The sequence below is a fragment of the Rhodobacter ferrooxidans genome (genome assembly GCF_000176015.1).
Taxonomy (GTDB): domain Bacteria; phylum Pseudomonadota; class Alphaproteobacteria; order Rhodobacterales; family Rhodobacteraceae; genus Pseudorhodobacter_B; species Pseudorhodobacter_B ferrooxidans.
The window spans coordinates 166,039-215,986 of record NZ_ACYY01000003.1; the positions used below are offsets into that span (position 1 = coordinate 166,039).

Annotated in this window: 49 protein-coding genes and 2 pseudogenes (1 of these 51 cut by a window edge); 34 read left to right on the top strand and 17 right to left on the bottom strand. The window is 65.0% G+C overall.

What is annotated here, in order from left to right; all coding sequences use genetic code 11:
- On the top strand, window positions 1–652 hold the 3' portion of the coding sequence (locus RSW2DRAFT_RS03650; RefSeq protein WP_232209641.1) for an MFS transporter. The gene continues 512 nt to the left of window position 1, outside the view; only the last 652 of its 1,164 coding nucleotides appear in the window; its start codon lies off the left edge, out of view; the stop codon is at window positions 650–652.
- Window positions 653–718: 66 nt separating this feature from the next.
- Window positions 719–2,005, top strand: coding sequence for a DUF3422 family protein (locus tag RSW2DRAFT_RS03655; RefSeq protein WP_008028152.1), 1,287 nt, complete (start codon window positions 719–721; stop codon window positions 2,003–2,005).
- Window positions 2,006–2,150: 145 nt separating this feature from the next.
- Here RSW2DRAFT_RS03655 and RSW2DRAFT_RS03660 read toward each other — a convergent pair whose 3' ends face one another.
- The 5 genes from RSW2DRAFT_RS03660 to RSW2DRAFT_RS03680 form a co-directional block, all read right to left on the bottom strand.
- Window positions 2,151–3,089: an ABC transporter permease gene (locus tag RSW2DRAFT_RS03660; protein WP_008028154.1), complete on the bottom strand. Its 939-nt coding sequence runs from the start codon at window positions 3,087–3,089 to the stop codon at window positions 2,151–2,153.
- Window positions 3,082–4,089, bottom strand: a complete 1,008-nt coding sequence (locus RSW2DRAFT_RS03665) for an ABC transporter permease (protein WP_008028156.1) — start codon at window positions 4,087–4,089, stop codon at window positions 3,082–3,084. Before RSW2DRAFT_RS03665 ends, RSW2DRAFT_RS03660 begins: the two co-directional genes overlap by 8 nt.
- A 99-nt stretch (window positions 4,090–4,188) precedes the next feature.
- Window positions 4,189–5,889, bottom strand: a complete 1,701-nt coding sequence (locus tag RSW2DRAFT_RS03670; RefSeq protein WP_008028158.1) for a peptide ABC transporter substrate-binding protein — start codon at window positions 5,887–5,889, stop codon at window positions 4,189–4,191.
- Window positions 5,886–6,947 (bottom strand): ABC transporter ATP-binding protein, encoded by a 1,062-nt coding sequence (locus RSW2DRAFT_RS03675; protein WP_008028160.1) that lies wholly within the window; start codon window positions 6,945–6,947, stop codon window positions 5,886–5,888. Before RSW2DRAFT_RS03675 ends, RSW2DRAFT_RS03670 begins: the two co-directional genes overlap by 4 nt.
- Complete coding sequence (locus tag RSW2DRAFT_RS03680) at window positions 6,940–7,950, bottom strand: ABC transporter ATP-binding protein (protein ID WP_008028162.1); 1,011 nt, start codon at window positions 7,948–7,950, stop codon at window positions 6,940–6,942. The genes RSW2DRAFT_RS03675 and RSW2DRAFT_RS03680 overlap by 8 nt, the downstream gene beginning before the upstream one ends.
- A gap of 217 nt (window positions 7,951–8,167) precedes the next feature.
- Between RSW2DRAFT_RS03680 and argE the strand changes: the two genes are divergently transcribed.
- From argE to RSW2DRAFT_RS03695, 3 genes are read left to right on the top strand one after another with little or no spacing between them, the layout of a single operon-like run.
- A complete protein-coding gene (gene argE / locus RSW2DRAFT_RS03685; RefSeq protein WP_008028164.1) occupies window positions 8,168–9,331 on the top strand; it encodes an acetylornithine deacetylase in 1,164 nt (387 codons plus the stop codon).
- The gene (locus RSW2DRAFT_RS03690; protein WP_008028165.1) at window positions 9,328–10,674 is read left to right on the top strand and encodes an NAD(P)/FAD-dependent oxidoreductase; all 1,347 of its coding nucleotides are present in this window, start codon (window positions 9,328–9,330) and stop codon (window positions 10,672–10,674) included. Before argE ends, RSW2DRAFT_RS03690 begins: the two co-directional genes overlap by 4 nt.
- Window positions 10,675–10,729: 55 nt before the next feature.
- Entirely contained in the window at window positions 10,730–11,896 is a 1,167-nt protein-coding gene (locus RSW2DRAFT_RS03695; RefSeq protein WP_008028167.1) for a M20 aminoacylase family protein, read from the top strand.
- Here the strand turns inward: RSW2DRAFT_RS03695 and RSW2DRAFT_RS03700 are convergent.
- Window positions 11,893–12,996: an HPP family protein gene (locus RSW2DRAFT_RS03700; RefSeq protein ID WP_040671507.1), complete on the bottom strand. Its 1,104-nt coding sequence runs from the start codon at window positions 12,994–12,996 to the stop codon at window positions 11,893–11,895. The genes RSW2DRAFT_RS03695 and RSW2DRAFT_RS03700 overlap by 4 nt on opposite strands.
- Window positions 12,997–13,000: 4 nt before the next feature.
- Window positions 13,001–13,996: a GTP 3',8-cyclase MoaA gene (gene moaA / locus RSW2DRAFT_RS03705; RefSeq protein ID WP_008028171.1), complete on the bottom strand. Its 996-nt coding sequence runs from the start codon at window positions 13,994–13,996 to the stop codon at window positions 13,001–13,003.
- A gap of 85 nt (window positions 13,997–14,081) precedes the next feature.
- Here moaA and RSW2DRAFT_RS03710 point away from each other — a divergent pair, with 85 nt between their 5' ends.
- Window positions 14,082–14,534, top strand: coding sequence for a hypothetical protein (locus RSW2DRAFT_RS03710; RefSeq protein ID WP_040671554.1), 453 nt, complete (start codon window positions 14,082–14,084; stop codon window positions 14,532–14,534).
- A gap of 76 nt (window positions 14,535–14,610) precedes the next feature.
- Here the strand turns inward: RSW2DRAFT_RS03710 and RSW2DRAFT_RS03715 are convergent, their stop codons facing one another.
- The 4 genes from RSW2DRAFT_RS03715 to glmU are packed head-to-tail and all read right to left on the bottom strand — an operon-like array spanning window position 14,611 to window position 19,040.
- Entirely contained in the window at window positions 14,611–15,297 is a 687-nt protein-coding gene (locus RSW2DRAFT_RS03715) for a DNA alkylation repair protein (RefSeq protein ID WP_008028173.1), read from the bottom strand.
- Window positions 15,294–15,854 (bottom strand): pyridoxamine 5'-phosphate oxidase family protein, encoded by a 561-nt coding sequence (locus RSW2DRAFT_RS03720; protein WP_008028174.1) that lies wholly within the window; start codon window positions 15,852–15,854, stop codon window positions 15,294–15,296. The genes RSW2DRAFT_RS03715 and RSW2DRAFT_RS03720 overlap by 4 nt, the downstream gene beginning before the upstream one ends.
- A complete protein-coding gene (gene glmS, locus RSW2DRAFT_RS03725) occupies window positions 15,854–17,674 on the bottom strand; it encodes a glutamine--fructose-6-phosphate transaminase (isomerizing) (RefSeq protein ID WP_008028175.1) in 1,821 nt (606 codons plus the stop codon). The genes RSW2DRAFT_RS03720 and glmS overlap by 1 nt, the downstream gene beginning before the upstream one ends.
- 1 nt (window position 17,675) lies before the next feature.
- Window positions 17,676–19,040, bottom strand: a complete 1,365-nt coding sequence (gene glmU / locus RSW2DRAFT_RS03730) for a bifunctional UDP-N-acetylglucosamine diphosphorylase/glucosamine-1-phosphate N-acetyltransferase GlmU (protein WP_008028176.1) — start codon at window positions 19,038–19,040, stop codon at window positions 17,676–17,678.
- A 102-nt stretch (window positions 19,041–19,142) separates the two neighbouring features.
- On the opposite strand from glmU, the gene RSW2DRAFT_RS03735 reads away from it, so the two are divergent.
- The 26 genes and pseudogenes from RSW2DRAFT_RS03735 to RSW2DRAFT_RS03850 all read left to right on the top strand — a co-directional run bounded on the left by RSW2DRAFT_RS03735 (window position 19,143) and on the right by RSW2DRAFT_RS03850 (window position 41,721).
- Window positions 19,143–19,823 (top strand): HAD-IA family hydrolase, encoded by a 681-nt coding sequence (locus RSW2DRAFT_RS03735; protein ID WP_008028177.1) that lies wholly within the window; start codon window positions 19,143–19,145, stop codon window positions 19,821–19,823.
- A gap of 201 nt (window positions 19,824–20,024) precedes the next feature.
- Entirely contained in the window at window positions 20,025–20,390 is a 366-nt protein-coding gene (locus RSW2DRAFT_RS03740) for an NADH-quinone oxidoreductase subunit A (protein WP_008028179.1), read from the top strand.
- Window positions 20,381–20,914 (top strand): NuoB/complex I 20 kDa subunit family protein, encoded by a 534-nt coding sequence (locus RSW2DRAFT_RS03745; protein ID WP_008028181.1) that lies wholly within the window; start codon window positions 20,381–20,383, stop codon window positions 20,912–20,914. Before RSW2DRAFT_RS03740 ends, RSW2DRAFT_RS03745 begins: the two co-directional genes overlap by 10 nt.
- Window positions 20,915–20,925: 11 nt before the next feature.
- Window positions 20,926–21,528, top strand: a complete 603-nt coding sequence (locus RSW2DRAFT_RS03750; protein ID WP_008028182.1) for an NADH-quinone oxidoreductase subunit C — start codon at window positions 20,926–20,928, stop codon at window positions 21,526–21,528.
- 3 nt (window positions 21,529–21,531) lie between these two features.
- Window positions 21,532–22,767 carry an NADH-quinone oxidoreductase subunit D gene (locus RSW2DRAFT_RS03755; RefSeq protein WP_008028185.1) on the top strand — a complete coding sequence of 412 codons (1,236 nt, stop codon included), beginning with the start codon at window positions 21,532–21,534 and terminating at the stop codon, window positions 22,765–22,767.
- Between the two features lie 51 nt (window positions 22,768–22,818).
- Window positions 22,819–23,538 (top strand): annotated as a pseudogene (nuoE, locus tag RSW2DRAFT_RS03760) (NADH-quinone oxidoreductase subunit NuoE); the annotation flags it as partial.
- A gap of 100 nt (window positions 23,539–23,638) precedes the next feature.
- A complete protein-coding gene (locus tag RSW2DRAFT_RS03765; protein ID WP_008028189.1) occupies window positions 23,639–24,325 on the top strand; it encodes a hypothetical protein in 687 nt (228 codons plus the stop codon).
- 77 nt (window positions 24,326–24,402) lie between these two features.
- A complete protein-coding gene (gene nuoF, locus RSW2DRAFT_RS03770) occupies window positions 24,403–25,698 on the top strand; it encodes an NADH-quinone oxidoreductase subunit NuoF (RefSeq protein WP_008028190.1) in 1,296 nt (431 codons plus the stop codon).
- A 3-nt stretch (window positions 25,699–25,701) separates the two neighbouring features.
- Window positions 25,702–26,073: a hypothetical protein gene (locus RSW2DRAFT_RS03775; protein ID WP_008028193.1), complete on the top strand. Its 372-nt coding sequence runs from the start codon at window positions 25,702–25,704 to the stop codon at window positions 26,071–26,073.
- A complete protein-coding gene (locus RSW2DRAFT_RS03780; RefSeq protein WP_008028196.1) occupies window positions 26,070–26,429 on the top strand; it encodes a hypothetical protein in 360 nt (119 codons plus the stop codon). Before RSW2DRAFT_RS03775 ends, RSW2DRAFT_RS03780 begins: the two co-directional genes overlap by 4 nt.
- Complete coding sequence (locus RSW2DRAFT_RS17795) at window positions 26,426–26,932, top strand: hypothetical protein (protein WP_156790616.1); 507 nt, start codon at window positions 26,426–26,428, stop codon at window positions 26,930–26,932. The genes RSW2DRAFT_RS03780 and RSW2DRAFT_RS17795 overlap by 4 nt, the downstream gene beginning before the upstream one ends.
- 4 nt (window positions 26,933–26,936) lie before the next feature.
- Window positions 26,937–28,955, top strand: coding sequence for an NADH-quinone oxidoreductase subunit NuoG (gene nuoG, locus RSW2DRAFT_RS03785; protein ID WP_008028197.1), 2,019 nt, complete (start codon window positions 26,937–26,939; stop codon window positions 28,953–28,955).
- 3 nt (window positions 28,956–28,958) lie between these two features.
- Window positions 28,959–29,360 (top strand): hypothetical protein, encoded by a 402-nt coding sequence (locus RSW2DRAFT_RS03790; RefSeq protein WP_008028198.1) that lies wholly within the window; start codon window positions 28,959–28,961, stop codon window positions 29,358–29,360.
- A 15-nt stretch (window positions 29,361–29,375) separates the two neighbouring features.
- Entirely contained in the window at window positions 29,376–30,413 is a 1,038-nt protein-coding gene (gene nuoH, locus RSW2DRAFT_RS03795) for an NADH-quinone oxidoreductase subunit NuoH (protein ID WP_008028200.1), read from the top strand.
- Window positions 30,386–30,988, top strand: coding sequence for a hypothetical protein (locus RSW2DRAFT_RS17800; RefSeq protein ID WP_232209642.1), 603 nt, complete (start codon window positions 30,386–30,388; stop codon window positions 30,986–30,988). Before nuoH ends, RSW2DRAFT_RS17800 begins: the two co-directional genes overlap by 28 nt.
- Window positions 30,985–31,479 (top strand): NADH-quinone oxidoreductase subunit NuoI, encoded by a 495-nt coding sequence (nuoI, locus tag RSW2DRAFT_RS03800; RefSeq protein WP_008028201.1) that lies wholly within the window; start codon window positions 30,985–30,987, stop codon window positions 31,477–31,479. Before RSW2DRAFT_RS17800 ends, nuoI begins: the two co-directional genes overlap by 4 nt.
- Window positions 31,476–31,886: a carboxymuconolactone decarboxylase family protein gene (locus RSW2DRAFT_RS03805; protein WP_008028203.1), complete on the top strand. Its 411-nt coding sequence runs from the start codon at window positions 31,476–31,478 to the stop codon at window positions 31,884–31,886. Before nuoI ends, RSW2DRAFT_RS03805 begins: the two co-directional genes overlap by 4 nt.
- Window positions 31,883–32,497: an NADH-quinone oxidoreductase subunit J gene (locus RSW2DRAFT_RS03810; RefSeq protein ID WP_008028206.1), complete on the top strand. Its 615-nt coding sequence runs from the start codon at window positions 31,883–31,885 to the stop codon at window positions 32,495–32,497. The genes RSW2DRAFT_RS03805 and RSW2DRAFT_RS03810 overlap by 4 nt, the downstream gene beginning before the upstream one ends.
- Window positions 32,494–33,018 carry a hypothetical protein gene (locus RSW2DRAFT_RS03815; RefSeq protein ID WP_156790618.1) on the top strand — a complete coding sequence of 175 codons (525 nt, stop codon included), beginning with the start codon at window positions 32,494–32,496 and terminating at the stop codon, window positions 33,016–33,018. Before RSW2DRAFT_RS03810 ends, RSW2DRAFT_RS03815 begins: the two co-directional genes overlap by 4 nt.
- 61 nt (window positions 33,019–33,079) lie before the next feature.
- Window positions 33,080–33,385 (top strand): NADH-quinone oxidoreductase subunit NuoK, encoded by a 306-nt coding sequence (gene nuoK / locus RSW2DRAFT_RS03820; RefSeq protein ID WP_008028210.1) that lies wholly within the window; start codon window positions 33,080–33,082, stop codon window positions 33,383–33,385.
- A 4-nt stretch (window positions 33,386–33,389) separates the two neighbouring features.
- On the top strand, window positions 33,390–35,513 hold the full coding sequence (nuoL, locus tag RSW2DRAFT_RS03825) for an NADH-quinone oxidoreductase subunit L (protein ID WP_008028212.1): 2,124 nt from the start codon (window positions 33,390–33,392) through the stop codon (window positions 35,511–35,513).
- Window positions 35,513–37,051 carry an NADH-quinone oxidoreductase subunit M gene (locus RSW2DRAFT_RS03830; protein WP_008028213.1) on the top strand — a complete coding sequence of 513 codons (1,539 nt, stop codon included), beginning with the start codon at window positions 35,513–35,515 and terminating at the stop codon, window positions 37,049–37,051. The genes nuoL and RSW2DRAFT_RS03830 overlap by 1 nt, the downstream gene beginning before the upstream one ends.
- Before the next feature lie 10 nt (window positions 37,052–37,061).
- Window positions 37,062–38,498, top strand: coding sequence for an NADH-quinone oxidoreductase subunit NuoN (nuoN, locus tag RSW2DRAFT_RS03835; RefSeq protein ID WP_008028216.1), 1,437 nt, complete (start codon window positions 37,062–37,064; stop codon window positions 38,496–38,498).
- A complete protein-coding gene (locus RSW2DRAFT_RS03840) occupies window positions 38,488–39,249 on the top strand; it encodes a biotin--[acetyl-CoA-carboxylase] ligase (protein WP_040671509.1) in 762 nt (253 codons plus the stop codon). Before nuoN ends, RSW2DRAFT_RS03840 begins: the two co-directional genes overlap by 11 nt.
- Before the next feature lie 11 nt (window positions 39,250–39,260).
- Window positions 39,261–40,040: a type III pantothenate kinase gene (locus RSW2DRAFT_RS03845; RefSeq protein WP_008028219.1), complete on the top strand. Its 780-nt coding sequence runs from the start codon at window positions 39,261–39,263 to the stop codon at window positions 40,038–40,040.
- Between the two features lie 4 nt (window positions 40,041–40,044).
- On the top strand, window positions 40,045–41,721 hold the full coding sequence (locus tag RSW2DRAFT_RS03850; RefSeq protein ID WP_008028220.1) for a ribonuclease J: 1,677 nt from the start codon (window positions 40,045–40,047) through the stop codon (window positions 41,719–41,721).
- Between the two features lie 65 nt (window positions 41,722–41,786).
- On the opposite strand, the gene RSW2DRAFT_RS03855 is transcribed toward RSW2DRAFT_RS03850, so the two are convergent.
- The 4 genes from RSW2DRAFT_RS03855 to RSW2DRAFT_RS03870 form a co-directional block, all read right to left on the bottom strand.
- Entirely contained in the window at window positions 41,787–43,400 is a 1,614-nt protein-coding gene (locus RSW2DRAFT_RS03855) for a DEAD/DEAH box helicase (protein ID WP_008028221.1), read from the bottom strand.
- A gap of 160 nt (window positions 43,401–43,560) precedes the next feature.
- Complete coding sequence (locus RSW2DRAFT_RS03860; RefSeq protein WP_008028222.1) at window positions 43,561–44,283, bottom strand: YiiX/YebB-like N1pC/P60 family cysteine hydrolase; 723 nt, start codon at window positions 44,281–44,283, stop codon at window positions 43,561–43,563.
- Between the two features lie 69 nt (window positions 44,284–44,352).
- A complete protein-coding gene (locus RSW2DRAFT_RS03865) occupies window positions 44,353–45,951 on the bottom strand; it encodes a peptide chain release factor 3 (protein WP_008028223.1) in 1,599 nt (532 codons plus the stop codon).
- A 39-nt stretch (window positions 45,952–45,990) separates the two neighbouring features.
- Complete coding sequence (locus tag RSW2DRAFT_RS03870; RefSeq protein ID WP_008028224.1) at window positions 45,991–46,935, bottom strand: Hint domain-containing protein; 945 nt, start codon at window positions 46,933–46,935, stop codon at window positions 45,991–45,993.
- Between the two features lie 201 nt (window positions 46,936–47,136).
- Between RSW2DRAFT_RS03870 and RSW2DRAFT_RS03875 the strand changes: the two genes are divergently transcribed.
- Window positions 47,137–47,916, top strand: a complete 780-nt coding sequence (locus tag RSW2DRAFT_RS03875) for an SDR family oxidoreductase (RefSeq protein ID WP_008028226.1) — start codon at window positions 47,137–47,139, stop codon at window positions 47,914–47,916.
- 26 nt (window positions 47,917–47,942) lie between these two features.
- Here RSW2DRAFT_RS03875 and RSW2DRAFT_RS03880 read toward each other — a convergent pair whose 3' ends face one another.
- Window positions 47,943–48,998, bottom strand: a complete 1,056-nt coding sequence (locus tag RSW2DRAFT_RS03880) for an aldo/keto reductase (protein ID WP_008028228.1) — start codon at window positions 48,996–48,998, stop codon at window positions 47,943–47,945.
- A gap of 11 nt (window positions 48,999–49,009) precedes the next feature.
- Window positions 49,010–49,690, bottom strand: a complete 681-nt coding sequence (locus RSW2DRAFT_RS03885; protein WP_008028230.1) for an aspartate/glutamate racemase family protein — start codon at window positions 49,688–49,690, stop codon at window positions 49,010–49,012.
- A 164-nt stretch (window positions 49,691–49,854) separates the two neighbouring features.
- Here RSW2DRAFT_RS03885 and RSW2DRAFT_RS17805 point away from each other — a divergent pair.
- Window positions 49,855–49,948, top strand: a pseudogene (locus RSW2DRAFT_RS17805) (3-oxoacyl-ACP reductase); the annotation flags it as partial.

Below are 49,948 nucleotides of genomic sequence, written 5' to 3' on the forward strand. Positions count from 1 at the left end.
CATTCCAGCCGCCATGGCGGTGGCGGTGCTGGTGATCTATGTCCGCGAACCCGAGGCCGCCGCCAAACCCGCAGTGCGGCCAAAGCTTGACCGCGCCAGCCTTGCGGCTTTGGGGCGCGGCTTCTGGGCGGTGGTGGCGCTGGCCTCGGTGATGACGCTGGCGCGGTTTTCCGAGGCCTTCCTGATCCTGCGGGCCGAAGGCGCGGGGCTGGGCCTGACCTTCGCGCCGATGGTGCTGGTGGTGATGAACGTGATCTACGCGGCCTCGGCCTGGCCGGTCGGCGTGCTGTCCGACCGCATCGGCAAGGCCGGGCTGCTGGCCTTCGGCTTTGCCGTGCTGGTGGCGGCCGATCTGGTGCTGGCCTTTGCACCGGGGCTGACGGCGGTGCTGCTGGGCGTGGCGCTGTGGGGGCTGCACATGGGGCTGACCCAAGGCTTGCTGGCAACCCAGGTGGCGGCGGCAGCCCCGGCGGCGCTGCGCGGCACGGCTTTCGGGGTCTATAATCTGGTCACCGGGCTGGTGCTGCTGGCCGCCAACGCCCTGGCCGGCGGGCTGTGGACCGCCCTTGGCCCGCAAACCACCTTCCTTGCCGGCGCCGGATTTGCCGCAATCGGCGTCATCGGCCTGCAATTCGCCGCCCAGCGGCGCTAAGCCACTGGTTCTGGGGCGGCATTGCCCCTAAATATCCTGCAACCGCTCTTGTCGCCAAAGGTTGCCATGCCGCCCATCGAAGACCACCCGTTGCGCTATGCCCTGGCCAACGAACTGCACGCCCGGCCTTTGCCGTCGCTGGAGGTGCCCTGCACCGCGGTGTTCGTGGCGCTGAAGGAACCGGTCGATGCCGCCAACCGCGACCGCAGCCTTGATCTGGCGCATCTGCTGGCACTGCTCGACCGCCACGCCAGCCCGCACCCGCCGCCCGGTGCCACGCATTTCTCGGGCCGGATCGGTCGCACCGATTTCAACTGGGAAAGCCACACCGAGTTTGTCACCTACGCAGGCTACACCCCCGGTGTGTCGCCCCGGGCCTTCGACCCCGCCGAAGCCGGGGTGTTCCCCGAGGACTGGCTGGCCAGCGGCCCCGGCAAGCGGCTGGTGTCGCTGTTGATCCGCATCGAGCCGCTGCCCGAGGATGAAGCGGCGCTGAACACCAGCCTTGACGGCTGGTTCGTGCCCGAAAGCCTGGCCTCGGCGCGGGTGATCGACGGCGCGGCCATCGTCGCCGGCGATTTCCACATCGACCCGGCGGGCCACATGCGCTTTGCGGTTTTCGTGCGCCCCGGCACCAGCCCGCGCCGGGTGGGCCGCATCGTGCAGCGGCTGTGCGAGATCGAGACCTATCGCGCCATGTCGATGCTGGGCCTGATGCGGACGCGCCTGCTGACCCAGCGGCTGAATGCGCTGGACCCCAGCCTGTCGGCGCTGGTCAACGCCATTGATTCCAACAGCCGCAACCCCGAGGACACGCTGCACGAGTTGCTGGCGATCTCGGCCGAACTGGAAAGCCTGTCGGTGCAGCTTTCCTTCCGCTTCAGTGCCACCAATGCCTACGAAGCCATCGTCACCCAACGCATCGACGCGCTGCGCGAGGTGCGTCAGGCCGGCCGCCAGACCTTTGGCGAATTCATGGTGCGCCGCTACGATCCGGCGATGCGCACGGTGAAATCGGCGGAACTGCGGCTGCAACGCATGGCCGAACGCGCCCAGCGCGCCGCCGAACTGCTGCGCACCAGGGTCGATGTCGATCGTTCGGCGCAGAACCAGAAATTGCTGGAAAGCATGGACCGCCGCGCCGATCTGGCCCTGCGGCTGCAACACACGGTCGAGGGCCTGTCGGTGGTCGCCGTCAGCTACTACGCCGTCAGCCTTGCCTCCTATGCCGCCTATCCCTTCACCGAACCCTTCGGCATTTCCAAAGGCATGGCCACCGCGATCCTGACCCCGATCATCGTTCTTGTGGTCTGGCTGACTGTCCAGCGCATCAAGCGCCGGATGGAAAGCTGACCCCCATTCACCTTTGCTCAAATATCCTCGGGTGAGGGGTCTGGGGAGAGGGCAGACAGCCCTCTCCCCAGCCTGTCAACAATCCCGCCTTTCGATTTTTCGCCTGTCGGGCGGCAAAACCGGTTCCCACTTTTGCCTGACAGGCTCAGCGTCCCCGGATTCGCGGGTCCAGCGCGTCGCGCAAGCCATCCCCGATGTAGTTCACTGACAGCACCGTCAGCGAGATCGCCAGCCCCGGCCAGATCACCCGGTCGGGAAACTGCGTCATGTATTCCACCCCGTCGAACAACAGCCGCCCCCAGGTCGGGAAATCCGGCGGGAAGCCCAGCCCCAGGAACGACAGCGCCGATTCGGTGATGATGGCGCTGGCAATCCCCAGCGTCGCCGCCACCATGATCGGGCTCATCACATTGGGCAGGATGTGGCGCAGGATCACCCGCCGCGACGGCGTGCCGATAGAGCGCGCCGCCAGCACGAATTCGCGTTCCTTCAGCGCCAGCACCTCGCCGCGCACGATCCGTGCCGCCTGCATCCAGCTGGTCACGCCAATGGCGAACACGATCAAAAAGAACGTCCCCAACTCCGGCCCGAACATCCCCGCCAGAGTCTCGCGGAACAGCATCACCATCACCAGCAGCAACGGCAGCAAGGGCAGCGCCAGAAACAGGTCGGTCATCCGCATCAACGGCCCGTCCAGCCGTTTGAAATAGCCCGCCAGCACGCCGATCGTGGTGCCGATGAAGATCGAGATCAGCATCGCCACCAGCCCCACCGCCAGGCTGACCTTGCCGCCCGCGATCATCCGCGCCAGCATGTCGCGGCCCAACTGGTCGGTGCCGAACGGATGCGCCAGACTGAAGCCCTGATTGCGCGAGCGGATCATCTTCACCGCATCCGGCTCGATGAAAGCCGGGTCAATGCGCCAGAACAACGGCCCCGCCACCACCGCCAGCACCAGCACGCCCAGCACGAAGGCGCCGATCAGCGCGCCCTTGTGGGTCTTGAACTGGTCCCAGACATCCCACCACTGGTTGCGCGGTGGCTTCAGGGCCTCGTCCAGCTTCATCGGTGCCAGATCAGTCATAGCGGATCCTCGGATCAAGAATGCCGTACAGGATATCGGCCACCAGGTTGAACAGCACGATCAGCACCGCAAAGATGAAGGTCAGGGTCTGCACCATCGGCAGGTCGTTGGCATAGATCGCGGTGATCAGAAGCTGCCCCAACCCGTTCACCTTGAACACCTGCTCGGTGATGATGGCGCCACCAAAGATCGTCGGGATCCCCAGGGCGATCACCGTCACCACCGGGATCAGCGAGTTGCGCAACACGTGTTTCAGCACCACCACCCGCTCCGACAGGCCCTTGGCGCGGGCGGTGCGCACATAGTCCTGCGTCAGGTTTTCCAGCATCGAGGACCGCATGTAGCGGCTGATCTGGGCGGCGTTGTAAAGCCCCAGCACCGCCACCGGCATGGTCATCTGTTTCACCTGCTTGCCGAAACTGGCCCAGTCGGTGACTTTCAGCGTGGTGTCGTAAATCGACGGGAACCAGTGCAGTTTCACCGAAAACACCACGATCAGCAGCACGCCGGTAAAGAAGGTCGGCACCGAAAACCCGATCATCGAGATGAAGGTGCCCAACTGGTCGAACCAGCTATACTGCCGGTAGGCCGAATAGATGCCGATCGGCAGCGCGATCAGGATGCCCAGCAGGTAGGACATGCCGATCACCGTCAGGGTCTGCGGGATGCGTTGGGCGATCACGTCGGCCACCGGGCTGCGCGACTGCCAGGACAACTCGCGCAGCGAATCGCCGGCGAAGGTGGTGCCGAACAGCCCGTCAAAGACATGCAGCGGCTCGATCACGAAAAACTTGTGCAACCAGTTGATGTAACGAAAGAAAATCGGATCATTGGCCCCCAGCGCCTCGATCATCTTCAGCCGCACTTCCAAAGGCACGGTCAGGGGGATCTGGCTCATCGGGCTGCCCGGCGCCATGTCGAGCAGCAAAAAGATGATCAGACTGATGAACAGAAGCGTCGGAATCGCCAGCAGCAGCCGTCGGATGGTGAAGGTCAGCATGGGCGACGCCTCGGTTCAGAAGTCGGGGGTTCAGTAGTCGGGGTGGGGGATGAAAAAGGAGCGCGCCGGGAACGAGACCCCGGCGCGCCGCTTGTCAGCTTACTTCACGCGATACCAGTCCGAGGTGTTCCACAGCTCGGAATCCCAGGCGTTCATCACCACGCCGCCCAGGGTATTCGAGGCGGCCGAGGTGCGGCCACGATCGACCAGCGGGATCACGACAAAGCTGTCCTTGGTCAGCATGTCGTTCAACTGCCGGGCGATCTCGCCGCGTTTGGCCATCTCGCCGGTCTTGCCAAGCTCGGCCACCAGCGCGTCATAGGCCGGGTCGCAGAAGCGGTTGATGTTCTCGCCCTGCCATTGGCTTTCCGGCTTCGGCGCCTTCTCGCAGGTGTATTGCGCGAGGTAGGGCTCCGGGTCGGTGCCGTCAAAGTTGTTGGCATACATCTCGACGTCGGCATAGAACTTCTGGAAAGTGTCGGGCGAGCCGGGGTCGCCGCCAAAGAACACCGAGGCATCGACGTTCTTCAACTCGACCTCGATGCCGATCTCGTTCCACCAGCCCTTGACCAGCGCCTGAAAGTCCTGCCGGACCGCGTTGGTCGAGGATTGGTAAAGCAGTTTCAGCTTCTTGCCGTCCTTTTCGCGGATGCCATCGGCGCCGGGCATCCAGCCGGCTTCTTCCAGCAGCTTCTTGGCGCCTTCGATGTCCTGGGTCAGGCAGCCGGTGTTATCCGAGGCGTAAAGCTCGGGCGCCGGCACCAGGTTGCAGGTGGCGCGGCCCGACGAGCCATAGCCGACCTCGACCAGCAGGTTGCGGTCGATGGCCATCGACAGCGCCTGCCGCACGCGGATATCCGACAGGATCGGGTGCGGATGGGCCGCGGTCGAGCGCATGCCTTCGGGCAGCGCCGGATCTGGGTCGGTCATGTTGATCTCGATCCGCTCGACCAGCGTGCCGAAGGCGGCAAATACCTTGCCCTTGCCCGCGGCTTCCATGCCTGCCAGCACCTCGGGGGCCAGTTGCGGGTTCCAGGCGTAATCGAACTCGCCGGTTTCCAGCACCGACCGCGCCGCCGCCTGCGCATCGCCGCCGCCCTTGAAGTTCACGGATGCAAACGCCGGTTTCGCCGGGTCGCGGTAGTTCGGGTTGGCCACCATCTGCACGGTGTCATTGGTCTTGAACTCGGTCACCATGAACGGGCCGGTGCCGATCGGGCCAAAGTTGGCGGCGGTGCATTCCGGGGCTTTCGCGCCCAGACATTCAGCGAACTGCTTGGCCTGCAGCAGCGGCGAGGTGGCGCCGACGAAGGCCTGATAGGGGTTCGGCTTGGGGGCCGCAAAATTGACCTTGATGGTCAGATCGTCCGGCGCCTCGACCGAGGTCACGCCTTCATAGCGCGCGGCCTGCGCACAGCCGCCTTCGGGATGCGTGCAATACTGCCAGGTGAACACCGCATCGGCCGAAGTGACCGGCGTGCCATCCGACCACAACAGGCCGGGGGTCAGCTTCCAGGTGATCGAGGTCAGGTCGGCAGACACCCCGCCGTTTTCGACCGTCGGCACTTCGGTCACCAGGCGCGGGATCACCTCGCCTTTTTCGTTGAACCCGGCCAACGGCTCCAGCACCATCGAGGCGGATTCGACATCCTTGGTGCCCGACGACAGGTAGGGGTTCAGGATCGACGGCGCCTGCCAGTAGATGATGTTCAACTGGCCATCCGCGCCACGTTCGGCAAAGGCGGCGGGGGCCATCGCGAAGGCGGCGGCTGCCCCCAGAAGGGCGGTCTTGAGTTTCATGCGTTCACTCCTTGTTGTGTGGGCTCGGTTGCCTCGGTGCCGCCGGTTGATCCGGCGGGCTGGGCTTGTTGCGGTTGCACGAAGTGGCAGGCGACAAAGCGCAAGGGGGCCACTTCGATCAGATCGGGTTGCAGGCGGTGGCAGATGGCCTGCACCTGCGGGCAACGGGTGCTGAAATTGCACCCCTTGGGTGGATTGGCGGGCGAGGGCACATCGCCTTGCAGGATGATCCGCTGCCGCGCACCTTCGCGCGACGGGTCAGGCTCGGGTACCGCCGACAGCAGCGCAATGGCATAGGGGTGCAGCGGCTGGGCATAAAGCTCGTCGCGGGGGGAAAGTTCCGCAATCTGCCCCAGATACATCACCGCCACCCGGTCAGCGATATGGCGCACCATCGAAAGGTCGTGGGAGATGAACAGGTAAGTCAGCCCCAGCCGGTCCTGCAACTCCTCCAGCAGGTTGACCACCTGCGCCTGGATCGACACATCCAGCGCCGCAATCGGCTCGTCGCAGACGATGAACTTGGGGTTCAGGGCCAAGGCGCGGGCAATGCCGATGCGCTGGCGCTGACCGCCCGAGAATTCATGCGGATAGCGGTTGGCGAAGTTGCGGTTCAGGCCGACCTGATCCATCAGTTGGTAAATCCGCGCCAGCTTTTCCGGGGCGGTCAGGCTGGTGTGTTCGTCCAGCGGCTCGCCGATGATGCCCGCAAGGGTCATCCGCGGGTTCAGGCTGGCCTGCGGGTCCTGGAACACCATCTGCATGGTCGGACGCTTCTGCCGCAACGCCTCGGGCGACAGCTTCGCCACATCGTCGCCGTCGATCACCACCGAGCCGCCGGTGAGTTCGTAAAGCCGCAGCAGCGCCCGACCGACCGTGGATTTGCCACAGCCGGATTCGCCCACCAGACCAAGGGTTTCGCCCTCGAAGATGTCAAAACTGACCCCGTCCACCGCCTTCACGTCGCCGGTATGACGGCGCAGCAAGCCGGAATAGATCGGGAAATACATCTTCAGGTCGCGCACCTCGACCAGCTTGCGGCGGCCAGCGTCAAGCATCGGTAGCCTCCGGGTCCCAGTGGCAGGCGACGTCATGGCCATAACCGACCCGCCCGGCGCCGATGGCCCGGCGCTGCGGGTTCTCGGCATGGCAACGGGCGAAGGCATGGGCGCAGCGGGCGCGGAACGGGCAGGCGGTAGGGGCACCGGCCAGGATCGGCGGCTGGCCGTCGATCACCTGCAACCGCGCCTCGCGCACGCCGGAGACCTTGGGAATGGTTTTCAACAGCGCCCGCGTATAGGGGTGGCGCGGGTCGGCGAACAGATCCTTCACCGGCGCCTGTTCGACCACCTGACCGCCATACATCACCATCACCCGGTCGGCGATCCCGGCAATCACCCCCAGATCATGCGTGATCCAGACAATTGCCATGCCCAGCTTGTGGCGAAGTTCCTTTACCAATTCAATGATTTGCGCCTGAATCGTCACGTCAAGCGCTGTGGTGGGTTCATCCGCGATCAGCACTTCGGGGTCGCAGGCAAGGGCAATGGCAATCATCACCCGCTGCCGCATGCCGCCGGAAAACTGGTGCGGATAGCTGCGCAGCCGGTTGCGGGCGTCGGGGATGCCGACCAGTTCCAGCAGTTCCACCGCCCGCGCCTCGGCCTGCGCCTTGTTCAGCCCCATGTGGGCGCGCAACGGCTCGATGATCTGGTTGCCGACGGTGAATACCGGGTTCAGGCTGGTCATCGGGTCTTGAAACACGAAACCGATCCGGGCGCCGCGCACGCGGCGCAGTTCCTCGGGCGACACCTTCAGGATATCCACGCCGCCCAGCAGCACCTGGCCTTCCCGCACATCGGCGGGGGGCGAGGGCAACAGGCCGATCAGCGACATCATGGTGACCGATTTGCCAGAGCCGCTTTCGCCCACCACACCCAGAAGCTCGCCCGGCATCAGGTGAAAGCTGACCGCATTGACGGCATGAACTTCGCCGCCGCGGGTGCGGAAAACGGTCTTCAGACCCCTGACATCAAGGACGGGCATTGCCCCATCGGGCATAGGATACTCCCCAGGTCTTTGTTTTTCTTTGTTATTTGCCAGGCATGTCGTTGCACGACCCGGAATTTTACCGAGTGTTAGACATTTTTCGCCGCCCCGCAAGGCGGTTTTGCGCAAGCCGTGGCTTTGGCAGTTTCTTCCCCGACGTCACGCTGGCTGGCCTTGACCCTGCCACCGCCAAAGCGTCAACCTGCGGCATCGTTGAAGGAGCCTGCCAATGCCGATGCTGCTGACCCCGCGCCAGATCCTGGACCGTCTGGTGGCCTTCCCCACCGTCAGCCGCGACAGCAATCTGGCGCTGATAGGTTGGGTGGAAGACTATCTGGCCAGCCACGGCGTGGCGGCGCAGCGGGTATGGAACACGGAAAGAACCAAGGCCGCCGTTTACGCGAATATCGGCCCGCAAGTGACTGGCGGCGTTGTGCTTTCCGGCCACTCCGATGTGGTGCCGGTGGACGGGCAAAGCTGGACCACCGACCCCTGGAGCGTGGTCGAACGCGACGGGCGGCTCTATGGTCGCGGCACTTGCGACATGAAGGGTTTCGTGGCGCTGGCCCTGGCGGCAGTGCCCTTGGCGCTGGCCGCGGGGGTGAAGCGGCCGTTGCAGATTGCCATCAGCTATGACGAGGAGGTGGGTTGCACCGGCGCACCGGCGATGATCGCGGAAATGGCGCAGGTGTTGCCGCGGGCCTCGGCGGTGCTGGTGGGCGAGCCGTCGATGCTGCGAATGGTCAACGGCCACAAGGGTGGCACCAAGTTTTCCTGCCACGTCAAGGGCTTCGAGGTTCATTCTTCCATCATGCATGAAGGCGTCAACGCGATCATGGTGGCGGCGCGGCTGATCGACTGGGCCAACCGGATGAACGCCGAAAACCGCGCCCGACCGGCCTCGCCGCTGGCCGCACTGTTCAACCCGCCCTGGACGACGGTGCATGTCGGCGTGATCCATGGCGGCACGGCGCATAACATCACTGCGGGCGACTGCTGGTTCGGCCTCGATTTCCGCGTGGTGCCGGGCGAGCGGCTGGAGGACTGGGTCGCGGCCTTCCGGGCCGAGGTTGACAGGATAGAAAAAGAAATCAAGGCAATACGCCCCGAAGCTGCCATTTCACTTGAACAGGATTTCGTGCTGCCGCCGTTGCAGCCCGAAACCGATGGTGCCGCCGAAGCGCTGGTGCGGCGGCTGACCGGCGACAATAGCACTTCGGTGGTCAGCTATGGCACCGAGGCCGGGCAGTTTCAGGCGGCGGGCTATTCGGCGGTGGTCTGCGGCCCCGGCGACATTGCGCAGGCGCATCAACCGGATGAATATCTGGAGCTGGCGCAGTTCGAGGCCGGATGGGTGCTGATGCAGCGTTTGGTGGCGGAGTTGGCGGCATGACGGCGTTTCCGATCTCCGAATCCAGCCCGGTGCAATTTCCCGGCCCGATCCCCGCCGCCTGCGACGTGGTGGTGATCGGCGGCGGCGTGATCGGGGTGATGACCGCCTGGCATCTGGCTGAACGCGGCTTGCGGGTCACGCTGTGCGAAAAGGGCCGGATCGCGGGCGAGCAAAGCAGCCGCAACTGGGGCTGGATCCGCCAGCAGGGCCGCGATCTGGACGAATTGCCGATCATGGTGGAAAGCCTGCGGCACTGGAAGAACCTCGCGCAACAGTTTGGCGAGGCTTTGGGATTCCGTCAGGAAGGCGTGATGTATCTGGCCCGCACCGAGGCCGAGATGGCGGGCTACGAGGCCTGGCTGACCCATGCAAGCGCGCATGGGCTGGACACCGAGCTGCTCAGCCGCGGGGCGGTGGACGACCGGATTCAAGGGGCGCAGGCGGATTGGAAAGGCGGGCTATTCACGCCGTCCGACGCGCGGGCCGAGCCTTGGACGGCGGTGCCTTTGCTGGCCCAGGGTGCTGCGGCGCGTGGCGCGGTGATCGTGGAAGCCTGCGCTGTGCGCGGGCTTGATCTGGCGGCGGGCAAGGTGGCGGGGGTGATCACCGAACAGGGCCGGATCGCCTGCGATCAGGTGGTGCTGGCGGGTGGCGCCTGGTCGTCGCTGTTTACCCGGGCGCATGGCGTGGCGATCCCGCAACTGTCGGTGCTGGCCTCGGTTGCCGCTTCCGAACCGATGCCCGAGGTGTTTGCGGGCAATGCCGTGGACAGCGAATTTGCCTTCCGCAGGCGGGCGGACGGTGGCTACAGCCTGGCGCCGGGGGCCGAGCATGACTTCTTCCTCGGCCCCGACGCCTTCCGCAACTTCGCCGCCTATCTGCCGGTTCTGAAACAGGATTTCCGTTCCACGCATTTCCAACTTGCTGCCCCGAAAGCCTATCCCGACGCCTGGGGCACGCCCCGGCGCTGGAGCATGGACCGCCCCGGTCCGTTCGAGGCGATAAGGGTGCTGAACCCCGCGCCGAACATGGGCGTCATCGGTCGGGTGCAGGACGAATTCGCCCGCGCCTTCCCGCATCTGGGGCGGCCAAGGCTGAAATCGGTCTGGGCCGGGATGATCGACACCATGCCCGATGTGGTGCCGGTGATCGACCGGGTGGCGGCTCTACCGGGCCTGACCCTGGCTACGGGCATGAGCGGCCATGGCTTCGGCATCGGCCCCGGGCTGGGCCGGGTGGTGGCCGATCTGGTGGCGGGGCAGCCCTTGGGCCACGACATCCGCCGCTTCCGGCTTTCGCGTTTTACCGACGGGTCGAAAATCGCGCCGGGGCCGGGGTTGTAGGCTTGCGGGCGGCGGGCGATTGGCGGAAGCTGGGGCAAACAAACCGGAGTCTGAGATGCCTGTAAAGAACCGCTTTGCCGAACTCTTGCCCGAAATCACCGGCTGGCGCCGCGATTTCCACGAAAACCCGGAGCTGCTGTTCGAGGTGCATCGCACCGCCGCCAAGGTGGCGGACCTCTTGCGGCAATTCGGCTGCGATCAGGTGGTCGAGGGCATCGGCCGCACCGGTGTTGTGGCGGTGATCAAGGGCAAGACCGATACTTCGGGCCGGGTGGTGGGCCTGCGCGCCGACATGGACGCGCTACCGATCATCGAGGCGACCGGGGCGGCTTACGCCAGCAAGACCCCCGGCAAGATGCATGCCTGCGGCCATGACGGCCATACTGCGATGCTGCTCGGGGCGGCGAAATATCTTGCGGAAACAAGGCAGTTCGACGGCACCGCCGTGCTGATCTTCCAGCCCGCCGAAGAGGGCGGTGGCGGCGGCCGCGAAATGTGCGCCGAAGGCATGATGGACCGTTTCGGTATTCAGGAAGTTTACGGCATGCACAACATGCCCGGCATCCCGGTCGGCCATTTCGCCATCCGCCCCGGTGCCATGATGGCGGCGGCGGACCAGTTCGAGATCACGGTGACCGGCAAGGGTGGCCATGCCGCCAAGCCGCATGACTGCATCGACACCACGGTGGTGGCGGCGCATATCGTGGTGGCCTTGCAGACCATCGCCTCGCGCGGGGTGGACCCGCTGAAACAGGTGGTGGTGTCGGTCTGCACCTTTGCCACCGACAGCCCGGCGCATAACGTCATCCCGCAGGTGGTGGTGATGAAGGGCACGGTGCGCACCATGGACCCGGGCGTGCAGGACTATGTGGAACGCCGGGTGGTCGAGGTCGCGACCGGCATCGCCGCCAGCCTTGGGGCCAGCGCCAACGTCGCCTATCAGCGCGGCTATCCGGTGACGGTGAACGCCATCGAAAACACCCGCTTTGCTGCCGAGGTTGCCAAGGCGGTCTCGGGGCAGGTGGATACCGATACAGCGCCGCTGATGGGGGCCGAGGATTTCAGCTTCATGCTGAATGAACGCCCCGGGGCCTATATCTTCCTTGGCAATGGCGACACCGCGATGGTGCACCACCCGGCCTATGATTTCGACGACAACGCCATTCCGTTCGGGTCAAGCTGGTATGCCGGGATGGTGGAAAGCCGGATGCCTGCCGCTTAATCCGTCAACGTGCCACCCAGCCCCTGCCGCGCCAGCACGGCGATCAGGTCGGACCGGGTGATCAGCCCGGCCAGACGGCCCGCCTCGACCACCGGGGCGGCCTGCTGGCCGGAATCGGCCAACTGCCGGATCAGCGTCGCCACCGGCGCCAGTGGCGACACCGGCTGCACGTCGGTGGACATGTGCAGGCGCACCGGGTCCGCAGGGTCGGCGGGCGGGATCACGTCGATCAGCGACAGCATGCCCAGCAGCACGGCGTCGCCTGTTACCGGCAGGGTTTTCAGCCCGTGCTGGCGGAACAGCGCCGCCGCCTGCCGCAGCGAGGCGTCCGCCCCCACGGTGATCAGATCGCGCGACATCACCGCGCCGCAGGTCAGCCCGCCCAGCCGTTGGGTCGCGGCATCGGCCTCGGCGGCGACCAGCAGGCGGCTGAAATCCTCGACCCCGATGTTGGCGCCCAGGTTCATCTGCGCCAGCAGGGTTTCCAGATGGTCGGGCGGCGGCAGCAGGCGGCGCTCGGGGGCGGCGTCGGCGGTGGCATGCGGGCTGGTGGCGGGGGGCAGGCGGAACGGATAGACCCGGCCGGTCGCGTGGTTCCAGGCCACGGCAAAGCCGATCAGCAGGGCGGTGTCCAGCGCCACCGGCACCAGCGCAAAGCCAAGGCCAAGCTGCAAGGTGAAGGGCGCGTTCAGCACCGCCAGCAAGGCCACGGCGCCGGCGGGCGGGTGCATGGCGCGGCTCAGGGCCATCGCCAGCACCGAAAGCCCCACCGCCAGCCCGGCGGCCAGCGGCACCGGCAGGGCCAGATGCACCACGCCTGCGCCGATCAGCCCGGCCAGCGTGTTGCCGACCAGCGCCGACCACGGCTGCGCCAGCGGGCTGTTGGGCACCGCGATCAGCAGAAACGCCGTGGCGCCCAGCGGGGCGATCAGCACGAAGCCGCCGGGGTCATGCGGATAGGCCCAAAGCAGCAGCCCGCCGCAGAACACCAGGGCCAGGCCACAGCCGATCGCCGCCCGCACCGCCTCGCGCGGGGCAGGGCGCGACATCGCGGGGGCCAGGTGGCTGAAAAAGCTGGAAAGCCGTCCGGCTGGGGTCACCGGGTCACCCGCCGGTGTGGCTCATCGGGCGGCTCATCCGGCCGGTGACCTGCTGCCGGGAATAGTCGAAATCGTGGCCTTTGGGCTTGCGGGCAATGGCGGCACGGATCGCGGTTTCCAGCCCGGCATCGGATGGGCTGGCCCGCAACGGGGCGCGCAGGTCGGCGCTGTCTTCCTGGCCAAGGCACATGAAAAGCTGCCCGGTGCAGGTCAGCCGCACCCGGTTGCAGCTTTCGCAGAAATTATGGGTCAAGGGCGTGATCAGGCCGATCTTCTGGCCGGTCTGCTCCAGCCGGACATAGCGCGCAGGCCCGCCCGAGCGTTCGGCAAGCTCGGTCAGGGTGAAGCGGCTGGCAAGCCGCGCGGCAAGGTCGGTCAGCGGCCAGTAGCGGTCCAGCGCGCCGTTGTCGCCCATCGGCATCACTTCGATGAAGGTCAGATCATGGCCTTGGGCCGCGCACCATTCGACCAGCGGGAACAACTCGTCCTCGTTGACCCCCTTCAGCGCCACGGCGTTGATCTTCACCCGCAGGCCCGCGTCCGTGGCGGCCTTGATGCCCGCCAGCACCTGATCCAGCCGACCCCGCCGGGTGATCGCGGCGAATTTGGCGGCATCCAGCGTATCCAGCGAGACATTGACCCGCTTCACCCCGCACTCGGCCAGTTCGGCGGCATATTTTCCCAGTTGCGAGCCGTTGGTGGTCAGCGTCAGTTCCTGCAAGGCGCCGCTGGCCAGATGCCGCTGCATGGCGCGGAAGAACGCCATGATGTTGCGCCGCACCAGAGGCTCGCCGCCAGTGATCCGCAGCTTTTGCACCCCCAGCCGGATGAAAGTGCTGCACAGCCGGTCAAGCTCCTCAAGCGAAAGCAGGTCGGCGCGCGGCAGGAATTGCATGTCCTCGACCATGCAGTAATCGCAGCGGAAATCGCAGCGGTCGGTGACCGAGACCCGCAGATAGCGGATGGCGCGGGCGAAGGGGTCGGTCAGCGGCTGCTTCATCGGGCAAAGCTAGGGCGAGGGGGCGATTGTGGCAAGCAGCAATGAGGTGGTTGCCGGAAGGCGGGCGCCGGATTATCCTGCGGCCATGATGATACGCGCCCTTGGTCTTGTGCTTGGTTTGTCGCTGTTGGCGGGGTGCTCGGCGCTGCGCGGGCCGCAGGTGCCGGATGTGCCAGAACCCTTGCCCTCGCCCGAGCTTGCCGCGCCGCCGCCGCCCGCCGGGGCTTCCAGCGCCGAGGCGCTGGACACCACCACACCCGAGCAGCGCGCCGCCGCTTTGGCCGCCCCGGCGCCCGCCGCGGATGCGGCTTTGGGCAAGGTGGTGGTGGCTTTGGGCAAGGTGACGGAACCGGGGTTCTGGTTGCGCTCGGCCTTGGTCAGCGCGGCGCGGCCGGGCACGGTGGTCACGGCGTCAGGCGCATCGGTGCAGGTTGATCTGTTGCCGGGCGAAGGGGCGGCGCAGCTGTCGCTGGCGGCGTTCCGGGCGCTGGGGCTGGGGCTGACCGATCTGCCCGAGGTGACGGTGTTCGGGCGCTAGGCGGCGGGATTGCGGACAGGCGTGGGGGCTGTCTGCCCCCACACCCCCGAGGATATTTTCACAAAGGTGAATGAAGTCAGGGAGTTGGCAGGTATTGCGCCGCTTCCTTGCGGGCGAAGGCGCGCAGGTAGGCGCCGTGCTCGGCCAGAAAGGCGGCGGCGCGGTTTGCGTCGTGCTTCGAGAGGTCGCGCAGCCACCAAGCCACGGCTTTCTGGATGAACCAGTCGCGGTCGGTGCAGTAGCCGGCGGCCCAGTCGAGGATACGCTCGCGGGCGGCGATCTCGGCGGCTTTGGGGTTGGGCAGCTTGGCGAAGGGCAGGGTGGCGACCAAAGCGGCGCGGCGTTGCCACATGTTTTCCGACCGGGTCCAGGTTTCAACCTCGTCCAGCCGCGACGGGTCGGCGATCAGGCGTTTTTGCGCCGCGATGCAGGCGTGGTCCGCGATGGCCCAGGCGTCGAAATCCGGCAGCCATTGGCAGATCAGCGCCCAGGCGCCGCTGTCATCGGGGCGGATGCGGGCCTGGCTCAGCAGTTTGGCGGCGGCAATCCGCGCTTCGTGGATGTTGCTGCGCCACAACCCGTCGGCCAGCGCCAGCCGGTCAGGCAGCGACAGGGTGGCGCGCCAGTCTTTGACCAAGGCGTCGATCTCGGGGTTCGAGACGCCGAGATACGGGCGTTCGACCTTGTGATAGGCTTGCATTTCCAGTGCCTTGCCGGGCAAAGCTTGTGCAGTCAGGGCGGCGATCGCCTGTTCGGGGGTCATCGGGGTTTTCCCAGATTGGCGTCGATGCCGGTCGGCAGGCCGTCGATCGAGGTGCGGTTCGTCTGGTCCCAATAGGCCTTGATGCCTTGGGCGCCTTTGTCGTCGGTCCATGTGCGCAATACCGGACGTTCGCGGACCTCGTCCATCAGCGGCACCGCGTAACCGCAGGAGGTTTGCACCAGATCGACCGTCATGTCGAAGATCTGCCGCGCGCCCGGCAGATCGGGGAAATGCCGCAGCATGTCGGCCCAGTCGGGGTCGTTGTGGTGCAGGGTGCGGGCGGTGCCAAAGGCGCGCAGGATCAGCGGGCGCGCCCCGAAGCTGCACCACATCACCGTCATCCGGGCATCATGCGCCAGATGCGCCGCGGTTTCGTTGCCCGAGCCGGTCAGGTTCAGCCAGATCAGCCGGTTGGGGCCAAGCACCCGCAGGCTGTCCATGCCTTTGGGGCTGAGGTTGATGCGGGCACTCGGCGCGGTGGAGGCCACGAAATACACCGCCTGTTCTTCAACAAACGCTTGATGTTCGGGTTGGAACTCCTTGAATCTATTTGCCATTACTCGACCGTCACCGATTTCGCCAGATTGCGCGGCTGATCGACATCGGTGCCCTTGGCGATGGCGGTGTGATAGGCCAGCAGTTGCGCCGGAAGCGCATAGACCATCGGCGCCAGGAACCCCGGCACCTGCGGCATGGTCAGGGTTTTCCAGCAGCCGACCCCGGCCTCGGCCACGCCCTTGGCATCCGAGATCAAGAGCACCTTGCCGTGCCGCGCCATCACCTCTTGCATGTTCGACACGGTCTTGTCGAACAGCGCGTCGCGCGGCGCCAGAACGATCACCGGCACGGCTTCGTCGATCAGGGCGATGGGGCCGTGTTTCAGTTCACCTGATGCATAACCTTCGGCGTGTATGTAGCTGATTTCCTTTAGTTTAAGTGCGCCTTCCAGCGCCAGGGGGAACATCGCGCCGCGCCCCAGGAACAGGATGTCCTGCGCCTTGGCCAGTTGGTCGGCAATCGCCTCGATCTCGGCGGCAAGGCCTAAGGCGTGGTTCATCAGGCCGGGCAGCAGTGCGAAATCGGCCAGATGGGTGGCCAGCGTCGCGGCATCAAGGCGGCCGCGATCCAGCCCCGCTTTCAGCGCCAGCAGCGCCAGGACGGCCAACTGGCAGGTGAAGGCCTTGGTCGAGGCCACGCCCACCTCGATCCCGGCCAGGATTGGCAGTGCCAGATCGCTTTCGCGGGCGATGGAGGAGGTCGGCACGTTGACCACCGCCAGCACCTTGGCCACCTTGCCCTTGGCATAGCGCAGGGCGGCCAGAGTATCGGCGGTCTCGCCCGACTGGCTGACGAACAGCGCCCAGGAGGCGGGTGAAAGCGGCGGCTCGCGGTAGCGGAATTCCGAGGCGACGTCGATATCGCAGGGCAGGCCTGCCAGCGCCTCGAACCAGTATTTCGCCACGTGGCAGGCATAGGAGGCAGTGCCGCAGGCCACCAGCGTCAGCCGATAAACGCTTTTGAAATCAATGGCTTCTGGTAGGTTCATCACCTTGCCATCCGCCGAAAGGTAGGCGCGCAGCGCGTCGGCCAGCACCACCGGCTGTTCAGCAATTTCCTTGGCCATGAAATGCCGGTAGCCGGCCTTTTCGATGCGGGTGGCGTCGATCTGGATTTGGGTAACGGCCCGGTTGGCGCGGTTGCCGGCGGCGTCGAAAATCTCGGCCCCCTTGCGGGTGATCACCGCCCAGTCGCCTTCCTCCAGATAGGTGATGCGGTCGGTCATCGGTGCCAGGGCGATGGCGTCGGAGCCGACAAACATCTCGCCGTTGCCATGGCCGATGGCCAGCGGGCTGCCCTTGCGGGCGGCGATCAAGAGGTCGTCCTGGCCTTCGAACAGAAAGCACAGGGCGAAGGCGCCGTGAAGGCGGCCAAGGGTCTCGCGGGCGGCTTCAATGGGCGAGAGACCGCGTTCCATGTGCAAACGGGTCATCAGCGCCACGGTTTCGGTGTCGGTTTCCGATTCAAAGGAAAACCCGGCCTCGGCCAGTTCGGCCCGCAACTCGCGGAAGTTCTCGATAATGCCGTTGTGCACCACCGCCACAGGGCCAGCCTGATGCGGATGGGCGTTGGAGACGGTGGCCGCGCCATGCGTGGCCCAGCGGGTGTGGCCGATGCCGGCCTTGCCCGCCAACGGGTCGTGCACCAGCAAATCCGACAGGTTCACCAGCTTGCCGGTGGCGCGGCGGCGGTCGAGGTGGCCGTCGTTGACCGTGGCGATGCCAGCCGAATCATAGCCGCGGTATTCCAGCCGCTTCAACGCCTCGATCAGCAGGGGGGCGACCTGATGGTTGCCAAGCACTCCGACGATGCCGCACATCCTAGTTGCCTTTCGCTGCTGCGGCTTTGGCCGCACGGAAGCTTTCCATCATCCGCGTCGCCAGACCCGGTTTGTTTACCTGTTTGGCCCGGCCCAGGGCGAGGGCCTCGGCGGGCACGTCTTCGGTGATCACCGAGCCCGAGGCGGTCATCGCACCCGCCCCCACCGTCACCGGTGCCACCAGCATGGTGTCCGAGCCGATGAAGGCATGCGCACCGATCTCGGTGCGGTGCTTGGCAACGCCATCATAGTTGCAGGTCACGGTGCCGGCGCCGATGTTGGTGAATTCACCGACATGGGCGTCGCCGAGGTAGGTCAGGTGGCCGACCTTGACGCCCTCGTCCAGCACCGAATTCTTGATCTCGACGAAATTGCCGACATGCACATCCTCGGCCAGTTCCGCCCCGGGGCGCAGCCGGGCGAAGGGGCCGATGGTGGCGCCGCGGCTGATGTGGCAGCCCTCCAGGTGGCAGAACCCCAGCACCTCGGCGCCGGATTCGATGGTGACGCCGGGGCCGAAGATCACGTTGGGGCCGATGATGGCGTCGCGGCCGATGAAGGTATCAAGGGCGAAAAACACCGTGTCAGGGGCGGTCAGGGTGACGCCATCCTGCAGCGCTGTGGCGCGGGCGCGGGTCTGGAAGGCGGCCTCGGCGGCAGCGAGTTCGGCGCGGGTGTTGATGCCAAGGGTTTCAGCCTCGTCACAGACCACCACGCCCGCCGACAGACCGCGCGACCGGGCGAGGCCGACGATATCGGTCAGGTAGTATTCCTTCGCGGCATTCTGGTTTTCCACCATCGCCACCAGGTCGAACAGCAGGTGGGTATCGGCGCAGACAACGCCGGAATTGCAAAGGCTTATAGCGCGTTCTTCATCTGTCGCATCCTTGAACTCGACGATGCTGTGCAGGTCTTCGCCGTCCGCGATCAGCCGCCCATAGCGCCCCGGATCGGCGGCCTGAAACCCCAGCACCACCACATCATGCCGCGCCCGGGCTTCCAGCAGCGCCTCCAGCGTCTCGCCGGTGATGAAGGGGGTGTCGCCATACAGCACCACCGCATCGCCATCCTCGCCGTCCAGCACTTTTGCCGCCTGCGCCACGGCGTGGGCGGTACCAAGCTGTTCGGCCTGCACCACCACCTCGGCATCTGCGTCAAAGGTGCGGGCGGCCTTGGTCACGGCCTCGGCCCCATGCCCCGCCACCACCACCACCCGCGCCGGGTCAAGCGCCCGCCCGGCGGCCAGCGCGTGATGCAAGAGCGGTGCGCCACCGAGCCTGTGCAGCACCTTGGGCAGGTCGGAATTCATCCGCGTGCCCTGGCCTGCCGCCAGCACGATCAGGGATACCGGGGCGGAAATCGTCATCAACACACCTTTTCTTTGTGGTCGGCCCGTTCTAACCCGGTTTGGCCGATGCGCAAGGGCAAGCGCCTCACGGCAGTTTTCAGTCGGTTACAGGAGGCGACGATGCGCACGGTGGTATTCGATCTGGATGGCACGTTGGCCGATACCAGTGCCGACCTGATTGCCGCGGCCAATGCCTGCTTTCGCGGGCTGGGGCTGGGCGATGTGCTGCACCCCGAAGCCGATGCCTTGACCGCGTTTCAGGGGGGGCGGGCGATGCTGCGGCTGGGGTTTCAGCGCCTGGGGCAGGGCAGCGAGGCGGAAGTGGACGCACAATACCCGGTGCTGCTGCTGGCCTATGCGGATGCCATTGATACCCATACAAGGCTGTATCCGGGTGCGGCCGAGGCGGTGCAGGCGCTGCGCGATGCCGGTTTCGCCACCGCGATCTGCACCAACAAGCCGGAAGGGCTGGCCGAAACGTTGACCCGCCGTCTGGGCATCCGCGATCTGTTCGGCGCGCTGATCGGTGCCGACACCCTGCCCACCCGCAAGCCCGACCCCGCGCCCTATGTGGCAGCCGTCACCCGGGCGGGCGGGGCGGTGGCGCGGTCCTTGCTGGTGGGCGATACCGTGACCGACCGGGAAACCGCGCGGGCGGCGGGGGTGCCTGCGGTGCTGGTCAGCTTTGGCCCCGAAGGCATGGGCGTGGCGCGGATGCAGCCTGAGGCCCTGCTGCACCGTTTCGCCGATCTGCCCGCGCTGGCCGAGGCGCTGATTCCCGCAAATCAGCCCCGAATCTGATCCGTCACCGCCCCGCGAAACGGCACCCGATGAATTTCGGTGCACAATCGCATACAATTTCCCCGGAATGATGCCTTTGAAGTGCCGCTTTTCCGGGCTGCGTCGGTTGACCGCAGGTGGGGGGCGGGATAAACGGTTGCCGAACAGTGCAGGCGCCTCAACAGTGGCCGTCTTGCCGTCGCCAGCTGAAGGAGCAACCTCGTGGACGCACTTCTCCGAGAGTATCTTCCCATCCTGATCCTGCTTGCCCTGGCCATCGGCCTTGGCCTGGTGCTGATTTTGGCGGCGGTGGTGCTGGCGATCCGCAACCCCGACCCGGAAAAGGTCTCGGCCTATGAATGTGGTTTCAACGCCTTCGACGACGCGCGGATGAAGTTCGACGTGCGGTTCTATCTGGTGTCGATCCTGTTCATCATCTTCGATCTGGAAGTGGCGTTCCTGTTCCCCTGGGCGGTGGCCTTCGGGCAGATCTCGATGCTGGGGTTCTGGTCGATGATGATCTTCCTGACGGTGCTGACCGTAGGCTTTGCCTATGAATGGAAGAAGGGGGCGCTGGAATGGGCGTGATGACCGGGGCGAATACCGCGGGGCCTGATGCCGAGGTTGCGACCGACGCGCTGAACCGCGAGCTTTCGGACAAGGGGTTTCTGCTGACCTCGACCGAGGACATCATCAACTGGGCCCGCACTGGCAGCCTGCACTGGATGACCTTTGGTCTGGCCTGTTGTGCTGTGGAAATGATCCAGCTTTCGATGCCGCGCTATGATCTGGAACGCTTTGGCACTGCCCCGCGCGCCTCGCCGCGGCAGTCCGATCTGATGATCGTCGCGGGCACCCTGACCAACAAGATGGCCCCGGCGCTGCGCAAGGTCTATGACCAGATGCCCGAGCCGCGCTATGTGATCTCGATGGGTAGCTGTGCCAATGGCGGCGGCTACTACCACTATTCCTATTCGGTGGTGCGCGGTTGCGACCGCATCGTGCCGGTCGATGTCTATGTGCCGGGCTGCCCGCCCACCGCCGAGGCGTTGCTGTATGGCATCCTGCAGTTGCAACGCAAAATGCGCCGCACCGGCACCATAACCCGCTAAGGAAAAGCCCCATGCCCGAAGCGTTGAACGAACTTGCCGGCCTGCTGGAACTGAAGCAGTCGAACGCCGTGCTGGGCCATGCGGTCGAGAATGGCGAGCTGACGGTGGAAGTTTCCGTTGCGCGGCTGCATGGGCTGGTGGATTTCCTGCGCGGCGATGCGGCCTGCCGGTTCTCGACACTGATCGACATCACGGCGGTGGATTACCCCGGCCGCGCCGCGCGGTTCGACGTGGTGTATCACCTGCTGTCGATGTATCAGAACCAGCGCATCCGGCTGGTGGCGGCGGTGCGCGAGGACGAGATGGTGCCCTCGCTGGTGTCGCTGTTCCCCGGCGCCAACTGGTACGAGCGCGAGGTGTTCGACATGTTCGGCATCCTGTTCTCGGGCCACCCCGACCTGCGCCGCATCCTGACCGACTATGGTTTCCGCGGCCACCCGCTGCGCAAGGATTTCCCCACCACCGGCTATACCGAAGTGCGCTATGACGATGTGCAAAAGCGCGTGGTCTACGAACCGGTCAGCCTGACGCAGGAATACCGCCAGTTCGATTTCATGTCGCCATGGGAGGGGGCTGCCTACATCCTTCCGGGCGACGAAAAGCAGGGGGCCTGAGCCATGCGCGACGACATCATTCAGAACAGCTATGATGACGGCTCGCATGATGTGCTGACGGGCGAGCAGCGCATCCGCAACTTCAACATCAACTTCGGCCCGCAACACCCTGCGGCGCATGGGGTTTTGCGGCTGGTTCTGGAGCTTGACGGCGAGATTGTCGAACGCGCCGACCCGCATATCGGCCTGTTGCACCGCGGCACCGAAAAGCTGATGGAAAGCCGCACCTATCTGCAGAACCTGCCCTACATGGACCGGCTGGACTATGTGGCGCCGATGAACCAGGAGCATGCCTATTGCCTGGCGATCGAGCGGCTGACCGGCACGGTGATCCCGCGCCGCGCCAGTCTGATCCGGGTGCTGTTTTCCGAAATCGGCCGCTTGCTGAACCACCTGATGAACGTGACCACCGGGGCGATGGACGTGGGCGCGCTGACCCCGCCGCTGTGGGGCTTTACCGCCCGCGAAGAGCTGATGGGGTTCTACGAACGGGCCTCGGGCGCGCGGATGCATGCGGCCTATTTCCGGCCCGGCGGCGTGCATCAGGATCTGGATGCGCGGCTGATCGACGATATCGAGACCTGGGCCATCGGGTTCCCGAAACTGCTGGACGACCTTGACGGTCTGGTGACCGAAAACCGGGTGTTCAAGCAGCGCACCGTCGATATCGCGATCATCAGCCAGCAGGACGCGCTGGACTGGGGCTTTTCGGGGGTGATGGTGCGCGGCTCGGGCATGGCCTGGGATTTGCGCCGCGCCCAACCCTATGAATGTTATGACGAATTCGACTTTCTGGTGCCGATCGGCAAGAACGGCGACTGCTATGACCGCTATCTTCTGCGCATGGAAGAGATGCGGCAATCGACCCGGATCATCCGGCAGGCGCTGACCAAGTTGCGCGCCGAACCCGGCGAGGTGCTGGCCCGCGGCAAGATCACCCCGCCGAAACGCGGCGAGATGAAGACCTCGATGGAAGCCCTGATCCATCACTTCAAGCTTTATACCGAAGGCTTCCACGTGCCCGCCGGCCAGATCTATGCCGCGGTCGAGGCGCCGAAGGGCGAGTTCGGCGTCTATCTGGTGTCGGACGGCAGCAACAAACCCTACCGCATCAAGCTGCGCGCGCCGGGCTATGCGCATCTGCAGGCGATGGATTTCATGGCCGCGGGGCATCAATTGGCCGATGTGGCCGCGATCATGGCCACCATCGACGTGGTGTTCGGGGAGATCGACCGCTGATGTCCCGTTGCACCCCGTTGGCCTTTGTATCTGAAATGGCAGGATAAATTCATGCTGCGCCGTCTGCACCACACCCAGCCTGCCTCGTTCGCCTTCACCCCTGCCAATCAGGCCTGGGCCGAGGGGCAGGTGTCGAAATATCCGGCGGGGCGTCAGGCTTCGGCGATCATTCCGCTGCTGTGGCGCGCGCAGGAGCAGGAAGGCTGGCTGTCGCGTCCGGCCATTGAACACGTCGCCGACATGCTGGGCATGGCCTATATCCGGGCCTTGGAAGTCGCCACCTTCTACTTCATGTTCCAGTTGCAACCCGTTGGTTCGGTGGCAAATATCCAGATTTGCGGCACCACCTCCTGCCTGATCTGCGGTGCCGAAGACCTGATCGCGGTCTGCCGCGAGCTGATTGCCGACAAGCCGCATACGCTGTCGGCTGACGGCAAGTTTTCCTGGGAAGAGGTGGAATGTCTGGGCGCCTGCACCAATGCGCCGATGGCGCAGATCGGCAAGGACTACTACGAGGATCTGAACGCCGAGCGGTTGCGGGCGCTGATCGCGCGGTTCTCCAACGGCGAAGTGCCGGTGCCGGGGCCGCAGAATGGCCGCTATGCCAGCGAGCCTTTGGCCGGGCTGACCTCGCTGAAGGATCATGCTGCCGGTCGGGCACCGCACAACGCCTCGGTGGCGCGGGCGGTGGCGCTGGGGGATACGGTGAAGCGGATCGACGGCACCGAGGTGCCGCTGCTGACGCCCTGGCTGGGCCGGGGGGGAGTGGCGCCGAAACTGGCCGCACGGGTTCGCAAGGACGGCGGACAGGACTGAAAGCGGACAGGACTGAAAATAGTGGCAAACGCCAAAGGGACGGGGGAAGGCTGAGATGAAGAATTGCACGGAAAATAGCTGGATCGTCGGCGCGATGGCCGGGGTGGCCACGGCGCTTGCCTTGCCGCGGCTGGCGGCGGACCCGGCGTTCTTGCAGCGCACGGCGCTGGACCCGGCGCTGATCTCGACGCCGGGCGCCGAGTTCATCGGGCTTGGAGTGTTCGGCCTTGTCGGTGCCGTGCTGGCGGTGCTGTTCTGTCGTGGCTCGGCCAGGCCGGTGCCTGCGGCGGCGGTGACGCATGCGCCGGTTGCCGAACCTGCTGCGGCGCCGATGGCCGCCGTTGCCGCGATGCCGCAAGCCGCCCCCGCAGCCGCCGTGAAGGCTGCCCCTGCGGTCGAAGCCGCCCCGAAAGCCGCCGCCCCGAAAGCTGAAAAACCCGCCGCAAAGCCGAAGAAGGCTGACGGCCCGCTGCGGCTGGATGCGCCGCGCGGTGGCAAGGCCGATGATCTGAAAGAAATCGAGGGCATCGGCCCGGCGCTGGAAAAGCTGTGCAACAGCTTGGGGTTCTACCACTTTGACCAGATCGCCGCCTGGACCGATGCCGACGTGGCCTGGGTTGACCAGAACATGGCGAAATTCAAGGGCCGGATCGTGCGCGACAAATGGGTGGCGCAGGCCAGGCTGATCGGGTCCGAGGGGCTGGAGGTCTTTCGCATCCGCGCCAAGACCAACGACTACTGAGTGATGACGACGCGGACTGACACATTTCCGATCCGGTGCGGGCAGATGCCCCGCACCTGCGCAACGAAGGGCACGACATGCTGAAAGATCAGGACCGGATCTTTACCAACCTTTACGGGATGCATGACCGCAGCCTTGCCGGCGCGCGCAAGCGGGGCAATTGGGATGGCACGGCCGGTTTTCTGGCCCACGGCCGCGACTGGATCGTTGATCAGGTCAAGGCCAGCGGTCTGCGTGGCCGGGGCGGCGCGGGCTTTCCCACCGGGCTGAAATGGTCGTTCATGCCCAAGGTCAGCGATGGCCGCCCGGCCTATCTGGTGATCAACGCCGACGAATCCGAACCCGGCACTTGCAAGGACCGCGAGATCATGCGGCACGACCCGCACACGCTGGTCGAAGGCGCGCTGATCGCCGGTTTCGCCATGGGGGCGGTGGCTGGCTATATCTACATCCGCGGCGAATACATCCGCGAGCGCGAGGCGTTGCAGGCGGCGATTGACGAGGCCTATGACGCCGGGCTGATCGGCAAGAACGCCTGCGGCTCGGGCTACAACTACGACCTTTACCTGGTGCATGGCGCCGGCGCCTACATCTGCGGCGAGGAAACCGCGATGCTGGAAAGCCTGGAGGGCAAGAAGGGCATGCCGCGGATGAAACCGCCGTTCCCTGCCGCCTCCGGCCTTTATGGCTGCCCGACCACGGTGAACAACGTCGAATCCATCGCCGTGGTGCCGACCATCCTGCGCCGCGGCGCTTCGTGGTTCGCGGGCTTTGGCCGGCCCAACAACACCGGCACCAAGCTGTTCGGCATCTCGGGCCATGTGGTGAACCCCTGCGTGGTCGAGGAGGCGATGTCGATCCCGTTGCGCGAGTTGCTGGACAAGCATTGCGGCGGTGTGCGCGGCGGCTGGAAGAACCTGAAGGCGGTGATCCCGGGTGGCTCGTCGGTGCCGATGCTGAACGCCGCACAATGCGACGAGGCGATCATGGATTTCGACTGGCTGCGCGAGCAGCGGTCCGGCCTTGGCACCGCGGCGGTGATCGTGATGGACCAATCGACCGACGTGATCAAGGCGATCTGGCGGCTGTCGAAGTTCTACAAGCACGAGTCTTGCGGCCAGTGCACCCCCTGCCGCGAGGGCACCGGCTGGATGATGCGGGTGATGGACCGCCTGGTGAAGGGCGAGGCCGAGATCGAGGAGATCGACATGCTGCTGTCGGTCACCAAGCAGGTCGAGGGTCACACCATCTGCGCGCTTGGCGATGCGGCGGCCTGGCCCATTCAGGGTCTGGTGCGGCATTTCCGCGAGGAGATCGAGGATCGGATCAAGGCGAGGAAATCGGGGCGCATGGGCGCGATGGCGGCGGAGTAGGGCATGAAACGCGCGCTGATCCTTCCGGTGTTGCTGGCGGCCTGTGTTCAGGCCGCGCCGCCCGTGGGCATGCCCGACGGGCTGCCGGACGGCACCTCGATCAAGGTTGGCGGCAAGGTGCTGGTGGCGCGGCAGATGCGCGATTGGCCGCAGATGATCGCCCCGGTCAGCGCCGAAACCGGCCAGACCGTGATCGTGCAATCGGGCACGGCGGAGACGGTGATCATTTCCGGCAGCCCGGACAGCCGGGCGCTGGCGATTGCAGCCTTGGCGCAGTTCTGTGGCCGCGAGATCGACCCCGACGGGTTCGACACGCAATATGTCTATCAGGAGCCGAAGTCCGGCGACTGGTGGTTTGACGGGTTCTGCGGATGAAGCGGGGCAGGGCAACATCGGGGCTGGTTCTGGCAATGGCGGGGCTGTCGGCCTGCGTCTCGCCTGCGGCAGCGGTGCGGCCTTTGGCCGAACCCGTGGCGGTGCCGGTGTCGCTGAACGGCGCAAGCTTTGCCGCGCGGATCGAGCCGGGGCCTGCGGGGCATCGCTTTACGGCCAACGGCGCGCAGCCGGTGGCGGGCTTGACGGTGGCGGTGGCGGCCCTGGCGCGCGATCAGGGCAAGCTGGCCAAGGACGTGGCGCAAGCGGCCTGCCTTGCGCAGAACCGCCGGTTCGACGGCTCGGCCTTGGGGCGCTATGCCTCGGGCAACTGGATATTCAACGGGGCCTGCGCATGAGTGGAACGCAGAAATTGAGTGGTTGGTTGGTTGTTCCAGTCGTCTTCTTCGTTTGGGGCGTCAGTTCGGTCTGGAACTGGGCATCGGAAACGCTTTCTTCGACAGGCGGACCCGAACAACGAGTTTCAGCGCAATCAGCCGCTGTTTCGGATACGGTCACCGAAGTCGAGGCGACGCCGGACGACGAAATTTTTCTTTGCCGTGCCGCAATTGCAGAAATGATGGGACGCGACTTGGGAATTGTCAAAGCGGTTAGGCGGTTGGACGGTACGGTAGGCACCAACTACCGCCGCCCGACTGATGGGAAAATCTGGCAGAATGTTTGCCGCGTGGAAGGCTCAAGAATTGTTTGGGCGTCTCTTGAAGATAATGGTTCTGTTGGACGGTGGCGGACACACCCTGACGATGAAGTTGTGACCTTCACTTTGCAAAGCGGCAGTGTGACGATTCATCAGACTTTTGCCGATGGCAGTGCCACGTCAGATACGTTCAAGCGGGATTGATAGAATGACCAACCTCAAGAAAATCAGCATTGATGGCACCGTGGTCGAGGTTGACGGCGCGATGACGCTGATCCAGGCCTGCGAAGTGGCGGGCGTGCAGGTGCCGCGGTTCTGCTATCACGAACGGCTGACCATCGCCGGCAACTGCCGGATGTGTCTGGTCGAGGTGCTGGGCGGGCCGCCGAAGCCTGCCGCAAGCTGTGCGATGCAGGTGAAAGACCTGCGCCCCGGCCCGAATGGTGAGCCTCCCGTTGTCAAGACCAACTCGCCGATGGTCAAGAAAGCCCGCGAAGGGGTGATGGAGTTCCTGCTGATCAATCATCCGCTGGATTGCCCGATCTGCGATCAGGGCGGCGAATGTGACCTGCAGGATCAGGCGATGGCCTTTGGCGTCGATTTCAGCCGCTACCGCGAACCGAAACGCGCCAGCGATGATCTGGACCTTGGGCCGCTGGTCTCGACCCAGATGACCCGCTGCATCTCCTGCACCCGTTGCGTGCGCTTTACCTCGGAAGTCGCGGGTATCCTGCAGATGGGGCAAACCGGGCGCGGCGAGGATGCCGAGATTACGACCTATCTGGGCCTCAGCTTGGACAGCAACATGCAGGGCAACATCATCGACCTGTGCCCGGTGGGCGCGCTGACTTCCAAGCCCTATGCCTTCACCGCCCGGCCGTGGGAACTGGCCAAGACCGAATCCATCGACGTGATGGATGCGCTTGGCAGCAATATCCGCATCGACACCAAGGGCCGCGAAGTCATGCGCATCCTGCCGCGCAACCATGACGGCGTGAACGAGGAATGGATCTCCGACAAGACCCGCTTCATCTGGGATGGCTTGCGGCGGCAGCGGCTGGACGTGCCTTATATCCGGGTGGATGGCAAGCTGCGCAAGGCAAGCTGGCCCGAGGCGCTGGCGGCGGTGGCGAAGGCCGTGAAGGGTAAAAAGGTTGCCGGTCTGGTGGGCGATCTGGTGCCGGTCGAGGCGGCTTATTCGTTGAAACTGCTGGTGGAATCCTTGGGCGGCCATGTCGAATGTCGCACCGATGGCGCGCGGCTGCCTGCCGGGAACCGCTCGGCTTACGTCGGCACCGCCAGCATTGAAGACCTCGACAGCGCCGAGATGATCCACCTGATCGGCACCAACCCGCGGCTGGAAGCGCCGGTGCTGAATGCCCGCATCCGCAAGGCCTGGGCCCGCGGGGCCACGGTGGAACTGATCGGTGAAGCGGTCGATCTGACCTATGACTATGTGCATGTCGGCACCGGGCGCAAGGCGCTGGTGGCGCTGGCGGCGCAGCAGATCGTCGGCACGCCGGAAAAGGGCACGGTGGTCATCATCGGGCAGGGTGCCTTGAACGAGGCGGATGGCGAGGCGGTGCTGGCGCAGGCGATGTCGCTGGCAGAGCGCAACAACGGCAAGCTGCTGGTGCTGCATACGGCGGCGGGCCGGGTTGGCGCGATGGATGTGGGGGCTGTCACTGAAGGCGGGCTGCTGGCCGCGACCGAGGGCGCGGAAGTTATCTTTAACCTTGGGGCGGATGAGGTGGAAATCGCCGCTGGCCCCTTCGTGATCTATCAGGGCAGCCACGGCGACCGTGGGGCGATGCGGGCCGATGTGATCCTGCCCGCCGCCGCCTATACGGAAGAAAACGCCCTGTTCGTCAACACCGAAGGTCGGCCGCAACTGGCGTTCCGCGCCGGTTTCGCGCCGGGCGAGGCCAAGGAGAACTGGGCGATCCTGCGGGCGGTCTCGGCCGAACTGGGGCAGACCTTGCCTTGGGACAGTCTGGCAGCCCTGCGCCGGGCGCTTATCGCCGCCCACCCGCATCTGGGGGCGGTGGACGTGGTGCCGGAAAACCGGTGGCAACCGCTGCCGCTGCGCGCCCCGGCGGATGCCGATTTCCGCAATGCGATCAAGGATTTCTACCTGACCAACCCGATTGCCCGTGCCAGCGCCGTGATGGCCGAACTGTCGGCCAACCATGCCGCGCGGGCCAAGACCCAGATGGCGGCGGAGTAACCGATGCAAGCCAGCCGCAGCCTTGCCGCGACCCTGATCACCGCCCTGGCGGTCAGTGGCTGCGCGCAAACCGCGGATGTGACGCAGGGCGATTTCGCGCCCGGCTATGACGGGATCGAGACCATCCTGCTGGACGGCGATCTGGTCAACTTTCGTGTCGCCATGAAAGGCGCGCGCGACAACGAGGATGTGGCCGCCTACGCACGCTGTGCGGCGGCGCAATACGCCCTGATCCGCGGTTTCGGCTTCGCGCGGCATGTGCGGACCAACGTGGCGAAATCAGGGGACGTTTGGCGCGGCGATGCGGTCTATACCATATCGCCGGCGCTGCCTCGCGGGCTAAAAACCATCGACGCCGAAGTGACGGTGCGCGATTGCGGCGCCCAGGGGATACCGACGGTATGAGGAATGTGAGGCACCATGGCTGAGTTTTTCCAGACGGGCTTGGGGACGGCGCTGCTGATCGCGGCGCAAAGCATGCTGGTCGTCACCTTCGTGATGGTCAGCCTGCTGTTCCTGGTCTATGGCGACCGCAAGATCTGGGCGGCGGTGCAGATGCGGCGCGGGCCGAACGTGGTGGGGCCCTGGGGCATCCTGCAAACCGTGGCCGACGCGCTGAAATACGTGGTCAAGGAAATCGTCATCCCGGCAGGCGCCGACCGTCCGGTGTTCTTTCTGGCACCGATGCTGTCTTTCGTGCTGGCGGTGCTGGCCTGGGCGGTCATTCCGTTCAATCAGGGCTGGGTGCTGTCGGATATCAACGTGGCCCTGCTGTTCGTGTTCGCCGTCTCCTCCTTGGAGGTTTACGGCGTGATCATGGGCGGCTGGGCTTCGAACTCGAAATACCCGTTCCTTGGCAGCTTGCGGTCGGCGGCGCAGATGATCTCCTACGAAGTGTCGTTGGGGCTGATCATCATCGGCATCATCATCTCGACCGGTTCGATGAACTTCTCGGCGATTGTCGAGGCGCAGAAGGGGTCTTTGGGCCTGTTGAACTGGTATTGGCTGCCGCATCTGCCGATGGTGGTGCTGTTCTTCATCAGCGCATTGGCCGAAACCAACCGCCCGCCATTCGATCTGCCGGAGGCGGAATCCGAACTGGTGGCGGGGTTCATGGTCGAGTATTCCTCGACCCCCTACCTTCTGTTCATGGCCGGCGAATACATCGCCATCTTCCTGATGTGCGCGCTGATGAGCCTGCTGTTCTTCGGCGGCTGGCTGTCACCGATCCCCGGCCTGCCCGACAGCTCGCTGTGGATGGTCGGCAAGATGGCGTTCTTCTTCTTCCTGTTCGCCATGGTGAAGGCCATCGTGCCGCGCTACCGCTATGACCAGTTGATGCGGATCGGCTGGAAGGTGTTCCTGCCGCTCAGCCTCGCCTGGGTGGTGATCGTGGCGTTCCTGGCGAAATTCGGCGTGATGGGCGGGCTTTGGGCACGCTGGACGGTGGGGGGTTAATGGGAATGTTTTCCCCAGCCTTTGCAACGCCCACGCTGCTCTTCGCCGCATCGCTCCAACTTGTGCCGACAAGTGCTGCGGCACAGAATGATGGCCTGACATTGCGGAGTTTAGTTTTGGCGCGGTGTGGCGCAGAACTCGCATCGTATGAAGAAACAGTTCCGGCAGGCATTTCGATTTTTCAGGGCCGAGGAGGCGAGTTTGAACTCGACCCCTCGCGGGAATCCATAAACCAAGTTGGTGCGTGGCTAAGTACCGTGTATCCGCTGCTTGATGCCTTCCTAATTGGGAAGGCACCGTTACGGCCGGAGCAGCGACGCGATGTAGCTTCGAGCCTTGGTCGGGCACTCGACCTAACCCGTTGCTTAATGCCCAGTTCGGCACAATTGGACGTTTACAAGATGGACGGTCCTCCGGATGCGGCCGAAATTATACAGTCGGCTGAATGCTATATCCCTCGTGCGAATATTGTTTATGAGGCGATGCTTACCGACATGGGTGCGACCGAGTTGCGTGCCTTAAGAGAAGAACAGTCGAAAGCTGCATCGGCATGCGCTAGTGAGGACTTGCAATGAGCAACATCGACTACGGCCGCGCCGTCAAGTATTTCCTGATGTGGGATTTCATCAAGGGCTTCGGCCTGGGGATGAAGTATTTCCTGGCGCCGAAGGACACGCTGAACTACCCGCACGAGAAGGGCAAACTCAGCCCGCGGTTCCGCGGCGAACACGCGCTGCGCCGCTATCCCAATGGCGAGGAACGCTGCATCGCCTGCAAGCTGTGCGAGGCGATCTGCCCGGCGCAGGCCATCACCATCGACGCCGAACCGCGTGCCGATGGCAGCAGGCGGACCACCCGCTATGACATCGACATGACCAAATGCATCTACTGCGGCTTCTGTCAGGAAGCCTGCCCGGTGGATGCCATCGTCGAAGGCCCGAACTTCGAATTCTCGACCGAGACCCGCGAGGAGCTGTTCTACAACAAGGAAAAGCTGCTGGCCAACGGCGCGCAATGGGAAGCCGAGATCGCCCGCAACCTTGAAATGGACGCGCCCTACAGATGAACGATGCATTCAACCAGATCTTCCGCCAGATGTTCGAGCAGGGTCAGCAGATGGCCAAGGCCTTCGCCCCGGCGCTGGAAGGCTTTGACGTCAAGGGCTTCGAAAAGCTGTTCCCGACCATGCCCAAGGAAATGCTGGAGGCGTGGTTCGGCAAGACCTTCAACCCCGAAGGCCTCGACGCGCGCACCCGCCTTCTGGTGACCATCGCCGCGCTGACCGTGCTGGGGGCGCAGGCCGATGCGCAGTTGCGGCTGACCATCCGGCAGGCACTGACCGCCGGCGCCACCAAGCGCGAGGTGGCGGAAGTGATCTGGCAGATGAGCATGTTCGGCGGCCTTCCCGCCATGCAGAAGGCGCTGGAAATCGCCCAGGGCGTATTCAGCGAAACCGAGGAGGACAAGGCATGAACGTTGCGGACTACGCCTTTTACCTGTTTGCCTTCGTCACCCTGACTTCGGCGCTGCTGGTCACGGTGTCGCGCAACCCGGTCCATTCGGTGCTGTGGCTGATCCTGGCCTTCATCTCGACCGCTGGCCTCTTCGTGCTCTTGGGCGCCGAGTTCGTGGCGATGCTGTTGATGATCGTCTATGTCGGCGCTGTGGCGGTGCTGTTCCTGTTCGTGGTGATGATGCTCGACATCGACTTTGCCGCCCTTCGGGGCAAGATGACGCGCTATTTGCCGATCGGGCTGGCCTTCGGGGTGGTGTTGCTCTTGGAATTCAGCATGGCGCTGTTTGTCTGGGTGCAGGCCGACGGCGCGGTGGCGATGCGGCAGGCGGTGGCGCCCGATCCGGGCCAGGTGGAAAACACCCGGGCGCTGGGGCTGTTGATCTATGACAAGTATATCTACCTGTTCCAGGCCGCCGGGCTGATCCTTCTGGTGGCGATGATCGGGGCGATCCTGCTGACGCTGCGGCACCGCAAGGACATCAAGCGGCAGAACGTGCTGCACCAGATGTGGCGCGACCCGGCCAAGACCATGGAAATCAAGGACATCAAACCGGGGCAGGGGCTGTGAAAACACTTGCCGCCCTTGCTGTTGCACTGATGGCCGCCACCCCGGCACTGGCCTGCTCGCCCATGCCGGTGGTGGCTTCGGCCACGCCGATGCGCGGCGAGGGCTGTGCGATTGCCTATAACCTGTCGGAATACCGCACGGTGGGTCTGGGCAGCATCCGCGATCTGGGGCATGGCTTCCTGAGCCAGGTGGCCTTTGACGGCACCGCCTGTGGCGCAGAGGAAAATCTGGTGGTGCTGGATTGCAACGCAGGCCTTGCCGCCGTGGCCGGGCCGACGCGCTGGAGCCTGATGGACCTTGAAGGCACCAAGACTGCGGCGGCGCTTCTGGAAGATCAGGTGGCGGCGGCGGTGCAGGCCGGGGATGGCTCGCTTGACGCGGTGGCGGCGCTGGCGACCAAGGCCGGGATGCCCGACCTGCTGCGGATCAAGGCCGATGCCGCGATCAATCTGAACGGCCAGAAGCTGCCCTTGCGCTGTGGCTGCACGACCTACTACCCCGATCTGAAACCGGCGGGCTGACAAGACGCCGGCCTTGCCGGGGACAAGAACAACAACGGGCCACGCCCGGAGGGACTGAGAAATGGTGGGACTGGAACATTACCTGACGGTCGCGGCGGTGCTGTTCGTCATCGGCATCTTCGGCATTTTCCTGAACCGGAAGAATGTCATCGTCATCCTGATGTCGATCGAGCTGATGCTGCTGGCGGTGAACATCAACATGGTGGCGTTCTCGGCGCATCTGGGCGATCTGGTCGGGCAGGTGTTCACCCTGTTCGTGCTGACGGTGGCGGCGGCCGAAGCGGCGATCGGCCTTGCGATCCTGGTCAGCTTCTTCCGCACCCGCGGCACCATCGACGTCGAAGACGCCAACGTGATGAAGGGCTGACCTCATGGCAATGATCATCCTGCTTGCGCCGCTGATCGGCGCGCTGATCTGCGGCTTCGGCTGGCGCATCCTTGGCGAGAAAACCGCCACCGTCCTGACCACCGCCACGGTGTTCCTGTCGGCGCTGCTGTCCTGGATCATCTTTCTGACTTTCGAAGGCCCGACCCAGCACATCCACATCCTGAACTGGATCCAGTCTGGCAGTCTGGATGTCGAATGGGCGATCCGGCTGGACCGGCTGACCGCGATCATGCTGGTGGTGGTGAACACGGTGTCGGCGCTGGTGCACCTTTATTCCTTTGGCTACATGGCACATGACGAGAACTGGGAGCCGAAGCAGGCCTACAAGGCGCGGTTCTTTGCCTATCTGTCGTTCTTCACCTTCTCGATGCTGGCGCTGGTGACCGCCGACAACCTGGTGCAGATGTTCTTCGGCTGGGAAGGCGTGGGCGTCGCCTCTTATTTGCTGATCGGCTTCTATTACAAGAAACCGAGCGCCAATGCCGCGGCGATCAAGGCTTTCGTGGTCAACCGGGTGGGGGACTTCGGCTTTTCGCTGGGGATTTTCGCGCTGTTCTTCCTCACGGACAGCATCCGCTTCGATGATGTGTTCGCCGCAGCGCCGGTGCTGGCGCAGACCAACCTGAGTTTCCTGTGGACCGAGTGGAATGCCGCCAATCTGATCGGGGTGTTGCTGTTCATCGGCGCCATGGGCAAATCGGCGCAACTGTTCCTGCACACCTGGCTGCCCGACGCCATGGAAGGCCCGACGCCGGTTTCGGCGCTGATCCATGCCGCGACCATGGTCACCGCCGGGGTGTTTCTGGTCTGCCGGATGTCGCCGCTTTACGAATACGCGCCCGATGCCAAGACCATGATCGTCGTCGTCGGTGCCGCCACCGCGTTCTTTGCCGCCACGGTGGGTCTGGTACAGAACGACATCAAGCGGGTGATCGCCTATTCGACCTGCTCGCAGCTTGGCTACATGTTCGTGGCGGCAGGCGTTGGGGTCTATTCGGTGGCGATGTTCCATCTGTTCACCCACGCCTTCTTCAAGGCGATGCTGTTCCTTGGCGCAGGCTCGGTGATCACCGCGATGCACCACGAACAGGACATGCGCAATTACGGCGGCTTGCGGAAAAAGATCCCGCTGACCTTTGCCGCGATGCTGATCGGCACTCTGGCGATCACCGGGGTGGGCATCCCGTTCACCCATATCGGTTTCGCCGGTTTCCTGTCGAAGGACGCGGTGATCGAGTCTGCCTATGTCGGCTCGCAACCGGCGTTCTGGGCGCTGGTGGTGGCGGCCTTCATGACCAGCTTCTATTCCTGGCGGCTGATGTTCATGACCTTCTGGGGCAAGCCGCGCGGCGATCATCACGCACATGAGCACGCGCATGAAAGCCCGAAGACCATGCTGATCCCGCTGGGCGTGCTGGCGCTGGGGGCGACGTTCTCGGGGATGGTGTGGTATAATTCCTTCTTCGGCAACGAAGAGACCATGCGCAACTGGTTCGGCATGGAAGCCGCCCAGCACGAAGCCGCGGGCGAGGCGGTCAGCCACGAGGCGACCGCCGCCGAAACCGAAGCTCCCGCCGCCGCCGCCGATACCGCCGCGACCGAGGCGCCCGCTGTAGTGGCTGATACCGCCACAGCCGAACCCGCAGCCCATGCGCCGCAGGGCGGCATCTTCATCGGCCCGGACAACCATGTGCTGCACGAGGCGCATCTTGTGCCGGAATGGGTGAAACTGGCGCCCTTCGTGGCCATGCTGGCGGGCTTGGGTCTGGCGTTCTGGATGTATGTCACCTCGCCGCAACTGCCGGGGATGCTGGCGCGCGGGATGCGGCCGATCTACCTGTTCCTGCTGAACAAATGGTATTTCGACGAGCTGTATGACGCGATCTTCGTGCGCCCGGCCAAGGCGATCGGCCGCTTCCTGTGGAAGCAGGGTGATGGCAGCCTGATCGACGGCACCATCAACGGCGTGGCCCTTGGCCTTATTCCGATGCTGACCCGGCTCGCCGGTCGGGCGCAGTCCGGTTACATCTTTCACTACGCTTTCGCCATGGTGGCGGGGATTGTGGTCCTCGTCACCTGGATGGTGCTGGCAGGGGGCGCGCAGTAATGGAAAACCTGCTTTCCATCATCACTTTCCTGCCGCTGGTGGCGGCGACCATTCTGGCGCTGTTCCTGCGTGGCGACGATGCGGCAGCGCAGCGCAATGCCAAATGGCTGGCGCTGGTCGCCACTTCGGCCACCTTCATCCTGTCGCTGTTCCTGCTGGCGGGGTTCGACCCCGCCGATACCGGGATGCAGTTTCTGGAGGATTACGACTGGATCGTCGGCCTGCATTACAAGATGGGCGTCGATGGCATCTCGGTGTTGTTCGTGCTGCTGACCACCTTCCTGATGCCGATCACCATCGCCGCCTGCTGGCCGGTCGAGGTGCGGGTGAAGGAATACATGATCGCCTTTCTGGTGCTGGAAACCCTGATGATCGGGGTGTTCACCGCACTGGATCTGGTGCTGTTCTACCTGTTCTTCGAGGCCGGCCTGATCCCGATGTTCCTGATCATCGGCATCTGGGGCGGCAAGGAGCGGATCTACGCCGCCTTCAAGTTCTTCCTTTATACCTTCCTCGGCTCGGTCTTGATGCTGGTGGCGATGATCGTGATGTATGTGCAGGCGGGCACCACCGACATGGTGGCGCTGATGCAGTTCGACTTCGCGCATGAAACGCTGGGGATCGGCGGCTTCCAGATCGTCGGCGGCTTGCAGACGCTGCTGTTCCTGGCGTTCTTCGCCAGTTTCGCGGTGAAGATCCCGATGTGGCCGGTGCACACCTGGTTGCCCGATGCCCACGTGCAGGCGCCCACCGCAGGCTCGGTGATCCTGGCTGCGGTGATGCTGAAGATGGGCGGCTATGGCCTGCTGCGCTTCAGCCTGCCGATGTTCCCTGTGGGCGCCGAGGTGCTGGGGCCGCTGGTGCTGTGGATGAGCGTGATTGCCATTGTTTACACCAGTCTGGTGGCGCTGGCGCAATCGGACATGAAAAAGCTGATCGCCTATTCGTCGGTGGCCCATATGGGCTTTGTGACCATGGGCATCTTTGCGGTGAACCAGCAGGGCGTCGATGGCGCGATCTTCCAGATGCTGTCGCACGGCTTCATCTCGGGCGCGCTGTTTTTGATCGTCGGGGTGATCTATGACCGGATGCACACCCGCGAGATCGACGCCTATGGTGGTCTGGTCAACCGGATGCCGGTCTATGCGCTGATCTTCATGTTCTTCACCATGGCCAACGTCGGGCTGCCGGGCACCTCGGGGTTCGTGGGCGAGTTTCTGACGCTGGTCGGCATCTTCCAGGTCAACACCTGGGTGGCGGCGGTGGCGACCACCGGGGTGATCCTGTCGGCGGCCTATGCGCTGTGGCTGTATCGCCGGGTGGTATTCGGCGACCTGATCAAGGAAGCGCTGAAAACCATCACCGACATGACCGGCCGCGAGCGGGCGATCTTTGCGCCGCTGGTGGTGATGACGTTGCTGCTGGGGGTCTATCCCAGCCTTGTCACCGATCTGATCGGGCCGTCGGTGGGTGCGCTGGTCGCTGACTATCATACTGCGCCTGGTGTCTCCGACGCCGCAGCGCAGGTCACGAATTGAGGGACGCACAATGACTTACGTCGATTTCACCACCGTCCTTCCCGAAGTGATCCTGGCGCTGTTTGCCATGCTGGCGCTGCTGTTCGGTGCCTTCACCAGCAAGGACGCCACCACGACGCTGCTGACCTGGGTGACGGCGGCGTTGTTCACCGGCCTTGCGATCTGGATTGGTGCTGCGGGCAGTGGCGAGCACATGGCCTTTGGCGGCATGTTCAACGACGACCCGTTTGCCCGCTTTGCCAAGGTGACGATCCTGCTTTCCGCCGCCGCCGTGCTGGTGATGAGCCAGGACTACCTGCGCCGCCGCAATCTGGCGCGGTTCGAATACCCGATCCTGATCGCGCTGTCGGTGGTCGGCATGATGATGATGGTGTCGGCGGGCGACCTGATGGCGCTGTATATGGGCCTCGAATTGCAATCGCTGGCGCTTTACGTCATCGCCAGCCTGCGCCGCGACAGCCCGAAATCGACCGAGGCCGGGTTGAAGTATTTCGTGCTTGGCTCGCTGTCGTCGGGGCTGTTCCTGTATGGTGCCTCGCTGACCTATGGCTTTGCCGGCACCACGCTGTTCTCGGGCATCTTGCGGTCGGTGGCGAATGGCGTGCCGCTGGGGCTGCTGTTCGGGCTGGTGTTCATGCTGGCGGGGCTGGCGTTCAAGGTCTCGGCGGCACCGTTCCACATGTGGACGCCTGACGTTTACGAAGGTGCGCCCACGCCGGTGACGGCGATCTTTGCCACCGCCCCCAAGGTGGCGGCGATGGCGCTGATCGCGCGGCTGGTGCATGACGCCTTTGGCAGCATCCCGGGCGACTGGGGGCAGGTGATTGCGGGCCTCTCGGTGGCCTCGATGTTCATCGGTGCCATCGGCGCCATCGGCCAGCGCGACCTGAAGCGGCTGATGGCCTATTCCTCGATCGCCCATATGGGGTTCGCGCTGATCGGGCTGGCGGCGGCAACGGCGCTTGGTGTGCAGGCGACGATGATCTACATGGCGATCTACGTCACGATGAACATCGGCACCTTCGCCTTCATCCTGTCGCTGGAGCGGGACGGCGCCCCGGTCACCAGCATCGACAGCCTGAACATGTTCTCGAAAACCGCGCCGTTGAAGGCGCTGGCGGTGATGGTGCTGTTTGTCAGCATGGCCGGTCTGCCGCCGATGCTGGGGTTCTTTGCCAAGTTCTATGTGCTGAAAGCCGCGATCAACGCCGACATGACCTGGCTGGCGATTGCCGGGGTGCTGGCCTCGGTGATCGGCGCGTTCTACTACCTGCGCATCGTCTATGTGATGTATTTCGGCAAGGAAACCGAAGGCGTCGGCAGCCGGATGGTGCCGGTGCAATGGCTGATGCTGATGGGGTCTGCGGTGATCATGGTGGCGGGGATCATCAACCTGTTCGGCATCGACCCGATTGCCGCCGTGGCAGCCGAAGCTCTTGTCCGTTAAGGCAAGCTGGCCCGAGGGCGTCGCCCGGCATGTGCTGGCATCGGTTGACAGCACCTCGGCGCAGGCGGCTCGGCTGGCCGCTGCCGGGCTGACCTCGCCGGCCTGGGTGCTTGCGGGCGAGCAGACCGCGGGCAAGGGCAGGCGGGGCAGGCCCTGGGCCAGCCCGCGCGGCAACTTTTATGCCTCGCTGGTGATGCAGCCTGCGGAACCGCCCGAGCAGGTGGCCTTGCGGTCCTTTGCCGCCGCACTGGCGCTGCGCGAGGCGCTGGTGGGGCTGACCGGCCTGCCGCAGGTGTTTGCGCTGAAATGGCCGAATGACGTGCTGCTGAACGGCGGCAAGCTGGCGGGGATCTTGCTGGAATCCACCGGCGCCAACGGGCGGTTGGGCAATCTGGTGATCGGCATCGGCGTCAATCTGACGACCGCCCCCGATCCTGCGGAGGTGGAACCGGGGGCGGTAACCCCGGTCAGCTTGCTGGCCGAAACCGGGCTGCGCATCACGCCCGAAGCCTTCCTTGATGCCCTCGCCCCGGCCTATGCGCGGTGGGAGGCGGTGTTCACCACCTACGGTTTCGCCCCCCTGCGCGACGAATGGCTGCGGCATGCCGCCCGGCTTGGCCAAACCATCCGCGCCCGCACTGGCACCCAGACCCGGACGGGTATATTTGAAACCGTGGACGCCACCGGCGCGCTGGTGCTGACCACGCCCGAGGGGCGGGTGGCCATTCCGGCCGCCGAGGTGTTTTTCTGAAAGGGCGCGCCATGCTTCTGGCCATCGACTGCGGCAATACCAACACGGTGTTCTCGATCTGGGACGGCGCGCGGTTTCTGGCGACCTGGCGCATTGCCACCGACCACAAACGCACGGCGGATGAATATTTCGTCTGGTTCAGCAGCCTGCTGATGCTGACGAAAACCGAGGCGAAGATCACCGAGGCCATCATCTCCTCGACGGTGCCGCGGGTGGTGTTCAACCTGCGGGTGCTGTGCAACCGCTACTTCGACTGCCGACCCCTGGTGGTGGGCAAGCCGGAATGCCGGCTGCCGGTGGCGCCGCGGGTGGATCAGGGCACCACGGTCGGGCCGGACCGGCTGGTGAACACCGTGGCGGGCTTTGCGCGGCATGGCGGCGACCTGATCGTGGTCGATTTCGGCACCGCCACCACCTTTGACGTGGTCGATACCGACGGCGCCTATATCGGCGGCGTCATCGCCCCCGGCGTCAACCTGTCGCTGGAGGCGCTGCACATGGCCGCCGCCGCCCTGCCGCATGTCGATATCTCGAAACCGGCGCGCACCATCGGCACGAATACGGTGGCCTGCATGCAGTCGGGCGTGTATTGGGGCTACATCGGCCTTGTCGAAGGCATCGTGCGCCAGATCAAGCTGGAGCGTGACCGCCCGATGAAGGTCATCGCCACCGGCGGGCTGGCCCCGCTGTTTGCGCAGGACACAACGCTATTTGATGCTGTCGAGGACGATCTGACCATGCAGGGTCTCGTGCTTGTCAGCCAACTGAACATGACCGAACAAGGACTCTGAACCCATGGCCACCAACCGCCTGATCTTCCTTCCCCTCGGCGGCGCGGGGGAGATTGGCATGAACTGCTATGTCTACGGCTACGGGCCGGAAGACAAGGAACGCCTGATCGTCGTCGATCTGGGGATCACCTTCCCCGATATGGACAGCACCCCCGGTGTCGATGTCATCATGCCCGATCTGGCCTGGCTGACCGCCCGGCGCGACCGGATCGAGGCGATCTTCATCACCCACGCCCACGAGGACCACATCGGCGCGCTGGCGCATCTGTGGCCGCAACTGAAATCGAAGATCTACGCCCGCCGCTTCACCGCCACCATTGGCCGGATGAAGCTGGAAGAGGCGGGCCATCCCGTTGAGGCGATCACCGTGGTCGAGCCGCGGCCTGCGGTGGTGACGGCGGGGCCGTTCAAGGTGCAGTTCGTGCCGGTGGCGCATTCGATCCCGGAATCGGCGGCGCTGATCATCGACACGCCTGCCGGGCGCATCGTGCATTCGGGCGATTTCAAGCTGGACGCCACGCCGATCGTCGGCGAGCCGTGGAGCCCGGAGGCTTTCGCCGCCATCGCCGCCGAACGCCCGGTGAAGGCGCTGATGTGCGATTCGACCAACGTGTTTTCGGCCAATCCGGGCCGGTCCGAAGCCTCGATCCGCGAGCCGATCCGCGACCTGATCAAGGGCGCGCGCGGCATGGTGGTGGCGACCACGTTTGCCTCCAACGTCGCGCGGCTGAAAACGCTGGCCGAGGCGGCACGGGCGGCGGACCGCTCGGTCTGCCTGTTGGGCCGGGCGATGCAGCGGATGGTCAAGGCCGCGCAGGATTCCGGCGTGCTGACCGATTTCCCGCCGCTGATCCCGCCGGAACAGGCGGTCGATGTGCCGCGCGGCAACCTGATGCTGATCGTCACCGGCAGCCAGGGCGAGCGGCGCGCCGCCACTGCCCAGCTTTCGCGCGGCAAGTATCTGGGGCTGGAGATGAAAGAGGGCGACACCTTCCTGTTCTCGTCGAAAACCATTCCCGGCAACGAGCGCGGCGTCATCAGCATCATGAACGCCTTTTCGGAAATGGGCGTCGATGTGGTCGATGACCCGTCGGGCAAGTATCACGTTTCCGGCCACGCCAACCGGCCCGACATGCAGACGCTGCACCGCATCCTGAAGCCGGAAATGCTGCTGCCGATGCATGGCGAGCACCGGCACTTGCGCGAGCATTGTCGGCTGGCCGAGGCGGGCGGCATTGCCTCGGAAGTGGCGACCAACGGCATGATGATCGACCTGACGGGCGACGAGCCGGAGGTGGCGGAATACATCGAAACCGGGCGGATCTATCTGGACGGCTCGGTGCTGATCGGGGCGCGCGACGGCGTGGTGCGCGACCGCATCCGCATGGCGCTGAACGGTCATGCGCTGATCACCGTGCTCTTGGACGAAAGCAACGCGGCCCTGGGCGATGCCTGGGTCGAGCTGATGGGCCTGCCGCAGACCGGCAAGCGCGGCGGCAGTCTGGCCGAGGCGATCGAGGAGGAACTGGGCGAGTTTCTGGCCGGTGCACCTGCCAAGGTGATGCGCGACGACGAGAAGCTGGACGAGGCGATCCGGCGCATCGCGCGGCAGGTGGCGATGGAAGAGATCGGCAAGAAGCCCGAGGTGACGGTGGTGGTCAGCCGGTTGATGGAAAGCTGATCTTATTGATATCGCAATGAAAAAGGGGCGCGGTTGCGCCCCTTTCCGTTTGTCTGAAGGCGGGGTCAGCTTTCGCTGCTGTCAGCCGGTTCTTCGGCTTCCGGCGCGTCATGCGACTCGTCTTGCGGCGCGTCCGCGATTTTGAAGCTGCGCAGGATGAAATCGGGCACATGGTCGCCCATGCCCAGCACCCGCTCGCCGCGGTCTTCCCGGCGATAGTCGCGGCGCGGTTCGTCCCGACGCGGTTCATCGCGACGCGGCTCATCCCGGCGCGGTTCGCTGCGGCGCGGTTCCGAGCGACGCTCTTCACGCGGGGCTTGCGGGGCGCGTTCTTCGCGGACGGGTTGCGGCGCGGCTTCGGCTTCGACCACCGGGGCTGCTGCCTCGCTTGCCGCGGGGCGGCGCTCGTCGCGTTCACGGGCCGGACCACGATCACGGCTGGAGGACGAGCGGCTGCGGCTGGACGAAGATTTGCCATCGCGCCCCCCCTCACGCGGGGCGGGGGCCTCGCCGGCATCGGCCAGCACGAAGCCTTCGGGCAGGCTGCCGCGCGGGATCGGCTGTTTCACCAGATGTTCGATGGCGGCCAGATACTTGTCGTCATAGGGCGTGGCGATGGTGAAGGCCTTGCCCTTGCGCCCGGCGCGACCGGTGCGGCCGATGCGGTGGACGTAATCTTCCGGGTGGCTGGGCACGTCGAAGTTGAACACATGGCTGACGGCCGGAATGTCCAGACCGCGCGCCGCCACATCCGAGGCGACCAAGAGATGCACCGTGCCATCGCGGAAGCCGTCCAGCGTGCGGGTGCGCACCGACTGGTCCAGGTCGCCATGGATCGGCGAGGCGTTGAACCCGTGCTGTTTCAAGGACTTCGACACCACATCCACATCCATCTTGCGGTTGCAGAAGATGATGGCGTTGGTGCAGGCCTCGCCCTCGGCCCGGATCAGCGCCCGCAACACGGCGCGCTTGTCGGCAAAGCTGCGGTCCTTGCGGGTCGGCGTGATCTGGATCAGCGCCTGTTCGATGGTTTCGGAGGACGTGGCCTGCCGGGCCACCTCGATCTTCACGGCGTTCGACAGGAAAGTGTTGGTGATCCGCTCGATTTCCGGTGCCATGGTGGCGGAATAGAAGAAGGTCTGGCGGGTGAACGGCGTCAGGCTGAAGATGCGTTCGATATCGGGGATGAAGCCCATGTCGAGCATGCGGTCGGCCTCGTCCACCACCATGATCTGCACGCCGGTCAGCAGAAGCTTGCCGCGTTCGTGATGGTCCAGCAGGCGGCCGGGGGTGGCGATCAGCACGTCAACACCGCGGTCGATCAGCTTGTCCTGCTCGCCAAACGACACGCCACCGATCAGCAAGGCCTTGGTCAGCTTGGAGTATTTGGCATAGGTCTCGAAATTTTCGGCCACCTGTGCCGCCAGCTCGCGGGTCGGGCACAGCACAAGGCTGCGCGGCATCCGGGCCTTGGCACGGCCTTGCCCCAGCAGGGTGATCATCGGCAGCACGAAGCTTGCGGTCTTGCCGGTGCCGGTCTGGGCGATGCCCAACACGTCACGCCCGGCCAGCGCATGCGGAATGGCCTGTGCCTGGATCGGGGTGGGGGTTTCGTAGCCGGCTTCCAGCACGGCTTGCAGCACGCGCGGGTCCAGCGCGAGGTCGGAGAATTTGGTCATGGGCGTCCTGTGGATGCGGTATCGGACCGCAGAAGGGTAAGGGACGCTGATTATCCGGGCGTCCCGGCGTCATATCCCCAAAGGGATGCCAAGGGGATTAGAGGAAATTCCCTGAAAGGTCAAGGATGCGGCGATGCGGCGCAGCCGGGATTGCACGGAATTACCCGCCGTAATTGACCACCTGCTTGTAGTCGAACATCGCCTCCAGCGTCGGCTTGACCACGCGGAAAAACGGCGACAGGTCGAAATCGCGCGGCGTGTAAAGCGAGTAGTGGCGGATGTGTTCGATCTCTTCGGCGGCATGGCTGTCGCCGTTGGCGGCAGGCCGCGGCAGGATCGGGTAGCGCACGCTTTGGAACGCCTCGGCAATCAGGCTGGAGCAGATGGCGCGGGTCGGGTCGCCTGACCCCAGCGCCAGCATCCGGCGGCGGAACCGCTGCGGCACCGGCGGGGTGGGCAACAGGTAACGTGCCAGATCTATGACGTTTTTCAGATCATAGTGCTTGCCGATGGAGCCGCGCATGAAGCCGATCACCTTGGCCATATCCTCGGGCGACAGGCCGACGGGGCGGCAGATCCGGGTGTTCAGATGCTGATAGGCCGAGACCGGCACCGCCCGCACCCCGGCTTGCAGATCGGCCTCGATCAGTTCCTGATCCGCCGGGCCGCCGGTAAAGAACGCCGCATGCGACCAGGTGGAATGGGTCAGATACTTGATCGCCGCCGAGATGCGCTTGTCGCCTTCAACCAGCAGCACGTCGCCGGGTTTCAGATTGGCCCGCAGCGCCTTTGGTGCGGTGACGGCAAACGGCACATAGCCCGGCGTCTGCTTTTCCAGAAAGCGCGCCAGCCCCGCCCCCAGCGCCGCATTGAACCGGTTCATCTGCCCGCTCCCGGTGGTGTCCTTGCCAAAGCATAGACCGGCCACCCGGATCGGCAATTCACCACTGCGTCACACCATCATTTCCTTGGTGGCGGTCAGCTTGACCTCGGGGTAGTCGCGCCCCACCCGGTCGATATCCCATTGCAGGCGCGTCAGGAACACCACGTCGCCGTCGCTGTCATGGGCGATATGGCCCTTGTTGACGTTGATGAATTTCTCGACCTCGGGTTTCGGCCCGGCCACCCAGCGGGCCGAGGTGAAATGGCTGCCCTCGAACCGGACGGGCAGTGAATATTCCTGCTCGATCCGGCTGGCCAGCACTTCGAATTGCAAGGCGCCCACGACGCCGACGATGTAGCCAGAGCCGATCATCGGCTTGAACACCTTGGCAGCACCTTCCTCGGCAAACTGCATCAGCGCCTTTTCCAGATGCTTGGCCTTCATCGGGTCCATCGCCCGCACCCCTTGCAGCAGTTCCGGCGCGAAACTGGGGATGCCGGTGAAATGCAGGCTTTCGCCTTCGGTCAGCGCATCACCGATGCGCAACTGGCCGTGGTTGGGGATGCCGATGATATCGCCAGCCCAGGCTTCCTCGGCCAGTTCGCGGTCGGCGGCCAGGAACATCACCGGGTTGGAAACCGCCATCGGTTTCCTGGTGCGCACATGCAGCATCTTCATGCCGCGGGTGAAGTGCCCCGAGGCAAGGCGCACAAAGGCCACCCGGTCGCGGTGCTTGGCGTCCATGTTGGCCTGCACCTTGAACACGAAACCGGTCACGGCGGTTTCCTCGGGGGCCACCTGCCGCTCGCGCGCCTTTTGCACCTGCGGCTCTGGGCCGTATTCGCCCATGCCGTCCATCAACTCCTTCACCCCGAACGAGTTGATGGCCGAGCCGAACCAGATCGGCGTCAGATGGCCTTCCAGAAACGACTGGCGGTTGAATTTCGGCAGCAATGCCTCGACCATCTCCAGGTCTTCCAGCAGCTTGGCCAGCAGGTCCGCCGGGATGTGTTCGGCCAGCTTCGGGTCGGAAAGCCCATTGATCGCAATGGTTTCCGCCACGCGGTTGCGGTCGGCGCGGTCCATCAGCTCCAGCCGGTCATGCAGGATGTCATAGCAGCCGATGAACTCGCGGCCCATGCCGATCGGCCAGCTTGCCGGGGCCACGTCGATCGCCAGATTGCTTTGAATCTCGTCGATGATGGTAAAGGTGTCGCGGCTTTCGCGGTCCATCTTGTTGCAGAAAGTCAGGATCGGCAGATCGCGCAACCGGCAAACCTCAAAGAGCTTGCGGGTCTGGCTTTCCACGCCCTTGGCGCCGTCGATCACCATGATGGCGGCATCGACGGCGGTCAGGGTGCGATAGGTATCCTCGGAAAAATCGCTGTGGCCGGGGGTATCGACCAGATTGAAGCGATACTGCCGGAAGTCGAACGACATGGCGGAAGCGGAGACCGAGATGCCCCGGTCCGCCTCGATCTTCATGAAATCCGACCGCGTGCGCCGCGCTTCGCCCTTGGCCCGCACCTGACCCGCCATCTGGATCGCGCCACCGAACAGCAGGAACTTTTCGGTCAGCGTGGTTTTGCCGGCGTCGGGGTGCGAGATGATCGCGAAGGTCCGGCGGCGGGCGATTTCGGGCGAAAGGGGGGGGCGATTGTCCAGCATGCGGCGCGTTTATCGCAAGCGGGCGGCTTCGTAAACCACTCAGGCTTTCGGGCGCCTTGTGGCGGCAATATGCGCCAGCGCCTGCCCCCCGGCCTCGGTGCCGAAATGCTGCGGCTGCGCCAGACCCGGAAACCGCGCCTGCACTTCGGCGGCAAGCTCGGCGGGCAGGCGGGCAAGCGTGGCCTCGTTCACCATCAGACTTTCGGCGGGGATCCCCTCGGCATAGATGATCTCGTGGCGGTCGAACACCAGACTGAAGTAATCGACAAAGCCGCCGTCGCGGATGTAGATCGTCTCGCCATTCACCAGATGCCGGGCCTGCACCAGCAGTTCGGCGGTGGGCAGGCCGGGGCTGCGGTCGCGCTGGTAGAGGAACATCCGGTGATGCTGGCTGACGATCAGATCACCTTCGTTGCCCAACACCCCCTTGCCGATCACCACCGGCGCAAAGGCCCCGACGCCGCGCAGCGTTGCCCGCCCCAGCCAGCGCAACGGCTGGCCGCCATGGTCACGGGTCAGCACCCGGTCGCCGGGCTGCAACGCCTCGATGGCGACCTGCGCGCCACCGGCCAGCGTGATGCGGGTGCCGCGCACGAACGCGAGGCACAGCAGGTCAGCCAGCGGCGCTTCGGCCGGGCTGTCATCGACCTTGACCAGCGCATAACCGATGCCTGCGCCCATCGGTGACAGCGGCAGCGCATAAAGCCCGCCCGGCAGCCGCAACAGCATCAGCTCGACCGCGTTGCCATCCTCGCCCATCAGGGTGTAGCGCGCCACAAGCTGCACCGGATCGCCCTGCGCGCCGATCTCGGACCCGGGCGCCACGGTCTGCGCCCCGGCGCTGCGCGCCACCATCAGCCGCAGCGGCTGCGCCCCTTCGGCCAGTTCATAGGTATCGCCGGGGCAGACCTGATCCGGCACGCCCAGACCATCGTCCAGATTGACGCCGCTGGTGACATAGATGTCATCGCCGCGAAACAGCATGACGGCCTGACCGGGCGGGGGAGGGGTTTGGGGCTTCACGGCAGGTCACCAAAGTTTCTGCGGCGCAAAGAACCTTTGCACCCGGTCTTCCCCACCTGCACTTGCTTTAGCAACTCTGGACTTGCGGCGTCAACCGTTGCTTGGCTTTCGTTTGCCCAAGCGCACTGTTAGCCTGCGGGCGAACAGCAGGGGGCAAGTGGCATGGATCTGGGAATTCGCGGCAAACGGGCGCTGGTCTGTGCCGCCAGCAAGGGGCTTGGGCTTGGCTGTGCGCAGGCGCTGGCCGAGGCCGGGGTGGATCTGGTGCTGAACGCCCGCAGCGCGGGCCCGCTGCAAGCCGCCGCCGCCGATCTGCGCGCCCGCTTCGGGGTGCAGGTCACCCCGGTGGCCGCCGACATCACCAGCGAAGCAGGCCGCGCCGAGGTGCTGGCCGCCGCGGGCGCGGTGGATATTCTGGTCACCAATGCCGGAGGCCCGCCGCCCGGCCTGTGGTCGGACTGGCGCCGCGAGGATTTCATCCGGGCGCTGGATGCCAACATGCTGACGCCGATCGCGCTGATGACGGCGCTGCTGCCCGGGATGATCGCCCAAGGCTGGGGCCGGGTGGTCAACATCACCTCGCAATCGGTCAAGGCGCCGATCGCGCAACTGGGCCTTTCCAACGCCGCCCGCACCGGCCTGACCGGCTATGTCGCGGGCACCGCCCGGCAGGTGGCGCCGTCGGGTGTGACCATCAACAACCTGCTGCCCGGCATCCACGCCACCGACCGCGCCGTGGCGCTGGATACCGGCGTGGCGCAGGCGCAGGGCATCAGCCTGACCGAGGCCCGGAAACAACGCGAGGCCACCATCCCCGCCCGCCGCTACGGCACGCCCGCCGAATTCGGCGCCGCCTGCGCCTATCTGTGCAGCCAGCACGCCGGTTTCATCGTCGGCCAGAACATCCTGCTGGACGGTGGCGCCACCAACGCCACCTTCTGAACCCTGCCGGTCGGCAATCGGGCCTGTCAGCCCGGCTGGTGGTCGCGGTGCAGCGCCCAGTCGGCGTCGGTAAAACGCGCGGTGGCAAAGTTGCCCTGGTGCCAGTAGGGGTAGATCAGCGGCGGCAGGCTGACGCTGTTCAGGCGGGCAAGCTCCTCGGCCGTCAGGTGCAGATCGAGTGCTGCGAAGTTGTCCTTGAACTGCGCCTCGGTGCGGCCACCGACCACCAGCGTGCTGATGGCGGGGCGGGTCAAGAGCCAGGCCAGCGCGATCTGGGCGGCCGAGACGCCGCGGGCGTCACCGATTTCCACCAGTGTATCGACGACGGTCCACAGCCGTTCCTGGTCGCGGATCGGCGGTTCGGTCCAGCCGTTGGCCTGGCGCGAGCCTGCGGGGGCGGGCTTGCCGCGGCGGTGTTTGCCGGTCAGCAGGCCCGCGGCAAGCGGGCTCCAGACCTGCACGCCAAGGCCCTGGTCGACCGAGATCGGCAGCAGTTCGTATTCGGCCTCGCGCGCCTCCAGCGTGTAGTGGATCTGCTGGGTTACGAAGCGCGGCAATTGCAGCCGGTCAGCGGCGGCGAGGGATTTCATCACATGCCAGCCCGAGTAGTTCGAGCAGCCGGTGTAGCGCACCTTGCCCTGCTGCACCAGGGTATCCAGCGCCGACAGGGTTTCCTCGACCGGCGTGGTGCCATCCCATTCGTGCATGTAGTAGATGTCGATATGGTCGGTGCGCAGGCGTTTCAGGCTGCGTTCACATTCGCGGATCAGATGGAAACGCGAGGTGCCCTCGTCATTCGGGCCGGTGCCGATCCGCATCCGGGCCTTGGTGGTGATCAGCACATCGTCGCGCTTGCCATCCAGCACTTCGCCAAGGATTTCTTCCGACAATCCGGCGGAATACATGTTGGCGGTATCGAACAGGTTCACCCCGTGGTCGATGCACAGATCAACCAGTTTGCGGGCTTCGGGCACGCCCTGTTTGCCGACCATGCCGAACGGGCCGCTGCCGCCAAAGGTGAAGGTGCCCATGGTGATCGCGGAAACTTTCAGGCCGGAACGGCCGAGGGTTCTGTAGTGCATCGTCGTCTCCTTCAAAGCGGGGGAATGTCGTCCAGGGTGGCGGCCAGGTGTTGCATGCCAAGCTCGGGGCTGGTCAGCACCGGCAGGGCGCCAAGCTCGGCCTGCACCGCCGGAAGGGCGCGGGCCATCGAGGCTTGTGCCAGCACGATCACATCGACCAGCGGGGCAAGGTTGCGCAAGGCCCGGCCCACCATCGCGTCATGCGCGGCGGTGTCGCCCTGCGCCAGTTTCTGAAAGGCACCCTCGGCCAGTTTGGCGGTCAGGCTGATGTCGCGGTCAGCGGCGGCTGCCATGCGGCGGATCAGATCCGAGGTGGGTTGCAGCGTCGTGGCCACGGTGGCCAGCACGCCGATGCGGGCGCCAAGCCGCACGGCGGCCATCGCCATGCCCTCGTCGATCCGCGCCAGCGGCACCGGGCACAAGGGGCGGGCGGCATCCACTGCCGGGCCGAGGGTGGAGCAGGTCACCACCACCGCATCGGCCCCGGCATCGACCGCCGACCAGACCATGCCCGCCAGCCTGCGCATGGTCAGCGCCGACAGGCTGCCGTCGCGCAGGGTGGCGCGCAAAAGACTTTCATCCAGCATGTGAAACGCGGTCCAGCCGGGCAGGTGCTGTTTGGCCAGGGCCTCGAAGGTCGGGATCAGCCCGGCGACGGTATGGATCATCGCCAGCGATTTCGGCGCAGTCATCGGCAGTTCCTTGCAGCGGGTTCACCGCATCGTCGGTTGCGGGGCGACGAATTGCTAGGCGATCCGCGACATCGGGGCTGCGAAAACGGGCAAAACGCCGAGGCAGGCGGTTGGCCTGCGGCGGTGGGCATGGCATAAGCGGGCATCAGGCAGCGGGGCAGGGCATGGCGGGCAGCATCATCATCACCGGCGCGGGCAGCGGCATTGGCCGGGTGACGGCGCGGGCATTTCTGGCGGCGGGCTGGCAGGTCGGGCTGA

What these genes read in the sequence shown, in the direction of transcription:
- RSW2DRAFT_RS03655 (WP_008028152.1), top strand. Translation starts at nt 719, where the DNA reads ATGCCGCCCATCGAAGACCACCCGTTGCGCTATGCCCTGGCCAACGAA.
- RSW2DRAFT_RS03660 (WP_008028154.1), bottom strand. Translation starts at nt 3,089, where the DNA reads ATGACTGATCTGGCACCGATGAAGCTGGACGAGGCCCTGAAGCCACCG.
- RSW2DRAFT_RS03665 (WP_008028156.1), bottom strand. Translation starts at nt 4,089, where the DNA reads ATGCTGACCTTCACCATCCGACGGCTGCTGCTGGCGATTCCGACGCTT.
- RSW2DRAFT_RS03670 (WP_008028158.1), bottom strand. Translation starts at nt 5,889, where the DNA reads ATGAAACTCAAGACCGCCCTTCTGGGGGCAGCCGCCGCCTTCGCGATG.
- RSW2DRAFT_RS03675 (WP_008028160.1), bottom strand. Translation starts at nt 6,947, where the DNA reads ATGCTTGACGCTGGCCGCCGCAAGCTGGTCGAGGTGCGCGACCTGAAG.
- RSW2DRAFT_RS03680 (WP_008028162.1), bottom strand. Translation starts at nt 7,950, where the DNA reads ATGCCCGATGGGGCAATGCCCGTCCTTGATGTCAGGGGTCTGAAGACC.
- argE (WP_008028164.1), top strand. Translation starts at nt 8,168, where the DNA reads ATGCCGATGCTGCTGACCCCGCGCCAGATCCTGGACCGTCTGGTGGCC.
- RSW2DRAFT_RS03690 (WP_008028165.1), top strand. Translation starts at nt 9,328, where the DNA reads ATGACGGCGTTTCCGATCTCCGAATCCAGCCCGGTGCAATTTCCCGGC.
- RSW2DRAFT_RS03695 (WP_008028167.1), top strand. Translation starts at nt 10,730, where the DNA reads ATGCCTGTAAAGAACCGCTTTGCCGAACTCTTGCCCGAAATCACCGGC.
- moaA (WP_008028171.1), bottom strand. Translation starts at nt 13,996, where the DNA reads ATGAAGCAGCCGCTGACCGACCCCTTCGCCCGCGCCATCCGCTATCTG.
- RSW2DRAFT_RS03710 (WP_040671554.1), top strand. Translation starts at nt 14,082, where the DNA reads ATGATGATACGCGCCCTTGGTCTTGTGCTTGGTTTGTCGCTGTTGGCG.
- RSW2DRAFT_RS03715 (WP_008028173.1), bottom strand. Translation starts at nt 15,297, where the DNA reads ATGACCCCCGAACAGGCGATCGCCGCCCTGACTGCACAAGCTTTGCCC.
- RSW2DRAFT_RS03720 (WP_008028174.1), bottom strand. Translation starts at nt 15,854, where the DNA reads ATGGCAAATAGATTCAAGGAGTTCCAACCCGAACATCAAGCGTTTGTT.
- glmS (WP_008028175.1), bottom strand. Translation starts at nt 17,674, where the DNA reads ATGTGCGGCATCGTCGGAGTGCTTGGCAACCATCAGGTCGCCCCCCTG.
- glmU (WP_008028176.1), bottom strand. Translation starts at nt 19,040, where the DNA reads ATGACGATTTCCGCCCCGGTATCCCTGATCGTGCTGGCGGCAGGCCAG.
- RSW2DRAFT_RS03735 (WP_008028177.1), top strand. Translation starts at nt 19,143, where the DNA reads ATGCGCACGGTGGTATTCGATCTGGATGGCACGTTGGCCGATACCAGT.
- RSW2DRAFT_RS03745 (WP_008028181.1), top strand. Translation starts at nt 20,381, where the DNA reads ATGGGCGTGATGACCGGGGCGAATACCGCGGGGCCTGATGCCGAGGTT.
- RSW2DRAFT_RS03750 (WP_008028182.1), top strand. Translation starts at nt 20,926, where the DNA reads ATGCCCGAAGCGTTGAACGAACTTGCCGGCCTGCTGGAACTGAAGCAG.
- RSW2DRAFT_RS03755 (WP_008028185.1), top strand. Translation starts at nt 21,532, where the DNA reads ATGCGCGACGACATCATTCAGAACAGCTATGATGACGGCTCGCATGAT.
- RSW2DRAFT_RS03765 (WP_008028189.1), top strand. Translation starts at nt 23,639, where the DNA reads ATGAAGAATTGCACGGAAAATAGCTGGATCGTCGGCGCGATGGCCGGG.
- nuoF (WP_008028190.1), top strand. Translation starts at nt 24,403, where the DNA reads ATGCTGAAAGATCAGGACCGGATCTTTACCAACCTTTACGGGATGCAT.
- RSW2DRAFT_RS03775 (WP_008028193.1), top strand. Translation starts at nt 25,702, where the DNA reads ATGAAACGCGCGCTGATCCTTCCGGTGTTGCTGGCGGCCTGTGTTCAG.
- RSW2DRAFT_RS03780 (WP_008028196.1), top strand. Translation starts at nt 26,070, where the DNA reads ATGAAGCGGGGCAGGGCAACATCGGGGCTGGTTCTGGCAATGGCGGGG.
- RSW2DRAFT_RS17795 (WP_156790616.1), top strand. Translation starts at nt 26,426, where the DNA reads ATGAGTGGAACGCAGAAATTGAGTGGTTGGTTGGTTGTTCCAGTCGTC.
- nuoG (WP_008028197.1), top strand. Translation starts at nt 26,937, where the DNA reads ATGACCAACCTCAAGAAAATCAGCATTGATGGCACCGTGGTCGAGGTT.
- RSW2DRAFT_RS03790 (WP_008028198.1), top strand. Translation starts at nt 28,959, where the DNA reads ATGCAAGCCAGCCGCAGCCTTGCCGCGACCCTGATCACCGCCCTGGCG.
- nuoH (WP_008028200.1), top strand. Translation starts at nt 29,376, where the DNA reads ATGGCTGAGTTTTTCCAGACGGGCTTGGGGACGGCGCTGCTGATCGCG.
- nuoI (WP_008028201.1), top strand. Translation starts at nt 30,985, where the DNA reads ATGAGCAACATCGACTACGGCCGCGCCGTCAAGTATTTCCTGATGTGG.
- RSW2DRAFT_RS03805 (WP_008028203.1), top strand. Translation starts at nt 31,476, where the DNA reads ATGAACGATGCATTCAACCAGATCTTCCGCCAGATGTTCGAGCAGGGT.
- RSW2DRAFT_RS03810 (WP_008028206.1), top strand. Translation starts at nt 31,883, where the DNA reads ATGAACGTTGCGGACTACGCCTTTTACCTGTTTGCCTTCGTCACCCTG.
- nuoK (WP_008028210.1), top strand. Translation starts at nt 33,080, where the DNA reads ATGGTGGGACTGGAACATTACCTGACGGTCGCGGCGGTGCTGTTCGTC.
- nuoL (WP_008028212.1), top strand. Translation starts at nt 33,390, where the DNA reads ATGGCAATGATCATCCTGCTTGCGCCGCTGATCGGCGCGCTGATCTGC.
- RSW2DRAFT_RS03830 (WP_008028213.1), top strand. Translation starts at nt 35,513, where the DNA reads ATGGAAAACCTGCTTTCCATCATCACTTTCCTGCCGCTGGTGGCGGCG.
- nuoN (WP_008028216.1), top strand. Translation starts at nt 37,062, where the DNA reads ATGACTTACGTCGATTTCACCACCGTCCTTCCCGAAGTGATCCTGGCG.
- RSW2DRAFT_RS03845 (WP_008028219.1), top strand. Translation starts at nt 39,261, where the DNA reads ATGCTTCTGGCCATCGACTGCGGCAATACCAACACGGTGTTCTCGATC.
- RSW2DRAFT_RS03850 (WP_008028220.1), top strand. Translation starts at nt 40,045, where the DNA reads ATGGCCACCAACCGCCTGATCTTCCTTCCCCTCGGCGGCGCGGGGGAG.
- RSW2DRAFT_RS03855 (WP_008028221.1), bottom strand. Translation starts at nt 43,400, where the DNA reads ATGACCAAATTCTCCGACCTCGCGCTGGACCCGCGCGTGCTGCAAGCC.
- RSW2DRAFT_RS03860 (WP_008028222.1), bottom strand. Translation starts at nt 44,283, where the DNA reads ATGAACCGGTTCAATGCGGCGCTGGGGGCGGGGCTGGCGCGCTTTCTG.
- RSW2DRAFT_RS03865 (WP_008028223.1), bottom strand. Translation starts at nt 45,951, where the DNA reads ATGCTGGACAATCGCCCCCCCCTTTCGCCCGAAATCGCCCGCCGCCGG.
- RSW2DRAFT_RS03870 (WP_008028224.1), bottom strand. Translation starts at nt 46,935, where the DNA reads ATGCTGTTTCGCGGCGATGACATCTATGTCACCAGCGGCGTCAATCTG.
- RSW2DRAFT_RS03875 (WP_008028226.1), top strand. Translation starts at nt 47,137, where the DNA reads ATGGATCTGGGAATTCGCGGCAAACGGGCGCTGGTCTGTGCCGCCAGC.
- RSW2DRAFT_RS03880 (WP_008028228.1), bottom strand. Translation starts at nt 48,998, where the DNA reads ATGCACTACAGAACCCTCGGCCGTTCCGGCCTGAAAGTTTCCGCGATC.
- RSW2DRAFT_RS03885 (WP_008028230.1), bottom strand. Translation starts at nt 49,690, where the DNA reads ATGACTGCGCCGAAATCGCTGGCGATGATCCATACCGTCGCCGGGCTG.